Origin of the sequence: Fictibacillus sp. BK138, from assembly GCF_004216955.1 — a bacterium.
In the GTDB taxonomy this organism is placed as follows: Bacteria; Bacillota; Bacilli; order Bacillales; family Fictibacillaceae; genus Fictibacillus.
In genome coordinates this window covers 2723404-2780391 of the sequence record NZ_SGXL01000001.1, presented here as the reverse complement: position 1 = coordinate 2780391, position 56988 = coordinate 2723404, and the positions used below count along the sequence as shown (strand labels likewise).

Here is a 56988-nt window from a genome sequence, read left to right as displayed (position 1 = left end):
AAAATCTGTGAGAACATCCAGTTTCCTGCTCTGAACCTTGGAGAAGATACTGTTTTTTTAAAGCAATGTGTAAAGAATAATTTGAAATTGTATTCAGCAGATAAAAGAAATTACGTATGCATACGCACTTTCCGGTCCGGTCATCATACATGGAATGTCAATAATGCCGCACTGAAAAGAAAATCATCGATCGTTTGTTATACAGAAGATTATAAGTCTCTCATTCTCGAATGAAAAAGGAGAAGACCATGAAAGACTATCAAGTGATCTGGCGTGGACCTGTTCTAGATGCAACAGGATACGGAACGGCAAGCAGGGAATATGCACTGGCGTTAGACAGGCAAGGCGTTGACGTGAAAATTGAGACGTATACGTGGAATTTTCCTTTTACTCTAGAGAACCGAGAGAAAAAAGAGAGGCTGCAGCAGCTCATAGAAAAACCTCTATCAAACCATAAACGGAAAATTTTAATCTGTCATTCTCCTCCGGCTTTTATTGATAAAAAAGAGAGAGCGAAGTATGAGTACTGCCTTTTAAATACAGTCTGGGAAACGAATAAGATACCAGAATCTTGGAAGGCGATCCTTCAAACCTTTGACGCCGTATGTGTACCGTGTACCCATAATATAAAGGCACTGAAAAACAGCGGCGTTTCTGTTCCTGTTTTCCTGGTTCCTCATGGGGCCGATACGGATATGTTTCATCCCGCCAATCCGCGAACACCGTTGTCTGAAGAAGAGGGACGGTTTGTTTTTGTTTCAGTCTTTGATTTCCAGCACCGAAAAAATCCAGAGAGTCTCTTGCATGCATACTGGGAAGCATTCACATCAAATGACCAGGTGCTGCTGGTCATCAAGACATATGGAAGTTCACGAAAAGGTATCAGAAGTGCCATTATGGATTATAAAAGAAAGCTTGGATATGGTGAAGAGACGGCACCTCTTTATGTGATAACAGGGATCTGCGAGGAAAAACAATTAAAAGGACTTTATACCGCAGGAGATGCATTTGTTCTTCCAACGAGAGGTGAAGGCGTAGGGCTGCCTTTTATAGAGGCGTTATCGAGCGGGTTGCCAGTGATCGCAACAGGGTGGGGCGGACAGATGGATTTTTTAAACGGCAAGAATTCCTTTTTAGTGAAATATAAACTAGAGAGTCCTTCGATCAGTATTGAGAAAGCGATATCCACCACCTACCCTAGCTTTGCTGAGAAAGGTCAGCTATGGGCAGAAGCGGATATTGAGCATTTAAAGCAGCAGATGAGGTATGCTTTTCTAAATCCAAAGCTGTGCAAACAAAAAGGAGCACAAGGCAGACAAGATATGATGAAGTTGACTTGGGAAAAAGCAGGTGTGGCGATAATAAAAGCTATTGATAGTTTAATGGGAACATAATTTATTCAGTTCAACTTGCATGTTTTCGGCAATGCTTTGCCACGAAAAGTGATTATTTATATACTTTTGACCATTGAAGGAAACTTCATTTAATACATTTTTATCAGATGTGTAACGCTTGAGTGTGCCAGCAAAGTTATTTTTTTCAGCCGGAATGTAGTGTTTCATTGGGATTACATTCAATCCTCTTACACCGAATTCCGTTGAGAATAATGGAAGTCCGGCAGATAAAAACTCTAATGTCTTCAGATTAACCCCAGCACCGGTGAACATAGGATTTATGGCGTAATCAGCTTCTGCCAATAATCTTAGTTTTTGTTTGTGGCGCACTCTTCCCAAGAGTCTCACATTAGGTTTGCTAGAGTACGTAAATGAAGTGCAGCATCCACCAGCGACAACGAATTGAATTTCAGGACAGCTGTCAGCTAGTTGACTAATGATAAAATCCACTGCTTCAATGTTAGGTGGATAATCTGCTCCAATAAAAAACGCGGTTGGTTGTTCGTTAGAGGACTCTGAACTTGAAAGCCATTCAAATGGCTCGATCCCATTTGGTGCCACCATTATTTTTGAAGGGTTTGGATTGTACATTTTTATCAAACTATTTTTTTCGTCCTCTGAGGTTGAGAAAATAAGATCTGCACCTCTGACTAGCTTTTTTTCCAAGTCAAATAACACTGGAAGGTAGTCTCTAGCCAGGTTGTTTTTCCAAATCTGGTGGGCGAGCTTGTATTCGTGATTATGGCTGTTATAGATTCGAAGTTTAGAATCTTTTCCAAAATAGTGATCATACTGAAACAAATAAGGAGACTCGTGAACGATTAGATCGGCAGCTTCATAGAGAGATTCAAATTGTTCTTTTAATAGAGTAGGATATTTGGACAGTTCAGTCTGTATGATTAAGCCAAATTCGTAGGATGATTCATTGTGCTGTAATTTTTGCACCACGTTATGATAATTAGAATCTTTCTCTACTTTATATTCTCTAAAGGTAGGAGAATATGTAAACAAACCCCCTTTATGGTTAAAAGTTTGGGAAAGCAGAGTAACATCGAAATAGCGGCTGAGCTCCTGATAAATATGAAAATAGCGTAAAGTACCACCGCTAGTCGGAGGATATACGGTCGGGAAATGATTTAACACCAGCATTTTTTTCATCGCTTATCATTCCTCTTAATCACTTGCTGAAACACAGCGAGTGTTTCTTTGGCGCATTGATCCCATGAGAAGATCTTTGATCGAACCATCCCTTTACTGATAAGAGCATTCCTTGTTTCAGGATGGGAGATTTTCAGCATCTTATTTGCAATGTCTTCAGGCCTTTCGGGATTGAAATAAAGAGCAGCATCACCCGCAACTTCTGGAATAGATGCTCTGTCGGAACAGATGATCGGGCATTTTGATTTCATAGCCTCCACCAAAGGAATACCAAAACCTTCATAAAGGGAAGGGAAGACAAGGAACGATGCCTTGGCATACAGATCAGGCATAGCTTCCGTTGGTACATAGCCGAGAATCTTTACCTGATCTTGGAGTGAATGATTCTGTATAAAGGATAAGACTGACTGAAACGTTCGGTTATCTGAAGCAGCAAATCCTGTAAGAACAAGAGGGATACGCGTTTTATGATGATCCCGAAGAAAAACGATCGCTTTCAAGAGAGTAAGGTGATTTTTATGTGGGTTATAGCTCGCTGGATAAAGAGTAAATCCATTTTCGAGCTGTTCGATGAAATTGTTATTCTGATCCTTCTCTTTAAAATGATTGAAAACCTCAGGTGCATCAGGATAGATAGCTGTAATCTTTTCTTTCGGAATTTGAAGTTGATTGGATATCGTGTTTTTCGAGAACGCTGAAACGGTTAATACGGCATCGAAGGATGGAGTGAACTTTTCATAATACCGGTTGTTTTCTTGAAGTTCTCCCGGTACAAATTGAGGGTAGCGAGTATGGAGAACGTCATGTATCGTCGCGACAGAAGGTACCTGGATATTTGGGATATACGATTTGTGAACCGGTGAAAACCAGACATCGATCTGGTGTTCCTGTATTCGGCTGTGGACTTCAGTTTGAATTTTAGATCCCTTCAACATGACTTTTTTTATGCGATCCTGAAAATCATCGAAAATGTCTCTGCTAGGTTTTGTAAGAAACAAAAATAATTTTACACGTTCATCTGCTTTTTTCAGATATTCGATTAGATGTTTAACATAGTGCTCAACCCCTCCATATCTGTCTTTGGAAAGAGTCAATAAATTTAGCCCAATCCTCATATGTATCACCTCATTTATACGTACATCTATATGTATATGTTTTTTCTAAGTCCATAGCCACTCCACATGTAAAAAACCACAAAATTGCCCAAGAGCCCATTCCTTTTTAAGGAGTACTGCATTTAATATGTTGAGGTTTAATGACAGTGCAGAACAGAACATTAGGAGGGCTTTAAATGAGTGAATCGAAAAATAAATCGAAATCCAAGGATAAACATAATGGCAGTAGAGTAAAAATTACCACCGGTCCGTTCCTGGTTCCGGAAGAAGTTGATTCGGAGCTTCAAGGCGGAAGGGAAAACGATCGAATCATCATCATTTTAAAAAATCCAACAGACAAATATCTCAAGGTTAAAGTAACACTGGGTGTTTGTCTTGAACCAAGAGAGCCTGTGAGTGGTCACATAAATGTATATAAAGACATTGAAGAAAGAGAAATTAAATTAGGTTACTTCACTTTAAAGCCCCATACGTGTACACGAATTGAAAGAAATATTCCTCGTGGCTTGGGATTGGGTAAAGATGAAAGCAATGCAGTTTATCGCGTAACAGCAAAAGGTGATTTCAACGTTAGTTCGGACAGAAGTACAGTACTTTGCGGCCTTGCCGAGATTTCGGTCATTGGAGGAAGTGTGTTTAACTTCCAAGAGGCGGGACTTGAGCAGGCAGATCCAGCATTGTTCTTCCCGTTCAGCAATTTTGTTGTTTGCAGTAAGTGCTAGCGGTTCTGTGAGGCGATCAGGCGGATGTTGATTCCGCCTGTTTTTTCATTGGAAGAGAATAAGGAAGTGCAGATATTGTCGAGGAATGACATCTCGTGGATAAACGATAAAAACTTTTGGATTCAGGGGTCAAATTTGTGGATTGAGCATCGAAACTCGTGGATACATGCTTAAAACTTTTGGATTCAAGTCCCTTGCTGGCAAATTATACCCCTGGGTGTACCGTGTAATGACCAGTTTCGAGGTTCGAAACTGCACATTATTAAGACGAACTTTTAAAAGGATACGGATTTTACATGTAGAAGACATATCATAGGTCAAAAATAGAGTAAAGGAGTACCAATATGTACGAACTGAAAACAAAGGTAAACGATAATAGTGTCATCGAGTTTATTGAAAACGTAGAAAACCCAAAAAAGCGAGAAGATGCTTATAAACTGTTAGATATTTTTACTGAGACGACCGGTTTTGAGGCAAAGATGTGGGGACTGAGCATCATAGGTTTTGGTTCGTATCACTACAAGTACAAAACTGGTCATGAAGGCGATGCAGCGCTCGTTGGCTTTTCGCCGCGCAAAGCGAAAATCAGTCTTTATTTTGCACCAGGAGATCCGAACAGGGAAGAATTACTGAATAAGTTCGGTAAGCATACGACAGGCGCCGCTTGTGTATACATAAATAAAGTAGCTGATATTGATGTTGAAGTGTTAAAGAAATTGATCCAGCAGTCTGTAGCCTTTTTACAAAAAACATATCCGCAAGAATAAAAGGAGGTAACCTTGAAAAAATCAAAGACATACTCTTTTTCTAACAGCGGGTTTGCGATTGGGATGGCGATTGGCATTGCGATCGGACTCGCTCTAAAAAACATCGGTATGGGTATCGCTATAGGGATTGTGTTCGGTATTGCCATATCAAGCGGACAGAAGAAAAAGAAATAGCGAAAAGGAGCCCGATTCGGACTCCTTTTTTAGATTTTAAAATCAGTGTTTGTCTTTGCAGCTACACTTCTTTTTCTTCTTTTTTCTGCATTTTTTGCATTTTAGAAAGATGAAGCTAGATGAAGAAGAAGACTCACATTTATTCCAACAACCCATTAAAATCACCCCCGCTATTGTAACAGCACCTTATCAGTAGCGCTGATACTATATCATATGCGGGAGGGGACAAGTTGTTTAGACGGATGAAGGTTTTTTGTGAAATATGCGATTGCCTCTGTTCGTCATGGTTTTTATAAAATCCTGCAAAAAAGCGTTGTAATCAAACCAATTGGCAATGTGATCAACCGCATCAGGAGGTTCATCTTGTGGAGCTCGTGGTCTAAAGTCTCCTTGGCTGAGTCCTTTTGTATCGTCCATGTTGATTGAAACCGATGCTTTTCTGTCCACATACGCCATTTTATCGGGATTGTTCATCGCAAATAACGGCAGAACATCATGAATCGGACTGCCTTCTATTCCTGGCACCAGCTTTTTATACGCTTCATTATAGAAATCAAAGATCGGTTTGATTAAAGGTGTAAAAGAATTATAGTTTGCTGAAGATATTTGGTTGATTGTTTCAGGTTTGATGATAGCATAGTTTGTCACGTTCAATGGATAGATGTAGACGTTCCTAGCTTTATTGAGTACGAGATTTGATGCGATCGCATCACCATGAAAGTTTGCTTCCGCAAGCGAGGTGACGTTCCCGGGTACCAGAAAGGCACCTCCCATAATATAAAAAGCTGATATCTTGCTCATTTGCTCATCGCCACCTAATATAAATGCGGTCGCCAAAGAGGTTGATCTTCCTACATCGACGATAACCAGGTTATTCTCATAGCGTTTTATGATTTTAAAGATCTCATCAAAATTAAGAATCTCACGCGGAATCGTATCTGGCGGACGGATCGGGCCGAGCCCTTCCTCACCGTGAATTTCAGGGTAATAAATGGCGATCTCCCCGCTAAAAGGACTTCGCGCGCCAGCAATGATGGGGATGTCGGGACGGTTTGCAAGCTGCAAGAGATACGCGATATTCTGAGTGGCTTGCTGCTGAGGCACATTTCCGTAGCTTGAAACAATGCCCACTACATTTATTTCAGGATTAAGCAGTGCATACATGATCGCGAGTGAATCATCAATTCCAGGATCACAAAATAATAACGTATTGTACATAGGTGTGCCCCCCTCAATCTTAAATATATGCACCCATACGATGAAATTAACTGTTGAAAATTTGAACTTTATTTAAATAGGTGAATGGTCTTACAAACGATTATCAGAACAGGTAACCATCAGAAAAACATGCTATGATAAAACAAAATAAGAGGAGTTGAGTGAAAATTGAAACAAGAGATCATTGATAGATTTACTTCTTATGTAAAAGTGGACACACAATCAGACTATGATAGCGAAACTACCCCTTCAACACCAGGGCAGCTGACCCTTGCAAACATGCTCGTTGAAGAATTGAAGCAGATCGGCATGGAGGAAGTGACGATTGACGACAACGGCTATGTGATGGCAACTCTTCCATCTAACACAGAAAAAGATGTACCGGTTATCGGTTTCTTGGCGCATGTTGATACTGCGACCGATTTTACAGGAACGAACGTCAAGCCGCAGATCGTAGAAAACTATGACGGCGAAACAATCATACTGAACAAAGACTTACATATCGAACTATCACCAAAAGCTTTTCCAAGTTTACAGGATTACAAAGGTCATACGCTGATCACGACGGACGGCACTACACTGCTTGGTGCAGACAACAAAGCCGGTATAGCAGAAATCATGACGGCAATGAAATATTTGATCGACCATCCAGAGATCAAGCACGGCAAGATCAGAGTTGCGTTCACACCGGATGAGGAGATCGGCCGCGGTCCGCATAAGTTCGATGTGGCCACATTCGGCGCTAAATTTGCCTACACGATGGACGGCGGACCTCTTGGCGAGCTGGAATATGAAAGCTTCAATGCGGCAGATGCAAAAATAAAGATTCTGGGCAAGAACATACACCCAGGATCGGCAAAAGGAAAGATGATCAACTCTGCTAAAATCGCGATGGAGCTGAACAACAAGCTGCCTGCGGACGAAGCACCTGAACATACAGAAGGGTATGAAGGCTTTTACCATCTGATTGGGTTGAAAGGCGATGTCGAAGTGACTGAGATGTCTTATATCATCCGGGATCATGACAAGGAACTTTTTGCGAAAAGAAAAGCGACGATGCAAGGAATCGTTGATGAACTGAGAGAAAAGTATGGCGAAGAAAACATCCAGCTGAAGATGGAAGATACGTATTACAACATGAGAGAGAAGATCGAACCAGTTAAGGAAATCGTAGACCTCGCCTACAAAGCGATGAAGAATTTAGAGATCGAACCCATCGTTAAACCGATCCGCGGCGGAACGGACGGGTCTCAGCTATCGTATATGGGACTGCCGACACCGAATATTTTTACAGGCGGAGAAAACTATCATGGCAGACACGAATACATCTCGGTCGATAACATGATCAAAGCAACTCAAGTCATTGTAGAGCTCGTACAGCTGTTTGAGGAGCAAGCATAAAAATTCTAATCATTCATAAGTGGTTAGCTTTAAACAGAGAGTTTCCATTTGTTGAATTTGTTAAAAGGTAGATCCATCAATGAAAGAATTAAATATTACATGATTAAGGTTCCTAGTTTGGAACCTTTTTTTTATACATAATTGACAAGTTTGGAGGAATAATAAGGTAAAAGTTTGGAGTTGTTATATGTATGTATTCACTATTAAAAAAAATGATAAATAGAAAACAACAAGCTCCAACACCATTTATAGAAAAAAGCTCTAAAGAAGATATAACATTAAAAAAACAATGTATCACGGACAAACTGAATAAAACTGTTGATATTTTCTCGCATATTTATTCTGTTGGAAAAAATAATGATGTTATTTTCCGAAAGTTTCATGTACAAGCCTTAAAAAAAGATGCTGCTTTACTTTTCATCAATACCATTACAGATACAGATCATATTGAAGAGTACATATTAAAATCCATTCAACAATATTCAGGAACTTCACAAAAAGTAGAAGATATAGTGACCACACCAGGAATCAAAAAGGTACAAGTTATAGAAGATGTAATTATTGAAATTAATAAAGGGAATGCAGCCCTTTTTATAGATGGTGAATCCGTAGCTTATATTCTGAGTGTAAGTAATTTTCAAGGGCGGGGAATTGAGAAGGCGGAAAATGAAGTTGTCGTTAAGGGGCCAAAGGAAGCTTTTAACGAAAAGGCGAATACTAACATTTCGCTTATTCGAAAAAAGATTAAGACAGAAAGCCTGGTTGTAGAATCGGTTACTGTTTCAAAACGTTCAAAGAATGAAGTATATATTCTTTATTTAAAGGACATAGTCAACGAAGAGTTATTAAGCGATGTAAAAGAACGTCTATGTATGTCAGACGTAGACTCCATTCAAAATCTCTCCATGCTGGAGCAGCGTATAGAGGACAGTACTAAATCACTTTTTCCTACCATTCTTTATACAGAACGACCCGATCGAGCTTCATCTTTTTTAGAGGATGGATACATCGTGTTATTGATGGATAATTCTCCTGCCTCTCTTGTTTTGCCTGCAACATTTTGGTCTTTCTTCCATACGTCTGAAGATCATTATCTCCGTTTTTTATATGGAAATTTCACAAGAGCACTTAGGCTTTTGGCTATGTTCATAACCCTGTTGATCTCCGCATTATACATAGCGATTACGAACTATCACGCAGAGATGCTGCCGCCAGATTTATTGCTTGCCATCTCTTCAACGCGAGAAATTGTTGCGTTTCCGGCAGTCGTAGAGGTTTTTTTAATGGAATTTGCTTTTGAACTAATTAAGGAAGCAGGACTTCGGGTACCAAGTCCAATCGGTCCTACGATTGGTATAGTGGGTGCGCTTATATTAGGTCAAGCAGCTGTTCAAGCGAATCTGGTAAGTCCTATCGTTGTTATTGTAGTGGCACTAGGGGGATTAACCTCGTTTGCTATAGGCGATCTCGCTTTAAATTTTGCAGTTCGGCTATCACGTTTCTTCTTAATAATAAGTGCTTCATTATTTGGACTTTACGGGTTAACCGCTATGTTTTCGATTGGCCTTTTCTATTTGGTCTCATTACGTTCATTCGGAGTTCCATATTTAGCACCGATGACTCCAAAATACACATCAGGTAAAGATACATTATTCAGGAGGCTTATTTTTCACGAGATGTTTAGACCGGGTTATCTTAAACCTCAAGATATGAAAAAGGCAGGGGAGGTGAGTGATGGAAAGAAGCAAGGGTAAGATCGCGACAAGAGAGTTTATTGCAATAGTCATACTTACAATTGGTGCAAAAATGACAGATGATACGCCAGCTATTCTCTATGAAAAATTCAGCAATGCTGCATGGATGGCTATTATTATTATCGGCATTTTTTCAGTAATTCCGATATGGTTGTTAATAAATGTCTTCAATACGTATAAAGAAAAGAATTTAATTGAAATTGTCTTGTATTTATTAGGTAAACCGTTCGGTTATTTTGTTTTGTTTTGTCTTTTGGTTATCGGCAGTGTAGCGATTACAATAGATTCATCCATTTATACAGATATTGTTGGAACTATGTATTTTACTGAGACTCCGACTATAGTCCTTTACGCTATTTTAATGGCAACATGTGCGTTTGGAGCAAAAAGGGGACTTGAACAAATCGGTTCTTTTGCCTGGTCTATTCTTTTATGGATTAAATTATCTCTCTTTCTTGCATTGCTCTTAACATTCTTTCAAGGAAAATTAGATTTTATTTTTCCTTTATTTGGTCGCGGGGTAGACGAAATTATGCATGGAGGGATTTCAAATCTGTCCATATGTGCCGATTTTCTTTTCCTCACTCTTATTGTTCCCTTTGCAGTAAATCACGCTGAATTTAAAAAAGCAATTTGGATCTCATTATGTATAGTTACTGTAGAATTAGCGATTGCCCTTATCGCTTTTGTAGCTTTGTTTGATTATGAACCAGTAAAGATGCTGAATTATCCTTTTCATGAGGCTATTCGATACATTCGGTTGGAATTTCTGCCTAATATTGAAGCTTTGTTTTTTCCTTTCTGGTTACTTGCTCTTTTTATTCGTTTTTCTTTCTATTTGTATCTAATTGCACTCTTGTTTGGAGGGCTTTTCAAAATAAAGGACTTTGAATATTTGATTCCATCTTTGGCCACGCTTTTTGTTCTTTTAGGAGTAATTCCTGAAAATCCAACTTTTTCAATTTTTCATTTTAGAGATCCGTTCTTGAAGATCGTTACACCGGTTTTTCTCTTATTGCCATGTTTGTTGTGGGTAATGTCTAAGATAAAAGGAGACATAAAAGTATGAAGAAACTTTTATGGATCTTAAAAAGTGTCATCATTCTTCTTTTATTAGTAATGATTAGTGGATGCTGGGATCAGATGGAAGTGGATAGAAAGGCGTATGTCGTAGGAATCGGACTTGATAAAGGCAAGAAGGAAAAGATAAATGTTACGTATCTAATATCAAATCCAGAGTATGCATCCCAGCAAGGTGGCAATACGAATGAACCGGCAACTGAAATTATCACTTTTGAGGCGAACGATCTAATTACTTCAAGAAATATAGCAAATTCAGTTATAGCAAAAGAGATTTCTTATGATATGTTAAGTGTCATTATCGTCTCAAAACAACTTGCGAAAGATAAAAACTTTATTCGGTGGATGTATGATTCGACAAAGGACAGAGAGATTAAAAGGAATACAGCTTTTCTTGTAACAAAAGAAAAAGCTAGTTCGTTTATTGAACAAAATGAACCAAAGCTTGAAACGAGGCCACATAAGTATTTTACATTGATTTTTGAACATGCAGGTGAAACTGGATTAATCCCTAGATCAGATCTCATGCGTTACTTTAGAATAACAGAAGCAGATGGAGACCTCTTTTTAGCTGCGCTTGGTACAAATCAACAAACCAATCAAGAGAGAAGTAATGGTCACCTGGAAGCTGGTGAGTTCAAAATAAAAGGAAAAACGAATAAAACAAATTTAATGGGTTCTGCTGTATTTAAAGAAGGAAGAATGATCGGAGAACTTTCTGGAGAGGAAACTCGACTATCTCTTTTATTAAATGATACGGTAAAATCACCTAACTATACGACAACATTTCAAGATCCGTTTAATAAGGATTATGATATCACCGCAAAAATTATTAAAAATAAAAGAAATAATGTGAGCATGCAGCAAATGAATGGAAAAACCATATTAAACATAAAAGTTCCGCTTACTTTAGAAGTATTAACTGATCATAGTATGGTTAACTATGCAAAAAACAAAGAGAAAAGGAATCAATTAAAGAGATATTTTACAACAAAAATTACCGAGAAATTAAACAAATTAGTCATAAAAACGCAGAAGGACTTTAAAGGTCAACCTTTTGGTTGGTCATTACAAGGCAGAAAGTACTTCTTAACCGTCGATGAATACGAAAAATATGACTGGATGAAATCTTATCCGAATATGGAAGTGAATATGTCTGTGGAAATACGATTTGGCGAGTTCGGTAGGCAAACGGATTTGCCAAAAATAAAGCAAGTGAGGGATTAAATGACTTTCGCGGTATGGGTTTTAGTTTTCTGTATTTTTATATATACTGCTGGTTTTGCATATAAACTTTGGAAAGGAAAGAACAAAATAGGAGCTTGTGCTGTTCTTCTGCTAGCAGTACTTATTGTTTTTGTTCAAATTTTCTCGGATTTTGCATAAGCACAAGATTTAAAAAAATTTTTAAAAATCAGAATAAATGGCTGTTATTAGAACCTCAAACTCTTTATAATATCATTAAGTATATAAACCAATGAGTCGATTTTTTACTTTTAAAAATGAGGAGGTTCTTTATGGAGTCATATTTCTTTGAACGTAATCGAAGCAGATTAAAAGATTTACTTCCGGACGAATCACTAACGATTCTTTTCGCCGGAAAAGCACCACAGAAATCAGCAGATGAGGACTATGCGTTCGTACCGAATCGCAACTTTTATTACTTAACAGGAATTAACGAGCCAAACGTGATCCTGTTGATGAAGAAGAATGGCGAAACGTTTGAGGAAACGCTTTTTATCCAAAAAGCGGATCCGGTAATGGAGAAGTGGGTCGGTAAAACCGTTTCAAAAGAAGAAGCTGAAAACATCTCCGGAATCAAAGATATTAAGTATGTTGATAGCTTTGAATCTTTTGTAGCAGGAAACTTTTTCACGAATCAAGCGAAGCAAGTGTGTCTGGATTTAGAGCGCCGCGGCTGGTCTGGTGCACCAACGAGCACTTCTCTTTTTGCAAAACATATCCGTGAGCATTATCCCCACGTTGCGATCAGTAACATCTATCCTGAGATCTGTGACCTGCGCGTCTTCAAAACAACTGAAGAAATTCAGAAGATTAAAGAGTCGATCGAAATCACAAAAGAGGGAATCTATAATCTTCTGAAAAGTGCTAAGCCTGGGATGATGGAATATCAGCTAGAAGCACATTTTGATTTTACATTAAAATACAATGGTGTTCGAGATTATGCCTTCAAAACTATTACAGCGAGCGGCAAGAACGCAACTGTGCTGCACTATGAGCACAATAATGCGCAAACGAAAGACGGTGATCTCGTTCTGCTGGATCTTGGTGCACAAAAAGACTATTACAGTGCAGACATCAGCTACACGTTCCCGGTAAATGGGAAGTTTACAGACCGTCAAAAAGAGCTATATAACATCGTTTTAAAAGCGCTAAAAGAAACAACCGCAATAATCAAACCGGGCCTTCCATATGCTGAGCTTAATGAGCATGCGAAAAAGGTGCTTTCCGAAGAGTGCAGAAAGATCGGTTTGATCCAAGAGGACTCAGAAATCTCCAAATACTATTATCATAGTGTCGGACACTTCCTTGGACTGGATACACATGACGTTGGGTCGTACAAAGACCGCGTGCTGGAACCAGGAATGGTGATCACGATCGAGCCTGGCCTGTATATTGAAGAAGAGTCCATTGGAATTCGAATCGAGGACGACATTTTAGTGACAGAAGACGGATATGAAAATCTTTCAAAAGATATCATGCGTGAAACAGACGAGATCGAAGAGTTCATGGCGACTCAAGGAGCTCAGGCTGTAAAAGCATAAAAGTAAAGAAGGGGCAGTCGCCTCTTCTTTTTTATATCTAATAACAAATGACAAAAATAAATATTTGTCATTTGTTTTATTTTCATTTATGATACTCTCATAAAGATTTTGGAGGAGAAATAAATGCAAACAAGAAAATTGGGAAAAAACGGTCCTGAAGTATCAACAATCGGTTTAGGCTGCATGGGAATGTCTGATCTTTACGGAAATGCAGACAGAATGGAAAGCATCGCAACAATTCATGAAGCAATCGATAAAGGAGTTACTCTTTTTGATACAGGTGATTTTTATGGAATGGGACACAACGAACTTTTATTAAAAGAAGCATTGAAGGGAACAAAGCGTGATAAAGCATTTATCTCAGTAAAAACCGGTGTGTTAAGATCTCCGGATGGCGGCTGGATCGGTATGGATAATCGCCCGCAAGCTATAAAAAATGCTTTAGCTTACACACTTCAACGCCTAGGAACGGACTACATCGACCTTTATCAGCCGGCCCGCGTCGATCCAAACGTTCCGATCGAAGAAACGATTGGAGCAATGGCTGACTTAGTGACACAAGGGTATGTTAAGCATATTGGTCTTTCTGAAGCAAACGCTGAAACCGTACGCAAAGCACATGCTGTTCATCCGATCAGCTGGCTGCAAATTGAGTACTCTCTATTCAGCCGAGGAATTGAAGCGGAAATTCTTCCGACGCTTCGTGAACTTGGTATCTCACTATCTGCTTACGGAGTATTATCGAGAGGACTTTTAAGCGGAAAATGGAGGAAAGAACGTCAGGCTCAAATCGATTTCCGTTCTTTTGCACCGCGTTTTATGGGTGAGAACTTAGATCAAAACTTAGCGCTTGTTGAAGCTTTGCGTCAAATTGCTGTAGAAAAGCAAACAACGGTAGCTCAGCTTGCCATTGGATGGGTATTAGCTCAAGGAGATGACATTATTCCGTTGATCGGTGCCCGTAAACGTTCGCATTTGGAAGATGCTTTCGCCGCTGTAAACCTAGAGCTTACACAATCCGATCTTGAAAGAATCGAAGCTGCTGTACCTGCTGACAAAGTAGCAGGAACGAGGTATGCTAAAGAACAGATGGGAATGTTAGGAGTAGAATAAAAATGGCAGCACCTTTAACGAGGGAACAAATTTTAAATACAACAGAACAAGTACTTCGGCGTTTTGGCCTTGATAAAACATCGGTCGTTGATGTAGCACGAGCTCTTGGCGTGAGTCATGGAACACTATACAGACATTTTTCCAGTAAGGCTGCTTTAAAAGAGGCTGTAGCTGAACGGTGGCTTCACGAAGTTTCTGCACCGCTTGCTATAATCGTTGAAAACGCCGGGAGCGCTCTTGAAAAAACGCAGTTATGGCTGGAAAGACTGATTCACATTAAACAATCAAAGGCGTTAGAAGATCCTGAATTGTTTGCGATGTATAATGCTCTTGCAGAAGAATCGGTTGAAAGCATTGAAAAACATATTAACGATCTTATTTCACAGTTAACGCAAATTGTTGAGGAAGGTATGCAAGCGGGTGAATTTCAGAACGCTGATGCACGTGAGGTTGCTTCAGCTGTATTTTACGCAACAGCACGCTTTCATCACCCGGCATTAGCGAAGGAATGGATATCTCCAGCAATTAATCACGAGTTCGAGCAAGTATGGAACTTGCTCGTTTCCGGACTTTTAATAAGGAAATAAACATAAGAAAGAGAGGCGACTCGATGGGGGTGCCCCTCTTTTTCGTTTTACGGTACGTGTTCTTTTATTTGTTACACGTTCGCTCAAAATGTTTAGCGTTTCGCTCAAAACTTGTGTCGAACCACCCCGTTACCCCGGTGTTTCGCTCAAAAACCTATCAGTTCCGCTCAAACATCCTTCCGTTTCACTCAAGAGGCTTTATACTTACTATAAAAAGTCATTAAAATCTCTTGAAGATACGGTTAAGCAGCCCATTTAACGGAACTTTTGTTGATTTAGAGCTTAAAGATTGTAATTTTCGACCAGAAATGTACCTTTTTATATTGTTCCAAAGTATATCACCTTGTTGGTCATTGAAATTACAATCACTAGAAATTCCCTCGATAGAAACGCAATCTCCGGCACCAAAAAGAAATGGAAACTCATTATTCTGCAAAGTGTGATCCACCAGCATCCTGCCGTCTTCAGCGACCGGAACCAATGCCTGCTTAAATAGAGAGAACTTCATGGTCAGATTAAAAGAAATTACATCAAAACGGTAGATCTCACCTGAAAAGCTCAGCAGCATTTTTTGAAGTGGATCAAATGAAATAATTGTGTCTTCTATAAAAGAAATAGATGGGTTCTCAATTAAATCAATCGTGACAACATCTTTGGAAGGTGAGATTAAAGTAATTTCGTAATCTTTGGATTTCTTTTTTAATAGACGGCGAAGAATGGATAAGTGGGCATCACCACAGCCGATTAATAAGATTTTAGTCAATTAGCACACTCCTGTTAATGTGTTTTTCATATTAACATCATATAGGGTTTACACAATAATCGCGAATGGTTCGCCGTTTTAGATATTAAAGGACTATTGAAACAAAAAATGTAACAATTAATTTGGAATTAATGTTAGTTTTTGGATAAGAAGTATGGTATTTTACTAGTTGGTGATGAAAAATGATAATTATTAAAGATCTATTTGCAAACCTTGCTATTCTTATTTCGCTATTATTCTTGTATACGCAGGTTTCAAATCGATCTCCATTAACGCCGAGGTCCTCGTATCAAATCAAATTATTGGCAGGGATTTCAGGCGGATTTTTAGGGAACGTCTTGATGCAATACAGCATAAATATCGGGACTACGATTGTTGATTTACGACTAATACCGATTATATTATTAGCTTATTTTGGCGGATTGGTTCCTTCGATTATATCAATGCTGCTGATTATAGGCGGACGGTTTTTAATCGGAATTAATATCTCTTCTTATGCGTCAACTGTTTTGGTGATTACAGTTACTCTTTTTTCTGTTTGGATTGCAAGAACACACTTATCTAAACAGATGAAGCGGATGATTATGCTGACCTTTTCAAATATATCCGCTAGCTTTTTGTTCTTGTACCTCATAAAGGATATAAATTTTCTGCTAAAGCTCATACCTATTTATTGGATCGTATCCTATTTTTCTGGCTATATCGCGTTTAATACGGTTACGTTCTTGCGTAAAAGCCAAGAGTTGTTCAATAAATACAAGGCAGAGTCTATGATTGACCCGTTAACCGGGTTAAACAATGTAAGAAAGTTTGATGAGGTCTTTAACCAAAGTCTTGCAGATCTTGAAAAAAAGAAACAAAAATTATCGCTGCTCTATATTGATATCGATTTTTTCAAAAAAGTTAATGATACATATGGTCATGCAGAAGGAGATGTTGTCCTAAAAGAACTTGGGCATATCCTTCGATCCTGTACTCGAACGTTTGATATCGTCAGTCGTAACGGTGGAGAAGAATTCACCGTATTATTACTCGATTGTCCGTTAGATCAAGCTGTCCAGATTGGTGAGAGAATAAGGGAAACTGTTGAAGATCATTCATTTATTTTAACGCAAGGCGGTACGATCAACTTAACCGTTTCAATCGGAGTATCGTGTTACTCAGATACGACCAAAGACGCAGGTTTGATCATAAACGATGCAGACAAAGCTTTATATGAAGCAAAACGGTCAGGGAGAAACATGTTATGTGTGGCTCATTATTAATCATGGATCTTGGGAGTATTCTCAAGGTTTTTTCTTTGTCAGATAATCTTACAAACAGGTAGAAATGTTAAGTTTCAAAAATTAAAATGGGAGAAAAAAAGGGGTATGGCTGTGGAGATTATTAATCTTAGTAATATAGATGAGCACATAGAAGAGCTTTCGGACCTATTAATAAAAGTGGTTCATGATGGAGCATCGATCGGATTTTTACCGCCACTCCAAAAAGAGGATGCTGATGCATTTTGGAGAAACTGTGGATCACCTGAAATTATTTTTATAGCAGCGAAAATAGATGGGAAGATTGCAGGGACAGTCCAGCTCCACTTATGCACGAAACCAAACGGTACACATCGGGCAGAGGTCGCAAAACTTATGACGCACCCTTCACATCGTCAAAGAGGAATTGCCCGTAAGCTAATGAATGAAATCGAAAAGTACGCGAAGCAAGAAGAACGAACATTGCTGGTGTTGGATACAAGAGAGGGAGATCCGTCCAATTATCTCTATCAATCGATCGGTTTTATCGAAGCGGGAAGAATTCCGAACTTTGCGCAGTCTGGGACAGGTACAATGGATACAACGATACTTTATTATAAAAATATATAAACCCAGAGCGAAGAGAGTTTTCTCTTCGTTTTTTTTAAGTTGACAATATACCCATAGGGGTATATGATGTGAATAAGAATTAAAGATAAAAATGTCTTTTGATACAGAACATAGAAAGGTGGAGAACAGATTGGAATACCTGAATTATATTCTTTTTGGTCTTATTATTTTGTTTATCGCTCAACGTTTTATACCGGCTAAAGGTGTGAAAAATATCTCAACGCAAGAACTAAAAGGGGAACTTAAAGATAAGAAGAAACAATTCATTGATGTTCGTACACAAGGAGAGTTCAACGGGTATCATATTCCTGGATTTAAGAATGTTCCTCTGCACCAATTAGCTCAAAAAGCAGATAAGCTCTCAAAGGACAAGGAAGTAATCGTGATCTGCCAAAGCGGTATGAGAAGCCAGAAGGCGAGCAAGATCCTAGTAAAGTCAGGTTTTAAAAATGTAACGAACGTAAATGGCGGAGTAAGTGCCTGGAGATAAAGAGGAGGAAAAAATAATGAAACAATTAACAGCTAAAGAAGTAGAAGCGAAGTTGAACGAAGGACAAGCACTAAACATCATCGACGTACGTGAAGTAGATGAAGTGAAGGCGCGTAAAATTCCTGGAATCACTCATATTCCTCTTGGGTTATTAGAGTTTCGTATGCATGAATTGGATAAATCTAAAGAATATGTAATGGTTTGCCGTTCTGGAGGAAGAAGCGGCCGTGCATGCCAGTTGCTGGATAGCCATGGCTATAAAGTGATCAACATGGCTGGCGGTATGGACTCATATGAAGGTAAGACAGAATAATTTTTTTGAATTAGCGTATACCCGCTGTGGTATGCGCTTTTTTAAACCAAAAATGATGAAAGAAGGTATCCGATGTGGCGAACCAAAAAATGATCTATTTTGTTTCTCTCAGCTCAAACGTCCCCTATGTCTTAAGAGAAGCTTTGAAAATGAAGGAAGAAAATAACGAAGTAAGTCTTTTCTTTGATCTTGATGGCGCACGCGTATTAGATAAGCGTTACTTAAAAAGCATGGAGCGGACTCATAACATGGACCTGGCTTCATTGTTCAATAAAGCTGCAGATGCAGGAATTCCACTCTACGGCTGTCAGATGAATGTACTTATTGCTGGGGGACTCGAGCTCATTGATGGAGCGGAACTCGCAGGCGTTGCTACTTTTTTAGATCAAGCTTATAAAGCAGATGCTGTACTAACGTACTAAATAAGGGGAGTGAAAGTGATGGAAACAAAAAAAGTAGTCGTATTGGCTCTTCACGGAGAACTCGAATCAGCTTATCCTCCATTAAACATTGCAGTTGGAGCTGCATCAACAGGAGCTGATGTGATATTGGCTTTTTCGAGAAAAGGAGTAAACATTCTGGACAAAAACTATGTTCCTGTTCCGTCCGTGGGAATCGAATACCTCTCTAATGCATTAAGCGACTTTAATGCTCCTTCGATACATGATCTGCTCGGCATTGCCGTCGAATTAGGTGTCAAACTCTATGTGGTTGATCTGGATATCCATGATCAGACCGACTTCCTTCATGATGCAGAACAAGTTCCGATCAAGTGGGTTTTGAACGAAGCAGTTTCCGCTGATTTATTCTTTCATTTTTAATTTTTATGAACCTCGGCTAATTCCCCTGAACTTCGGGTATACAAGATATTAAAACAAAAGCAGCTGTAATACCTGAGGAGGAATATAGAGATGAAATGGCGAGGCAGACGCGGAAGTACTAACGTTGAAGACCGGAGAGGGATGGGTGGTAAAGGGCTGGCTGTTGGAGGCGGAGTCGGCGGCCTTATCATCGTCTTGATCATAACGTTATTAGGGGGGGATCCCGGTGATATACTTGGCGGGATCAACGGCGGAACAGAAGAAAATGTTCCTTATGAAGAAACGGAAAAAGAAAAAGAAGATGCTCAGTTTGTTTCTGTCGTATTAGCAGATACGGAAGACGTCTGGACAGACGTTTTTCAAGAAGAAGGCATGACGTATAAAGAACCGAAACTAGTTTTATATTCGGGCAGTGTCCAATCGGCCTGTGGAACAGCGGGATCATCTGTCGGCCCTTTTTATTGCCCAGGTGACCAAAAGCTCTACATCGACCTTAGCTTTTATCAGGAACTTCAGAACAAGTATGAAGCACCAGGAGATTTCGCGATGGCTTATGTAATTGCCCATGAAGTCGGGCATCATGTTCAGACCCTTTTAGGAGAATCACAAGAGCTTCAGGACATGCGCTCAAAACTCAGTAAAGAAGCTTTTAACAGATACCAGGTCAGGTTCGAACTGCAGGCAGATTATTACGCAGGTGTCTGGGCGAATCATGCGCAAGACATGAACGTGCTTGAAGAAGGAGATCTGGAAGAAGCACTGACCGCAGCAAGTGCAGTCGGTGATGATACACTTCAAAAGAAACACCAAGGCTACGTCGTCCCAGAGAGTTTTACACACGGTACATCTGAACAGCGTAAACGATGGTTTCATAAAGGATTCAAGAATGGAACGATCGAGGGCGGAGATACGTTTAAAGCTAAAGAGCTATAAGATATGGTAAAAAGAGCTGACGAGTTGGAGTCAGCTTTTTTAAATGAATTTAATAAAAAGTATTATTGAGTGTTGTTGTTAATTTCAAAAGGACAAATAAGCGTAGTGTCTTTTCCTAAAGGACGTATTATAACGATAATTTCAGAATCGCACGTTATTTTAAAAAATCGCACGTTATTTTAATTAATCACACGTTAGACCACAGAAATCGCACATTATTTCAATTAATCGCACGTTAGCCTATTTCATAAAGACTTCGGACAAAAGAAAGAGATTCATAAAAACTCTCGAAGAAAAACGGGAGGCTACACTGAACATATGTCATAATAAAGCTACTAACTGATAAGGAGAGATGATCAATGAACGTAGCTCTACTCAGTAAATGGCATGTACACGCTGTAGATTATGCACGCGAAGCGAAGGAGAATGAATCGATCTCTATTAAAATGGTCTGGGATGAAAATCCAGACAGGGGAGCAGACTGGGCAAGTGAACTAAATGTTGATTTTGAGTCGAACTTAGACGATGTCTTATCGAACCCTGAAATCGACGGGGTGATTGTGACAACGGCCACAAACCGTCATAAGGACATCATCATCGCTGCCGCTAACCATGGAAAGCATATTTTCACAGAGAAAGTGCTGGCTTTCACGGTGGAAGAATGCGAGGAAATTTATAAAGCAGTCGAAGATAACAATGTACAACTCATGGTGAATCTTCCAAGGCTGACAGAAAGTTTTTATTTATATGCACAGGAAGCTGTCGACAAAGGTTTGCTCGGCGACATTACATACATCAGATGCCGGGTTGCTCATAATGGATCTGTGCCATCAAAAGAAAATCCAAAGGGCTGGCTGCCGGAACACTTTTACAACAAAGAAGAGTGCGGAGGCGGTGCGCTGATCGACCTTGGTGCTCATCCGATCTACTTAACAAATCGGTTAGGCGGAAAAGTAAAAGCCGTTACAGGAAAATTGAACGAGTTCTATAAGCTTGGCGTTGATGATAACGCGGTAGTGATGGTCGAGTATGAATCAGGTGCGATGGGGATTATCGAGACTGGTTTTCTATCATTCGGAAGCCCGCAGCAGCTGGAGCTTTATGGGACAGAAGGAACACTTATGATTGAAGGTGAGAACGTACGGATCAAAAGCAAGCATCTTAACACGGATGAGTGGGTAACTCCAGAAAAGCTGCCACAAACCATTCAGTCTGCTATGGAGCAATGGGAAGAAGCGATCCAAAATGGAAAGAAGCCTTCGATTACAAAAGAAGACGTACTTAACCTTACAGCTATTAATGAAGCTGCAGCGGCATCAAACAAAGAAGGCCGCCGAGTGCTGCTGTCACAGCTCGGAATCAAGCAAGGAATCTAAATACATCAAAAAAAGAGCTTGCAATTAAAGCTCTTTTTTTCGTTTGGTCTTCTACACCGGCTTGCCGCGAACGAGTGAAACAAGCCAAATGAACACAGGCATGAGTCCCCATATCACGGCGTAAAAATCGTAGATGGGTGTGAATTCAATAAGGTAAGTGGAACTTGGAAAAATGACGAGAGACACGACATACAGCATAAGTCCGATCGGTAGTGTCAATAGCTTATAATCTTGGACATTAAACACTGAAGCCAAGCCTAAACATAATGCATAAGTCAGTACAACAAGCTTTACAAAAACGGTAATGAACCAGATGAGAGCCATAAAAGCTTCTACACGCTGGAAAAACTCCCGGATGTTGATCGTCTTGGATAGATCATACGTTGGATAGATGCTTCGAGCTGTTTCATTGACACCGATCACAAGAATTGAAAGTGTAGCGATTAATATCAGTAAGCCGCCTCCTAGAGCAGTGCCAAACAAAAAGGCTTTTTTCGTCTTTTTCGGCTCATTCACATAAGGAATAATCATTAAAAAGACCACCAGTTCCAGAAAAGGAAAAACGATAAATGACAGTGATGATCTTAGAACAGGCTGTATGCCGTTTTCCATGACAGGCAGGATATTAGTGAACTCGATCTGGGGAAGGAGTGTGATGAATAACACAACGAACAATATCACAATCCAGGGAAGAAACAACTCAGTGGTTCTTGTAAATGTTTCTAGACCGAGCTTAACCCCATAAAGGACAACGGCCAAAAAGATAATATGTATGGCTTCAATAGGTGTTTCTACCATCATAACGGTCAGCATGAAGTCACCGATATCCCGCAGAACAAAGGTTGAAAGGATAAATAGATAGAACACAAAATAAGAAAAAGCAACTGCCTTTCCTATCCATTTTCCAAAACATTTTTCAAGAATCTCAACCAGATTCATATATTGAAACCGTTCAGCTATTTTCCAATAAAAAAATACTAGAACTAATCCTGCACCGAGACCGATCAGCCCCGCAATCCAAATATCCTGCATCGCTTTTGCAGCGAGAACGGAAGGGATGATCAAAATCGCAGTACCTACCGTATAAAGAGCTACTAATACAGTAAACTGACGCACACTTATTCTGCCGTTTTCAAGCATGTAATCACCCCATCCTTTCTTAAAAAATGCTGATAATCGGTTTTAATGATGCCTCAATCCAGATCAATGGTGTTGGTAGAGTTCTGCCTGAACTGTGGTAAAGCAATAAACATGAACCAAAACCTAATATTCCAAAGTATACCCATATATCTTTTCTGGACTGTTTGTATTTTTTGAATTTGCGTTTATCGATAAGAAGAATAGAACCTATGATCAGCAATGAAATAATTGTGTATACCACGCTGCTACTCCTTTAGCTCGTTAATATAAGAATTTCCTCTTTTGCCTAGCTTGTGAATATGTACGTCTACTCTACTTCTAATCGGGATAGTAACAAATTCTTTATCCCAGTTGTTTTTAACACGTTTCCAATACTTTGGTTCTGAGCGATGTACAACTTCACCGAATCCGAGAAAGTCTAGTTTGTACTTCTGTTGAGCAGCTTTTATAGACGATCTGATCTTGTTGTTGATATCTTTCTCTACTAATTTTTCTACTTTTTCTATTGTGTCTTGTTTCGTTAAATCAATCGAACATCCAACCTCTGCAATATTTGCATCAGCTTTTACTGAAACACTCATTTCGGGTTGACTACTCATAGAATTGGTTTTCAATTTTGTATCCGCATCAATCAGCTCCACAGATAGATGTTCTTTTTTGTTCGAAAAACACGGTACAGTTACAATCGTACTTTTTACATGATTTTGAACGTAATTGTAGCCTTTGCTTTCTTTTTCATTCAGCCAGCCTTTTAATTTATCAACATTAAACACAGCGATGTTGGTGTATTTTAAGCGGACCTTTGGATTTACTTGTTGTAGATTTTCCATCTTTTCACCTTCAGCGGGATCACCTGTAAGCTGAATACCTGTAATGACGGGCTGTTTTCCTGGACTTGTAAGATCGTGCAGCAAATCCCCAAAAGTTAGGGCAAGAGTTGGGGCAAAAACATCTGCGGAAGTTTTCAGCTTTACATACATGTTTTGCGCTGCGATTTTTTCTACTGGAACTAATACGTTGAGAACATGATCTGCACGCTGGTCTTTTGCGACCACAACAAAAAAATCGGAACGGAACTCAGGGTCGCGTGCAAGCAGGTCAAGGGATTTTGCAAAGCCTTCCCTCGCTAGTTTTTCACCTATTACCAGCATCTTTAAGTGAGGGTAGAAAGTTTTTCTGGGAGCTGTTTTCGTTAAACGTCTGATGGCTTCAAATATTGTTTTCCCTTTTTCCTGATAGGTAACAATCGGTGCTCTTGATGAATCCCCCATCCTGGCAGAGATCGAGGATGGATTTACGAGCTGAACCGTCACTACATATTGGCCGTCCGCCTTATCTATACCCATCGCCACTGCGATTCCTATGTCTTCAAGTTCTCTGCTGTTCCAGCAGCCAGTTAGAAGCAGTATGAGGGCAATAACCGGAATCAGTCGTATCTTTTTAAGTTTCACCCTTCATGCTCCTTTCTACTTGTTTTTAGGTGTCACATTTTCTCTAACGATATTGGTTTGATTGATCAAGCGCGGCCGTGTTACTAATTTCCACCTTGGCTTTCTCCATAATGTATCTTTCATGTCTGAAGCGATATACGGGGCGAGCGGCTCCATATAAGGAATACCGAAAGACCTAAGACTGCAAAGGTGCAGCGCCAATGCAAATATTCCGGCTGCGATACCATAAAGCCCGAAAGATCCAGCAAGGAACATAAATAAAAATCTTAAAATACGGACGGCAATTCCCATATTATAAGCAGGCAGGATAAAGTTGGAGATGGCCGTGATGGAAACAACGATAACCATCGCAGCTGATATGATTCCAGCTTCAACCGCAGCTTGTCCGATAACTAAAGCGCCAACAATCGAAACGGTCTGGCCGATCGCTTTTGGAAGCCGAAGTCCAGCTTCCCGCAAAATCTCAAGCGTAACTTCCATAATCAGAGCCTCAATTAAGGCAGGAAACGGGACTCCTTCTCTTTGAGCTGCAAGACTGATCAAGAGAGGAGTCGGGAGCATCTCCTGATGAAAGTTAATGACAGCGATATAAGCAGAAGGACCGAGCAATGAAATAAAATATGCCGTCACACGAAGTAACCTTAATAGTGTAGAGATATCCCAACGCTGATAATAATCTTCTGCAGCCTGAAAGAAATGTGTAAACAGAGCCGGAACTAAAAGTACGAATGGAGTTCCATCGATAAAGATCGCGATGCGTCCTTCTAAAAGAGCAGCAGCAACTACATCAGGTCTTTCTGTATTAAAAACAGTAGGAAAAGGGGTATATACTTCATCTTGAATAAATTCTTCGATATAGTTGCTTTCGAGAATGCCATCAATGTCGATTTTATCCAGACGTTCATGTACTTCTTTCACGATCTTGTCGTTAGCGATGCTATGGATGTACATGACGGATACACTTGTTTGTGTAATGTTTCCGATCTCTTTTTTCTCTAACCACAGCCTCGGATCTTTTATTTTTCTACGTACCAATGCTGTGTTGGTCTGAATATTTTCTGTAAAAGCTTCTTTTGGCCCACGAACCACATTTTCGGTCGCTGATTCTGAGACATCACGATCTCTCCAGCCTTTAGCATTTATTACGAGTGCATGTGAAATGGAATCCACCAGGAGAACGGCATTTCCCGCGAGTATAGCTGTTACAACTTCCTTATAAAGTTGAATTTCGTTTACTTTGTTAGCTGGTGCAAAAAACTGTTTCATAAAATCAGAAGCTTCTACTTTTTCTGTTAAGAACTCAGAGTGTTCAATCAGAAACTCTGGTCGGCTGATGTTCTCGAAAAAATGACTGATGATCATCTTGTCTACAAGGCCATTTAGATAGACCAAAACGGCTTTTTTATGACCTAGTTCAAAATCGGAAAACGAAAGGTCTGAGCTGTTGCCAAAAGTTTGTCTAATATACTGAACATTCTGGTCTAGCTCGGTGGACAGTACATCTTCAGGCGGAACTTCATTTTTGGGATTCTCGTGTTGTGGATGGGCATCCGCTTCATTTTTATCTTTTAACAGTTTCTTGAGCGCCCTTTTCTTAAATACCATCAGCAAAACTCCCGTACAGGTTTTTTGGTATTTTTACCAAGAGCAGGGAGGAATATTCTTGGGGTTACTCTCAGGCAAAAAAGGGAAATTAGTCGAATTAAAGGAGTTCTTCTGAATATGCCGAACTGATATTTTATGAACGATAAAGTGCAGGAGGTAGTTTCATGGATCAGAAGACGATTTTCTTAAGGCAGATGGCAGCCAATCATAATGAGCCAAACTGGTTTGTCCCGGTTGAACGGGCACTGGATGGATTGACCCCAGAACAGGCTAACGAGAAAAATGGTATCAGCAACTCGATCTCGGAGATTGTAAACCACTTAATCTTTTGGAACGAGCGTTATTTGGCGAGGTTTAAGGGGATTTCCCAAGGTAGGAAAATTGAAAGCAACGATGAGACGTTTCATAGTGAGAACGATCAAGATTGGGAGAGCGCAAAAAAACAGCTTCAAAACGTACTGAATGATTGGGTTGAGGCTGTTAAGAGTGCAGAAGACGATCTCTTTGAAAAATCAGCTCATGAAGACAGGCACGACCCGTGGTATTCGGTTCTTGCAAACATCAATATTCATAACGCCTATCATATCGGACAAATTGTTGAAATTCGAAAAACCAATGGAAACTGGGATCCGAAGAAAGGTGTTCACTAATAAAGGAGGAAAATAAAATGGAATCAAAATTCGTTTATGTCACATATATCGGGGCATCACCCGAAAAAGTCTGGGAAGCATTAACGGAAGGCGACATTTCAGAACAATACTTTTTTGGCACCAGAATAGAATCAAACTGGGAAGAAGGTTCAAGTGTTACATACTCTCGTAACGGTGAAGTAACGGATGAGGGCAGTGTATTAAAATATGATCCTGCTCACGAACTATCATTTACTTGGACTAATAAAAGTGATGACACACCCCGCGAAAGTCCGACGGTGGTAACATTTAAACTGCAGCACATGGACTCAACCGTTAAGCTGACATTGATCCATGACAACCTCGTAAAGACAGACATCGTTGAAAAAGAGGGAACATATGAAGGCTTCAACAACGGCTGGCCAGCAATATTGAGCAATTTAAAGACATTCCTTGAAACGGGGGAAACGTTGCCGGCTTTGAGTTTATAGCAGTGTAATAACATTTGTCGCAGGTGAGCTCTCCAATGGCGTTTTTGGGATCTGGATGTGAGTAGTAGGTGGTCAGTTATTTGTCGACGAATGTCGATTCGTGGTTATTTTGAATTTAACGTGGGATTATGGCCGACTTTCGTGGGATTATTTTAAATAACGTGGGATTCCTGAAATTAACGTGTGAATCCTCCTTATTGAGAAAAAGGCTGTCCACCTCTTGCACACAAGAACATTAAATGTTTACTTGATAAAAACACAATATAGAAATAAACGGCTTACTCTATTTTCTTAAGTGTGTTGGCCGTTGTTGTTATTATAAGGTTTACCGTTTTCTTTGTTTGTCTAAGAAGATAATAAATTTTTCACGGACGAGAGGATTATTGATCATTTTATTAACGCGTCGTTTACTTTCTAAATAATGGCGCACTTGAAGGTTTGTAAAAAACAGCTTTCGATAGTTTTCGTCTTCATATAAACTATTAAACCAGCGATGTTCGTTCAATTCCTTAATATGCCGGTCGATTGTTTTAGTATCTAATCCAATAAACATTCCAGGAGAGTTAAACCTCAAAAAGAAGTCCAATAGATCTTTCAGCATTTTACGATCCCCACTTCTCATACAACTCTTTGATTTCTTCTCCATGTGTAACTCCATATTCAGAAGGTGTTTCCAGCACAAAAGGAACATCCTTCATAATTTCAGATTGTACGAGTTTCGAAAACTGCTCCTCAGTAATGTGACCGTTGTGAAAGATATTCGCATGACGGTCTTTTCCTTCACCGGATGCATATCTCGAATTATTTAAATGAACAGCCAGCAAATATTCAAAGTAACCTAACTCCATACCTTTTTCCTTAAGGTCTGCCCAGTTATCTCCATTCCACAATCCGCTCGCAAACGCATGACATGTATCCAGGCAGAAGCCGATTTTCTCAGGATGCTCAGACAGGTTCCGAACCTGGACAAGTTCCTCTAAAGTTATACCCATCGAACCCGGCCGACCCGCATTGTTCTCTAATAAAAGCTTACAATTTCCGTCCCAGTCTTGAAGAACAGCATTCAGCATGTGGATCATCATTTGATAACTTGCAAGGGGTTCTTCACCAGGAATCGGACTGCCGAAATGCACAACCACACCTAAAGACCCGCACGCATCAGCGATCTCCAGATCATTTTTCAAAGACTGAATCGTAATCTCTTTTTTGTCGAGAGAAGGAGTAAGACTGGTCGGGTAGGGAGTATGCGCTACTGAGATTAGATCGTTTTCCTCACAGAATGCTTTGCAACTAGCAGCGTCCCCTCTATTAAAATCTTTTACAGAAAGACTGCGCGGGTTCTTTGGAAAGTACTGATAGGCGCGGGCACCTAAAGAGTATGCATGTTTTGCAGCTCCGATATAACCGTTTCTTATACTGACATGACACCCGAATCGCACAATCATCCCTTCTTTCCCTTTAGCAAATGATATCAATAACGTTTCCAGATTTAACAGAGGATATGCGATTTTCCTTCCAAGGTCTTAGTTTTAAAAAAATAGAGAAGGGAATATTGAAACAAACCACAAAGGAGGTGGATAGCATGTCTGTTTATGATCAGATCAGCTCTTGCTGCAGCAGGATTGAGAAAGCAGACACAAAAGAAGACGTACTCCGCGAAGTAGATAAGCTGGACCAATACGCCTCTTATCTCAGCGCTGACAAAGCACAAAGACTTCATATTTATTGCGATAATATCCGAAAACTAAACGTAGATGTGAAAAGTGAAACCGTCAATCAATCTCAATCTATCCGAAAGTTATTTTCATAGTATGACAAAGACAAGACTGCCAGCAGGTGGTCTTGTTTTTTATGTATCACATTGATCACCACGTGGAACAATGAAACCAATCATTCAAAGATAGAAACATAAGGGGTTGATCAGAATGGAACATCTATCAGAAAAGAAAGATATGAATGATGAATTTTTGCCGATGACGAGTGTTGCGAATAATACTGGTGATCAGATTGCACCTGGCGTTTATGTACTAACAACCAAGATCGTGAACGTCTATTTTATCCAGTGTACGGAAGATCCACATACCTATTATTTAGTGGACACAGGAATGCCGAAATCAGGAGATATGATCTCTGAATGGGCTGAAAAATGGTTTGATCATCCACCAAAAGCAATCCTTTTGACACATGGGCATTTCGATCATGTGGGAGCCGTAAACGAGCTAGCTGAAAAGTGGGGTGTTCCGGTTTATGCTCATCACGCCGAAATTCCTTATTTAAATGGACAAAAAGACTATCCAAAGCCTGATCCATCCGTAAACGGCGGGTTGGTCACGAAGCTTTCCCCCATGTTTCCGAATCACGGGATCGATCTTGGGAATCATGTACGACCGCTCCCAGAGGACGGTAGCATCCATGGACTCTCAGGATGGAAGTGGATTCATACGCCAGGTCACACCCCGGGTCATGTCTCATTTTTTAGAGAAAGCGATAGAGTATTGATCGCAGGAGATGCTTTTATAACAGTGGAACAGGAATCCCTCTATAAAGTCTTGACGCAGAAACAAGAATTGAACGGACCTCCCAAATACTTCACGACGGATTGGGAGCAGGCAAAGAAATCGGTTCAAGCATTAGCTGCCCTTCAACCATCAGTAGCTGCAACAGGACATGGAGTTCCAATGAACGGACCAAAGCTTATAGAGGAACTAAACAATCTCGCTGAGAACTTTGACGAGCTGGCAAAGCCCTCCCATGGAAAATATGTAGATCAGTAAAAGGTAAATCCCTCATGTGTTCGTCATGAGGGATTTCTTTATCAATCATATCTTGTTTCTTGCAGAGCGGCTTGAGTCTCATGAAGGTGGCGTAAATATTCCTTAGCATGCAGAAGCTGTTTTTTCTCTTCCTCCGTTGTTCCTTCTCCAGCAGAATGCAGTGATTGCTGAGCAGTTTCAAGCCAGATTTTAGCGGTCTGAAAACAATTCGGTGCTGCGTTTGCCTGTGCTTCAATCATCGCTTCATCAGCCCGCTTCACATGGTCTAGCACTTCTTGAACCTTGGGATCTAGGTTTTGCTCCATAGGGCAACTTCTCCTTTTAATAAGAATGAATTATGGTCTGATTGAACCTCCGGCTGAATAAGATGAAGAAATGCAGAGTTGTCCAACTTATCGTGGAGGTCGCCAATGTTTCTTATTTTAAAATATGTTTTGTTAGGAATATCACTCGCAGCACCAATCGGTCCAGTCAACGCGGCTCAGATGGACCGCGGAATTAAATATGGATTCTGGCAAGCATGGATGGTCGGACTCGGGGCGACGATAGCTGATGGACTGTACATGCTCATGGTCTATATGGGACTCGTAAGTTATATTGATACAGCGTTTGTGAAGACTTTTCTATGGCTGTTCGGCTGCTTTGTTCTTGTATACACCGGGTTCGAGACGTTTAATAAAGCGGCCAAAGATGCCAGAAACGAAAAGAACTATACGGTACACGCAGGTAAAAGCTTTTTTGCAGGATTTTTGATGTCGTTAACAAATCCGCTTACTATCTTATTTTGGTTAGGAATTTATGGTTCTATACTTGCAGAAACAGCCGCAAAATACAGCTTTGAGAGTTTGATGCTATACAGCGGCGCGATATTTGCGGGAATATTAGCCTGGGATTTTACGATGGCACTTGTTTCGAGCAGTTTCCGAAAACTTTTGGCTGACAGAATATTAGGTGCCATATCTAAGCTTTCAGGGTTATCATTGATCGGCTTTGGTCTTTACTTCGGATATCAAGGCATAACGTTTTTGTTCTTTTAAGACAGCTGAAGGTCACCCTTTTGGCTGTTTTTTCATTTTATGCACGCATAATAGACAGGTTAAGTTGAACAATAATACTTGAGCAGCAGGAGGGTATTATTGTGAAGAATTCTAATTGTAATGGGCCGGTGCAGCCCAAGGGGGATCAATCAGAAGTCAAGAAAATGGCATGGTGGCAGCTCTCCTTAATAGGGGTCGGATGTACGATTGGGACCGGTTATTTTCTCGGTTCAACAATCGGCATCCAGCTGACAGGTCCTTCGATCGTTTTTTCATTTTTATTAGCAGCAATCGGTACATACATCGTTTTTCAGCTTCTTGCTAAGATGACTGCAGCTGATCCACAAAAAGGGTCCTTCTGTTATTATGCTTCACAAGCCTTTGGAAGGTGGGCCGGCTTCAGCTGCGGGTGGAATTATTGGGTATCCAGTATTTTGATCATGGGCAGTCAGCTCACAGCACTTTCGATTCTTTCGCAATTCTGGTTTCCTCAAATTCCGTTATGGGTGTTTGCCGCAGGTTATGCGATTTTGGCAATAATCGTTGTCCTGGCAGGAACGGAAAGGTTTGACCAAGTGGAAAATTTACTTGCTGTTATAAAAGTCGCTGCCATTGTGATGTTCATCATCTTGGCGATAGCCGGAATCATCGGGTTAGTTGATGGAAAGTCATATGATTTATCCATTCCATATACCTTCGATGGATATTTTGCAGGCGGGCTAAAAGGGTTCTGGTCGTCCTTGATCTATGCGTTCTACGCTTTTGGCGGGATTGAAGTAATCGGAATGATGGCCATGCAGTTAAAGAAGACAGAAGATGCGACGAAAGCCGGAAGCATCATGCTGTTCATTTTAACGATAATCTATGTACTCTCTATCGGATTAGCTGTAACGACAGTAGAGATGGATCTTTTTGATCATAAAGAAAGTCCGTTCGTAACCGCAATGGAACGTTATCATCTATCGTTTTTTCCTCATGTCTTTAACGGAGCGATTATCGTGGCAGGATTCTCTGCCATGGCAGCCGCATTGTTCGGGGTAACCAACCTCTTGCAATCTTTAGCGGAGGATGGAGATGCTCCAAAACTTTTTGCGAAAAAGATTCGATACAAAGAACTGCCGCTTCCTGCAATGGGATTGGGAGCCGCAGGATTATTAGCAAGCATCATTACAGCACTGCTTCTCCCAGGCAGGATATACGAATATATCACAACTGCTGCTGGAATCCTTCTATTATTTAATTGGCTATTCATCATCTTCTCAGCTATAAAAATCCTAAAGCAAAAAGCTTTGGCTAAAGTGATCGCCCTAATAGCGATGGTATTAATCTTTGCTGCAGTAACAGGAACATGGTTCGAGCAAACGATTCGGCCCGGGCTTTATGCCAGTTTAGCCATTGCAGCAATAATAGGCGCAGTTGCTATTATAATTCAGAGAAAACATACGAAATCACAATGAAACTGTCACTTACGTACACGATGTGTTCTAAGGTGTCGGTTTTTTAATTGCGTAAAGGCTTTTGTGTAGTGTTTTGAGCGAAAAAGGAAGATTCTGAGCGAAACCAAGGGGAGTTTGAGCGCAGCGAGCAAATCTTGAGCGTAACTCGGCGTTTTTGAGCGAAACGCCAATAAGTCTGAGCGAACGTGTAATAAATATAAAAACACGTACCGTAAAAATTCTTCTTAGAGTTTATACAGGACATCTTTCTTCGAAAATCGAATCTTTATTAATAACTTGACGCGTTTTTTAAAGGAGAGATTCGATATGACAACTGGCGATCAAAAAATCACTACATTTCTTATGTTCACCGGGCAAGCAGAAGAGGCGATGAACTTTTACATATCCTTATTCGAGGACTCAGAAATTACGAATGTCCTTTATCAAGAAAACGGAAAGGTGCTGCATGCGACATTTACACTAAAAGGCCAGACGTTCATGTGTATTGACAGTCCGATTAAACATGAGTTTACGTTCACTCCATCCATTTCACTTTTTGTTAGGTGTGATTCGTTGGATGAGATTCAGGATCTTTATGAAAAAGTGTCTCATGGCGGCTCCGTTCTTATGGAGCTAGGGGAGATTCCGGGCTATGAAAAATTTGGCTGGGTACAGGATCAATACGGTGTTTCTTGGCAGTTGAGTCTACCTCAAAAATAAAAAAAGCAGGAGAAAGGCGCCTGCTTTTTATCCAAAACAAACAAAATTTCTAATTTGAGAATATCCATAACGTACCCGTTGGCGTCGTCCGCCAACCCAGATATATCCGGTGACACTGTTTCTGCGGATCTCTGTCGGGAAGAACCAAAAGTCCCTTCCGAATTGACCTTGGCGTCTTAATCCCATTAAGCCCCAGTTTCCAAGGCAGGCACAGATTCTTGCACGAAGCTGTGGAGGCTGGTAGCTGGATGTGAAGAACGGCTGAGGAATTTGGGACTGCTGAAAATATTGAGGCGGCGGCCCAAAAGGTCCCTCATCTTCATCACCATTCGGGCGATCTACATACATTGGTTCCTCATGGGAATGGGAATCATGGTTCTGATGGTAAAAAGGATGGTTATACATGAACAAATTCACCTCCTTGTCTGATGACTCTATGATATGGATATGTTGTACACTTCGATTGAGTAGCTTGTACGCCAGCCTAAATTTAATAAGAAGTATTAGAATGATATGAAAAGAGAGATGAGAAAACATGATTAAATATCCCATTTTAAAAAATAATGCAAAGATCGGTGTAACAGCACCATCTTCAGGTGTTCCTTCCTTTTTGCACGATATGTTCAAGCAGGCATGTGAGCGTATGGAGAAGAGAGGCTATTCAGTAACGGTAGGGGATACCGTCTGGACACAAGAAAAAGCGAAGTCTGCACCTGCGAAAGTGAGAGCGGAAGAGTTTAATAAGATGATGGCAGACGATTCGATAGACATAATCATTCCTCCATGGGGCGGCGAGCTGCTCGTAGAAATGATCGAGTATGTAGATTTTACTTCTATTAAAAAGAAGTGGATTCTCGGGTATTCAGATACAAGCGGGCTGATGCTTTCGATCACATTGAAAACAGGAATCGCGACAGCGAACGGAACGAACTTCGTTGATGTAAGAGGAGAATATTCCGATGAAACAACGGCGATGTGGGAGGAAGTACTGTCAACGAAAGAAGGGGAATCCTTTCTTCAGCATTCATCTTCTAAATACCAAAAAGCGTGGCAGCATGCGAACCCTACACCTCATGTATTTCACCTGACCGAAGAAACGAGCTGGAAGACGGTTTCAGGAAAAAAAGAAAAGGTAGAAGGCCGTTTGCTCGGCGGATGCATAGATATCATCAGACATTTGATAGGAACTCCGTTTGGTGATGTGAAGAATTTTCGCAAGCAATACATAAATGATGAACCAATCCTGTGGTACTTTGAAAACTGTGAGATGAACACAACCGATTTGAGAAGAACATTGGTTCAAATGAAGATGGCAGGCTGGTTTGAAGGATGTTCAGGAATTCTTTTCGGCAGAAGTGACGCTAACGATCCAGTGGGAGATTATTTTGTGGAAGATGTGTATCAGGATTTAGTGGATGAGCTCGGTGTTCCTGTTATTTATGATATAGACTGCGGACATCAGCCGCCGCAAAATACATTCATCAATGGTGCTTATGCGGAAGTAAAAGCAGATGGGACTGGCATGGGAACTGTTTTGCTGCATTTTAGATTATAGTAATCCTACTAGATCATTAAAAAATGATCTCAAATAACACTTTTGCTATTCCAACCAAAATTATTACCATAATTGCTTTTTTGTGTGGCTTCTTTTTACCTGCTTTTTTGAAAAGATGTGAGTAAAGAAAAAATCTTACCATCAAAAATAATAGAACGATGACAATAAGTGCGATTAATTCAACCATACTTCATCATCTCCTTTTATTTTTGTGTTTACCCTTTAGTTGCAGCAATGAAAAATAGTTTTGTGAAAAAGCAGCAAAAAACTGGCTCGACATATGAGCCAGCTTTCTCTGCTTTTAATCGCCAATCAATCACCATTCAACATGCCGAACACGCCTTTAGCCAAACTACCTTCATCACTGGAGCCGCCTCGGTGTGGAGCAGCTGCGAATACTCGGCTTGCTAATCGGCTGAACGGAAGAGACTGGATCCAGACAGTTCCCGGTCCTCTTAATGTGGCGAAGAATAATCCTTCCCCGCCGAACAATGCCGTTTTCACGCCTTTTACCATCTCTATGTTGTAATTCACACCGCTTGTCATCGCAACTAGGCAACCAGTATCCACACGGAGCACTTCGCCGGGTGCCAGTTCTTTTTTATGGATCGTTCCGCCTGCATGAACGAAAGCCATGCCGTCTCCTTCAAGCTTCTGCATGATGAAGCCTTCTCCGCCAAAGAATCCAGCACCGATCTTACGCTGAAACTCGATTCCCACAGAAACACCTTTAGCTGCAGCCAAGAAAGCATCTTTTTGACAGATCACTTTTCCGCCAAGCTCACTCAGATCCATCGGAATGATTTTACCGGGATAAGGAGAAGCGAAAGAGACGTGTTTCTTCCCATGAGCGTCATTTGTGAACGTAGTCATGAAGAGGCTCTCACCTGTGAGTACGCGTTTTCCTGCACTGAACAGCTTGCCCATTAAACCGCTTCCGCCGCCAGAAGATCCGTCGCCGAAGATTGTTTCCATCTCGATGCCGTCTTCCATCATCATCAGAGCACCGGCTTCTGCGATTACTGTTTCTTTTGGATCCAGCTCCACCTCAACAAACTGCATGTCATCTCCGTAAATTTTATAATCAATTTCGTGATTGTTCATGTTCATATCCTCCAATTAAGTTCATTTTCGATAACCTATGTAAATTACGTTTGAGTCAGAAAAATGGTTTCAAAATATTTGTTTAAACTTGGAAATGTTTTTAATCACCAAATTCTTTTTCTTTATTTTAAGGAATGGTACAATAGTAGGTAGAAATTTCAAAATTCTATAATAGGAGTGAACACTATGGCTTTAACCTTGGAAAAGGATTATATCGATTATTTTACAAATAACAGAGAAGAGTTCCAAGAGTCACTATTAAGTGAAGCCCGAAATGTTCGTGAGAAAATTGAAGAAATCCTTCTGATTGGTAATATCGATCTATTATCCAATGCTCATAAACTGGTGATGTACACGATTCAGGGTAAAGATGATGAATTAGAAGAATTCGCAAAAATAGAAGGCGTTTCGTGGGCATCGCATAGTCTTACACTAGCATTCAAACTTGAGTGGGTACAAGCAATCCGCAGAACCATCTGGAAGTACTTGCAGGAATATGATAAATCAAATCAAAACGATTTGGAAGGTGACAACTTTTATTACGTTGAAAGACAAATCAATGACCGCATTGACAAGTTTTTAAACGAATTATTCTTAAGTTATTCGGAATACAAAGATAAGCTGATCGAATCTCAGAAAGCACTCGTTGAAAATTTATCTGTACCTATTATTCCGATCACATCATCCGTTTGCGTCCTTCCGTTAATCGGCACGATCGATACATATCGAACAGACACGATTGAAGAGAAAGTTTTAATGGAAATCAGCAGACTTCGCATCGGAACATTAGTCATTGATCTATCTGGTATCGCTCAAATGGAGACTGAAGTGATCGAACATATGATGAAGGTAATAGAAGGTGCGAACATGATGGGCTGTGAATGTGTCATCACCGGCCTGCGTCCAGAAATCGTACGCAAAGTGACCAGCATCGGGTTAACATTTGAAAGTAAAGCGAAGACGAAAGCTACTCTGCAGCAAGCATTGGAAGATTATTTAAGATAAGAAAAACATATCATTTCGCATATAAACCGCAACGAAATTCGTTGTGGTTTTTTCTTTGTTACATAGCCTCCTAATTAGCACCAGTTATAGAAAGGGGACAATAATTAATTTCTGTCCTACTGTGCTATACAATCCGCCTGTCAATCGACTTGCCACAAAAAGGGGTAGAAGCCGGTTAAATCGAATATATAATAAGGTTAAAAAAGTATTATTCTTATTCAACAAACGGGCATTTAATGAAATAAGAATTGAGATTTAAAAAAGGAGTCTATATGACTATTTTAATGATTATATTTGCCGTTTTTTCCTTTCTAAGTTTGATTTTTTTCTCAGTTAAAGATAAAGAGTTTTATCAAAGTGAAAGTAATGCCGACCCTGGAAGTGTTTTAGGGGAAATATTACTTTATATGATTAATTTATTTCCGTGGTATTTAAAGAAACTAACTTTGATACTAGTTTTTTTAGGGTTATGCATTCTTTGTTTAAGTTACTTTATTTATGAGTAAAGGAGAATTGTGGAACAAGAAAAAGGTAAAAACCCTTAAAATTCGCGGAAAAACTACACTAATTTAGGAGATATACGACTTTGAACATTTTAGCTCTAATTTTAAGTTATTTAACAGGATCCATTTCATTTGCTTTGATAGTCGGTAAAATGTTTTATAAGAAAGATATTCGTAAATATGGTAGTGGTAATCTTGGTGCAACTAATGCTTATAGAGTTCTAGGTATAAAAGCAGGATTAATTGTTGCAATTGCCGATATAGGAAAAGGTACATTTGCTTGTTTCCTTCCACTAATACTTAGTTCTACGATTAACCCTATTATCTGTGGTTTATTAGCCATATTAGGACACATATTTTCTATATTTGCTCGTTTTAAGGGTGGAAAAGCTGTTGCCACAGCAACTGGAGTTTTTTTATATTTGTCACCTCTAGCTGTTTTAGTTGGTTTTGTTGTGTTTGTAATAACTTTGACGTTTTCAAAGTATGTATCATTAAGTTCGATGTTGGCTGGTATAGCATTGTTTATATACAGTCTTATATTTGAAGATAAAATTATCTTGTTACTTTCTTTATTAATAAGCGTAACCATAATTATTCTTCATCGACAAAATATTAAGAGGATTCTAAATGGAACTGAGAACAAAATAGTTCAATAATAAGTATTTTTTTGTAGACGAGTGCAATTGTAGTCTTAGATGAGTAGACCTATATTATTCATTCAGAAAGGTACGATAACGATGACCAAATTATCTTATAGTGGATTAAAATATGGAGAAAGTAATGTAGAAGTAAACGTACTGGTGGATGTACAAAACGATTGGTTTGAGATAACACATACGAAAGAAGTGTCTCAAGTCATGAATAAATCAACAGGTGAATATATAACGGTAAAACGAAGGACCCTGAAATTTGATGTTGTTTCATAGTACGGTGATACTGTTCATTAGAAAAAAAGGACGATAGTCATAAACTTGGTCGAGAAGCATTTAATCGAGTTCTCTAATTAAATAAGAAAAAAAATGACCAGACAAAAAAATCTGGTCGTTTTTAATGTAGGTTACATATCTATTTATAGTGTTACTTCATATAATAGGAGGCTCGTAATTGACGATTTGTTCCTTCAGATAAAAACCAGTTACGATAAAGGTGACCTTGTTTATTTATTTAAAAGTTTCTTTAATACAGCTTTTTCTAGTATGCGCCATGGCAAGATAGCTTTCATGAAAAGACTTGTCTTAATGCCTTTGCCAATCGGATACCTCAGTTTCGGCCTCTTATCTTGAGAGGCAATACAAGCTACAAGTCTTGCTACATCAAGTGGATTTCCGTGGCCCTTTTTGCCAGATTCGATCTCACTCAGCAGACTCTCCATATAAAAGTGATAAGGAGAGTCATAGCTGATCGTGGTATTGTCAATCGAAGACCAAATGTTAGTCTGGTAGGAGCCGGGCTCAACGAGCACAACATCAATCCCAAATGGCCGTAATTCTAATCGGAGGCTCTCGCTCAGACCTTCAAGGGCATGTTTCGATGCCGTGTAAGGTGACAAACCTGGAAAACCAAATTTTCCTGATATGCTGCTCATGTTGATAATTCTTCCTGTCCGATTTTTTCTCATGATCGGAAGGACTGATTGAGTGACGGCAATCACGCCAAAAACGTTCGTCTCAAACTGCAGCCGATATTCATCTACCGAAAGTTCTTCACAAAAACCCCCAAGCGCAAACCCGGCGTTGTTGACAAGCACATCAATACTAGGAAACTTTGAAAGATACTCGGCAAAAGAGCGAACCGATTCCTCTGATGTCACATCTAGAGTCTGCAGCAGGATGAAGTCAGAGACATCCTGATCATCTGCCAAACGTAATAGATTTTCCGCTTTATCCAAACTTCTCACCGTGCTGATCACTTCAAAACCAGCCTTCGCGAGTTCAACTGCACACAGCATGCCGAATCCGCTGGAAGTGCCGGTAACAATGGCTATTTTTCTATTCATAAAGATCTCCTATTAGACTATTTGAAAGGAGTAGAGGGTCCTTTATTACGGTAAGTATACATCACACCCGCAAAAGCAGTATAAGCACCAACCGCTGTTATACCATAAACGATTCCCATCATGATGCCCGTCCAAAGACTGTGAGGGTGAGCAATAAATATGGAAATGACAAGACCTATGAGATTAGCGATTGCAGGAATCCAAGCAGATTGAGAAGGAAGAAAAACTTTAAGGATCTCAATAAAAACAATGATAGCAGGTACAGCGATTAATGCATCCCAAAAGTTAGTATGAATGAATGGGAACTCCAAATAGATGCCTCCTTCATTTTACCCTATACTATACTCTATACAATTTGGAGCTAATCTTTCCTGTTATCATCGTTTATAATCTTAATCTCTTGTACTTCAAAGTGATCAAGGCACCAGCAATCTTTATCCGGTGTTTTATCAATAAAAGTCACTTCCACTTTCTCTCCTGTTTCATAAGCATCCACAAAATAAAGCTTAATAGGTTTATCATCTATTTTTATAATCTGGTTCTCTTTATCAACATGTGTAATCTCACCTGATAAGGTATGAGTTTCATTTGTATTACAACCAATTAAAGAATATATAAGGAATAAAAACAGGGCAGCTCTTTTCATCGAATAGTTCCAGGAATCCCCGGCACTTGTTTATTCATCTAATCAGTCCTCTTTTCACATATCTTCTTATTCTTCTTATTCTTCTTTATCAGTGACCTATTTCCTTCCAATATTACAATGTGTGATTTATTATACATTTCGTCTGAAATTGTTATTCCCCTGTAATTGCTTTAAAATCTCGCTGTCATCTCCACCTGTTAGTATGGGACAGGTCAGATCAAAAAGGGTCGGCGTATTAAATAAAAAGGGGATGGTAGTTTGAAGAAACTAACAGCAGGTTTAGCGTTAGCAGGTGTTGTAGCATTCAATCCAGCGACAGGTCATGCCGCAGTGGGAGATCAGACTCTGGAACCTGGAACGAATCATCAAGACGTACAAGAACTTCAAGAGATTTTAGACAACAAAGGATATTTTTCATATAGCAAAACAACTACTTACTATGGAGACTATACGACGGATGCCGTGAAGGATTTCCAAAAAGCTAAAGGAATAACGGTAGATGGCATCGCTGGGGACGAAACATTTAAAGCGCTAGGTGGGAATGAAGAAAGTAACGATTCAAATATCGTAGAAGTAGCGAAAAAATATGAAGGCACAAAATATACGTGGGGCGGAGAAACTGCTGAAGAAGGATTTGACTGCAGCGGATACTTAAATCAAGTGTTTGATGAAGCAGAAAACATAGACTTGCCACGTACCGTGGATGAAATCTATGCTGAAGGAACGAGTGTAGATAAGCCAGCTGTCGGCGACATCGTGTTCTTTAACTTAGAAGGTGACGGACCGAGCCACGCAGGTGTTTATGTTGGAGACGGTGAATTCTGGCACGCATCTTCATCAAAAGGTGTAACATCAGCTGAACTTAACAGCTCTTATTGGAGCGACAAATATATCGGCGCTAAAAGCTACGAATAAAAAAATAGATAGAAAATGAAACAAGGCTGCTATATGCGGCCTTGTTTTTTTATACCCGGATAGACTAAACTTCACACATTTTAAAGACTTTTTATGTATAAACGAAAAAGAAATCTAACAAAAATTAATAATATTAATAACAAAATTAAAAATATTTATTTTTCTTATTCACTTTTTTAATTTTGTTGTATATAATCAAATTAAATAAAAAGAAAGGAATCTGATATGGCTTATCCATTACTTACGAACTGTCCTGTTTGTACACAAACACTCAAAATTACGAAACTGCATTGCTCACATTGCCAAACGACGATTGAAAATGAATTCGAATTATCCAAATTTGCTTCACTATCCAAAGAGCAACTTCATTTTGTGGAAGTCTTTCTCGTATGCAGAGGCAATATTAAGGAAGTTGAAAAAGAACTTGGAATCTCATACCCAACCGTTCGAGGCAAGCTGAACGAAATCGCATCTTCATTAGGATATGAACAAAAAAAGAAGAATGAAGCAGACGAGAAAAAGATCGTAATGATGCTTGAACGTGGGGAGATTACCGCGGATGAAGCAATCAAAATGTTAAAAGACGACTAGGAGGAATGTGAAATGAAAAGTGAGATTGAAAAAGTATTAAATATGGTTCAAGAAGGTAAGATTGACGCCGAAAAGGGTTCTGAACTAATTCAAGTTTTACAAGAAAAGGATCATAATACATTAGTTAGACCATCTCATAAACCTTCTAGTTACATCGACAAAACATTAAAGATTCGTGTCAAATCTGCTGAAAGTGACAACGTGAATGTGAACCTGCCAATCAAACTAGTAAAAGTTGTTTTAGCAGCAGGTCACAACATCGCTTCAAAGATTCCTCAATCCGAACAATACGTAAAAGATATTAATATTGATTTAATATTAGAAGCGATCGAAAACGAACTGGACGGTCAGATCGTTGATGTGAAATCTGCAAACGGTGATACCGTTTCAATCGTTATTGAGTAGAGGATATATAGCATGTTACATGTAAATGTAAAAACAAAAGAAGCGAAGTTTACAGTACCTGTTCCTTATGTCCTTTTAAATATCGGTATTTCGATCTTAACCTCTAAAGTATTAATTCGCCATGCAAACAAATGGTCGAAACCTCATCTAGATAAGAAAAAGATATCTTTTATCATTCCTTCCATAGACAAAACAGAACTTAAACGAATTATTAAAGAACTGAAAAAGCACAAAGGTCTAGAGTTGATTAATGTGAAAGCACAAGACGGCACCGAAGTGATTGTAAGGTTATAAATATCATTCAGGTAAAGAGTTATTCAACGGGTGGTTACATGAATTGAAATTGAGTATAAAAAAACGGCCAGACAATAAAATCTGGTCGTTTTGATTTTTAGAAAGAAGGCTAAAAACAGTATCTCTATCTGCCCAATGAATACTGCTTCATGGACTTTTGAACTTGTTTAATTTCTTTTTTCTCTTTCGTGCCGCTAAACTTAAATACGATCACTCCTCCAGCGATCACCAGTACCCCGACCAGCTGCTGAAAGGTAAAAGGAATCTTCTCTAAACCGAACCAGCCGAGTGAGTCCCATAACAAAGCGAACCCCAGCTGTGAGGTAAGCACAATCGCGATGGCATACGTCGGACCGAGCAATCGCGTTCCCTGCACAAGACAAACGACCACGCCCACTCCGATCAGGCCGCTGAACCAGTGCCATGTTTTCATGTTATCCATTGTAAAAAGGCCGATACCTTCAAAAACAAGACCAAGCGTCATAGAAGCTAGAAAACCCAATCCCAGTACTAAAGCAGTGGTCGCCCAAGTGCCTGCTTGTTCATTAACTTTTGCGTTGAAAATATTTTGCAGACCGACCAGCAGTCCTGCTAAGACCGCAAAGAACAATCCTAAGAACATATCAATCGCTCCTTTCTATTCGTAGATGCTATTGTTACCGGCGATCGCACTTAAACCGTCTTTGTCTTTGACTAAAATAAACCCGTTATGACGTTCAATGAGTCCGTCTTTTGAAAGATGCTGAATGACGCGGTTCAGATGCCTGTAGCTCGTACCGATCAGATTCGCTGCATCCATCAGATGCGCTGTGCTCAACCGGCCAGTCGCAAGCGTTTCATTCTCTTCAAAACAAACGGAAAGAAGGTAACTGGCGAACCGTACTTCAACTGGATATAGAAGGTTGAAGCTTAACGAACTTGATTTCACATAGAACTTCTGCGTGATCACTTCAAGTAAAAACTTTAAAAGCGGGGTATGATCACTCGCGTATTTCCTAAGCCAGCGGTGGTGAACACCAATCATGTGAACGGTTGAAACAGCCTCTACCGTATTAATAAATTCAGTCCCATGCTGCACGTACTCGATGTCACCGATGGAATCCAACGGCTTTTTAAAAGAAAGAATAAGCGTCTTGCCTTCTGGGGAAGTCGTGAAGATCTTTACCTTTCCCTTAACGAGCACATACAAACAATCAGCGGGATCACCTTGAGAACAGATCAGCTCTCCATGATCAAAGCTGAATAATGATAGATGAGGCTTCACTTCATCGTTAAAGATGGTTTCGATAGCATGTGTTTGAAGATAATGCTCGAGCAGCTTAGAATCCTGAATCTCTTTCATTCCTGTCATTCACCCCGTGACTTTTCAGTACGTATTTTTAAGAATCATATCATCAAAACTTCAGAATCACCACGCCTGCGATCATCATCCCGATCCCGATGAACTGCGGCAGTCTCATCTTCTGTTTCATTACGCCGAACCAGCCTCTCCCATCGACTAAGAAGGTAATCGCCAGCTGTGCGATAAGGATAACGGCAATGGAAAGGGTAACACCGATCTTATGAATCGAAAAAATATTTCCATAAATGACGACAGCTGCAAATGAACCGCCAGTCAGATACAAAGGCCTTACACCTTTAAATCTTTTCCACTTTCCGTCTCGAACGATCAAGACGATCAATAATGCCATCAGGAAGCCTGTTAACTGTGTAACCGTAGCAGCTTGCCAAGCACCGATGTCTTGGCTGATACGAGAATTCGCCACACCTTGCAGGGTGATGAACCCCCCCGCTAAAAAAGCAAAAATAACACCTCTCATCGTCTCACTCCCCAACTCAATTTCTTTCCTAATTAAAAAACACATCCACTTATGTTGGAAAGGACATATGTCCTAAAGTTAGATAATTTTGTTCTGATAAAGAGATGATAACGATATGATGATTTAGTGTTTTCACTTTCCACTTCCCAAATTATCGTTTAAAATAAAAAGCTGCACGACAATCTCTATGAAAGAGGTAAGATGATGAAACGTATTTCAATGCTATCAAACAAAAATAAAAATCAAGAACCAAAATCTGATGAGATCAAGAACCGTGAAAGCTGGCTGAAGATTATAATCATCGGCGGATTCGCACTTTTATTATTTTACAAAATCGCAACTGCACCATTTGTTTTCCGTTTTTCAGATTTCATTTCCTTATTTAGCTCACTATTTGCAATCGCAGTTACTCTAATCTATTTTAACAAGATCAATAAGCTGGAAAAGATGCTAGAGTCGTATACGAAAGGCAGACCAGCTCAGCAGCCGGAAGTGCAGATAGCCGAGGGAAAAGTGGCAGAACCAGACGAGACGCAGCTTGAACTATTTAATGAGGAAAAAGTGGAAGAAGTAGAAGTTGTTGAAGCGGCGGAAGAAACGGAAGAAGAGCAACAAAAAAGTGTAAAAGAAGAGGAAATCTCTGAAGAAATTTTTGAAACACAACGCATCAAAGAAGAAGAGCTTGCAAAAATCGAGATGGACAAAACACAGATTTATAATGAACTATTTACACGAGCTCAATTAAATGAAGAAGAAATGAAATATTTCAATGAAAGAATCAGAGAAAAAGAAACAGAAACTTTTAACACCAAACAAGAACTGAACCAGTTCAAAGAACGCATTCAAAATGTTTTCAAGAAAACGCCTCAGCTTTTCCAAAAAAGAGATTCAAGGATTGAAGGAATCGTTCGTATGCTGAATCCTGTCACTTTGAAAAATGCCTCTTTAGAAGATCTCAATCAGCGGTTAGATGGAGTCATTGATGTGATTCCAACAGAGACGTTAGATTCATTAGTGCGAGATGGTTTCCTCGATGCGCATTATCACCTAACACGCTCAGGCTACCGTGAATTCGTTACAGTAAGCAAGACATTCCAATAAATAACGTGCACCTCCTTCTTAATAAAAGAAGGAGGTTTCTATTTAGGGGCGAAGTTTGAACTAACGGAATGGCTCTTTTATTAAAGTTTGTTGCTTTCAAGTATTTTGTTTATTCTTCACTGATAAGTTGATTGTAGCGCAAGGTGTGAGACTCCTCGAAAATGAAAATCAATTTTCATAGTGCGATGCATTGCTGTCGTAGCCTTCCTTGTCCTGCGGGACGAGCGGTCAGGTGAGACCACTCAAAGGCGCAAAGCGGCGAGGGGCTCACCGTACGCCCCGCGGAAAGCGAAGCAACCTGGTGTCGAAATCAACTACTTTCAAAAGCAACTAGGTTTGTGAAAACAGCTTACAAAAAAACGTCTAAGGCGGTGTTTGTATGAACGATCTTCAATTAATCGAAACATATAAAAGTGACCTTCACAATTATTCTTTGGAGCAGCTGAGACACATACATGAAGCTGGGGTTTGGTCACTATGTCAAATGTATGACCATGTGATTCTGGTAGCTCATGAATACCTGGATCAAGTCGATTCTTGTGCTTCAGCAGCGGAAGAACAAAATCTCGGAAAGACAGAGTTTGGTGAGAAATTATTTCAAAATGGTGGATTCCCGCCGATTAAAATCCGGTTGCCTGATGAGATGAATGCTCCACCTAATAATTCAGAAACCAATGAAGAACTCATGCGGAGAGTCGATCAAGTCATTGAAAGGATGAAGTATTGGGAAGGTAAAGTCGATTCTATAAATCCAAACTACAAAATAAAACATGGTGGCTTTGGATGGCTTAATGCACGGGAATGGTACGACTTGATCGGCATGCATTTTCGTCATCACCTGAGGCAGAAGAGTGAGCTCGAACAAAGAGTATTCGTGAAATAAAACAAACCTCCTTCATTTAAAAAGAAGGAGGTTTCGTCGTTATCTTGCAAAGAGGTGATTTCCGATCTTCGTTACAGATTGTCTAGTGAAAATCCAGGTGTTCGTCGCAAGATCAGGGTTGTAATAATAAACGGATCCGTATGTAGGATCCCAGCCTTGCATCGCATCGATTACAGCACGATAAGCATAGCTGTTAGGCTTTAAGTTGTATTGTCCATCATGAACAGCAGTAAATGCATTCGTTTGATGAATGATATCTCCCACATTGTTTGGGAAATTTTGATCATCCAAACGGTTTAAAATAACTGCCGCCACTGCTACTTTTCCTATGTATGACTCGCCTCGTGCTTCTCCGTGAACGACTCTTGCCATTTTTTCAATTTCATCAAGCATCAAGAAGGTTGCAGGTCCTGCAACGCCATCTGAAGACAGATTGGACTTATACTGAAAATCCATGACAGCTCTCTCAGTAATCGGACCAAAATATCCTGTCACAGGGCCATAAAAGAAACCCATCTCTTTCAAACTTTGCTGAAGCTCTGACACCTCATATCCTTGATTGCCGAACTTTAAAAGACCATGAGCATGTACATTTGAAGGTACAAAGAGCACCGCAGCTAAAACAAATAAAGTTATAACATTCCTTATAAAATCTTTCATAATTGGCTCCTTTCTCCACTTTTTTCTATATATTATCAGTTTAAAAAAGAGTGGGCATGAAGCTCTTGCTCTATTTTTACAAAATTAAAAATGTACGCTAAAAGTAGGGAGTTATGACAAATTACTGTACTATTCTACTAACTGTTCTTTATACAGGTTTTAATTTGCAAACATAGGGTAAATTAGGAGATTGTTCTATCCTAAGAAACGACATGAGTAATTTCCTTCTAATGGGAAATAGTAACAAGTGAATATTCTCTAGGAGGCAAATTAGATGGAAAACACAAGTGATTTTGTAGAAAAGTTACATGATGATCAGGCGAAACAGGAAAAGAACCAAAAGCAGGGTAAAGGTAATCCTGGACAAAAATTGCCGAACAAGCAGCATAGCACAAACAAGTAAATTCTATGTACAAACCACAGTGAAAAGTAACGCCACTGTGGTTTTTTTATTCTAAAAGTCTCCATTACACCTAGAAGTATCCGGGCAAAAACCAGGATTTTCTTTGCACATTTTCTTCGCAAAACTCGGATAAATCTTGCGTAGTTGATTGAAATAGCAAATAATCTTATGATTCAGCCTGACGCTGCAGTTTTCAAAATTCAAACGAAACTCCTCTCCGACAGGCATGTTCATGAGAGGTTCTTTCCGAAATAATAAAGGTGTTATATGATTCGTAACGGTGTCGTACACATTGATGATTCGTGTGCTATTTTTTACTTCTTTATAAAATTTCCTGACGAACTCCGTGTTGCCGATCGGCAAACTAGCAAAGGTATACAATATGGGGTTGTTAAAAGGTGTGTTTACAGCAGCATCTAATGTAAAAAGTGTAGCCAGACAAGCTCCGAGGCTATGGCCTGTCACTAGCAGTTTTTTCTCTGGGGAAAGTCTCATCAGAACTGTTAGGATAATGCTTCGCGCGGCTGAGTAGATGCGGGTGATTCCTCGGTGCGTTTTACCGCTGTTCTTCACAAAGGGAAACGTAACTTGGGGGATGTCTAAGTAGGAAGATACGTTATTTACCGTTGATGTTCCGCGAAAAACGACGACAACGTGATCGTCAGATTCTGCAATAAAGCCGAAAATCTCGCCGGAAGAAGAAGGGATGGAGCACTTCAGAGAATATCCCCTTGGGAGTGTGAACGATTTTCCGTCACTTAATTGATAAGCTTGATGACACATGACAGCCAAAAACATTGCGAGATGTCCGTCATATTCATAAACTTCCTTATCCTTACCCATAAGCACCACTCCCCTCAGAATACTAGATGTAATAGTATATGAGAATAGATGCAGCAAGGTATAGACGGATATGATGGTTATTCATACAATGTGGTAAAATTAGTAAAGCGAGCAAAACAACAGGGTGGGGGATAATATGCAAATCATTGATACGATTCCATATTTTAAACAAAACTATCATTCTTCTATCAAATTTTTGAGAGAATATTACGAGCTGTACCCGGAGATCTTTAAAGAGTATTTTGCTTATCATTGTAAAGATACAGAAGAAAGGCATCAGGCTTCATTAGAAAAATATCCAGACGTTCTGTTTCGTATTGATCATGTTTACAAAAATATTGTGCCCATCATACATGAAACTGCTGAATACTATAAGAACCACTATCAAGTTTCGTTTCCCGTGGACATCAACCTCATCGTTGGAGGATTTGGGTCAAATGCATATACATACCGTCAAATCATTCCGAACATCACCTTTGCACTGGAAAAATTATCACCTGTTACAGACCACTTAAGAACTATCACAGCACACGAGTTTGGTCATGCTGCACACAACATCATCTCAAATGATGCAGGTATAGACTGGTCAAATGTGGATTGGAACAGTCCTTTGACATGGCTCTATCAAGAAGGAGCAGCAACCCATTTCTCCAGACAAACTGCAAAAGGCATTCATGAATCTGTGTATTTTTCCTTTGATGATGAAGGGGAAGACTGGCTGCAGTTTTTTAGTGAAAACCAAGAAAAAGTAATTTCGGAATTTGCAAAGGATGTTACAACTGATACGCCATTCGCTGTGTTTAAAGAATGGTTTTCCATTAATGGAGGTTCGAAGTTTGGTTACAATCGGTTGGGTTATCTCATCGGGGATCATTTCTTTCAGAACCTCATTAAAATCCATGGTGAGCATGGTGCGATTACCGCATGGAAAGAACCAAACTTCAAAGAAAACGTGGTTAACTGGTTATTAAACACGGCACAAAAAGTTTGAGTATAGTATGAATCCATAAATTTAGAGGATGAATCCAAAAGTTTGGTCTGACAATCCAAAAGTTTTGGCATTTAATCCACGAGAATTGCCCTTCAATCCAGAAATAGTCGTTTATATATGACGTCTTGATAGAAAACAAAACACGCCAGGATATCATCCAAGGCGTGTTTTCGTGTTTTAATAGGAAGATTCCTCACCTGATCGGTCCCGTTGTTTTACTAGTAAGAAAGAGATTCCAACACCGATAATCACGAGCAGCAGTATCACACCATAGATCACATGAATGCCTGAAGCCAGTATCTCTTGAAGCTTAACGAGCTTTTCGGTCGGTAGACTTCCGTGTTCAAAGGATGCGTTCAGGTTCAGATCATCTTGGCCAGCTTTCTCGGCTTTTGAAAGAGTAATAATATTGAAGATCGTTCCGAATACGGCTGAACCAAGTGTCTGGCTGAACGTGTTGGTAAAGGTATTCGATGCCACAGCCACCCCTCTTTTGCTCGATGGAACAGAGGACTGGATGATCAGCATAAAGACTGGCATCATCAGACCCATTCCGAGCCCAAGCACACCTGATGCTACATAGATCAAGAACTCCGGAGAATGTGCGGTTAACGAGAAAAAGATGGCTGACGCTCCGGCAACAACTGTTAATCCGAGCGTGATGATCCAGTTTTCTTTCATCTTGCCAACGAGATTCCCAACAATCAGCGATCCGAGCGTCCAAAATACCGGAAGAGGCATGAGGATGAATCCTGCTTGAGTTGCGGTTTTCCCCATAACGCCTTGGCTCCAGATCGGCAAGTAAATGGTGATGCTGATAATAATAGCACCGACAATGAGCGTTAACGTGTTCACGATCAGAACACTTCGGTTTTTAAACAGATTGAGCGGAATCAGAGGTTCTGGTGATTTTAATTCAATCCTCACAAATACAATAAACGTAATGAATGCGAAGATGAAAAGTCCGATGATCGTCGGGCTCGTCCATTCCTGCGTCTGGCTTCCAGTGAGGAGGGCATACAAGAAAGCGATCGTTCCGAGCGAAAAAGTTACAGCACCCTTATAATCAATGTAAGGTTTTCCTTTCGTTAGATCTTCCTTATAGTTAACGACGATCATGAAGAACGCAAGAAGACCGAACGGAATGTTTAAGAAAAAGATGTAGCGCCATGAAAGTGTATCCACTAAGAAGCCACCCATCAGTGGTCCTAACACGCCAGCCACTCCCCATACAGCTGAGATCCATCCTTGTGCTTTCGCTCTGTCCTTCGCCTCGGTATAGAGGTCTCCGATGATCGTCATCGTAATCGGCATAACCGCTCCAGCACCAAGACCTTGGATGGCGCGATAGAAGATAAGCTGTTCCATCGACATGGCAATTCCGCAAAGTGCAGAACCGATTAAGAAAAGAACAATTCCAGATAAGATAACCTTCTTTCTGCCGAACAGATCTGCGAGCTTCCCATAGATCGGCGTCGATACAGCAGTCGCGAGCATGTAAACCGCATATACCCAACTCACGAGCTCGATTCCCGAAAGGTCGCTCGTGATTCGCGGTACGGCTGTACTAACGATCGTTCCTTCCATTGCCGCGAGAACCGTAACAAGCAGCAGTGCAGTCATTATTTGTTTTTTCATATGATTCCTCCTCAAAAAACAGGCAAAACATCTATAAAATAAATAAATCGATAAAAACGTTCATCACAACAAAGAAATATATTACCACTAAAGGCTGTTTTAAGCTATTATGTAAAACTTTGAAGTGTTATAGGTAAAATAGGAGGAAGTTTAGTCGGAATATGGGGTTATATAATAAACGAATCTGCAGTTTGAGCGAAAAGGACTTCATTCTGAGCGTAGGTGAGACATTTTGAGCGTACGAAGACGATTCTGAGCGTAACTCGGTGATTTTGAGCGAAGATGGACATTCTTGAGCGAACGTGTAATAAATATAAAAACACGTACCGTAAAAACAAAAAGGAAGAAGCAGATTCGCTTCTTCCTAATCCTTATTCTTCATCTTCGTCTTTTCGTCTTACCCCAGTTGTATCAAAACCAGGCTTCTTTTCGAATTCGTACTCAGCGTTCAATTCTTTTGCAAATTCGTATTCCTCACTGTTTGAATCTGCGATCTGATTCTTTGGAACTTGGGGCAGGGAAGTGATATTCTTATCCTTGTTTCCCTTATGATGGTGGTGTCTCATGCTTCATCACATCCTCTCTAAAAATTTTCGTTCACCTATAGGTTGTGAAATATAAATGTTTTTTATGAAAGGAGAGAATAAAAAGAGCGGTCTGCTAAAACGAAGTGTTTTAACAGACCGCATTAAGTTTACTTTAAACCGTAAGCTTTAATGATTTCTTGAGAAATTTTATTCCCTTCATCATCCCAAGCTGCTGCTCGCAAGGAAACAGATGTACTCATTTTAGGATTGTTGATTTTAGCAATCCAGCGATCATCTGCTCTACGCTCAAGTTTAACAGTTTTCCATGATTCTCCTTCATCAAAGGAAACATCGAGAGTTGCACCTTGCAGGTTACCGTATCCAGCTACATTATCCAGTTTCGCAACAGATAGCTCAAGAGTAGTAGATGGTGCAGCCAGTGTATTTCCGTCCATGTCAGTATCTACTTTGTAATCAAGGGAATAGAACGGAAGCAACGTTTGATAATCTTCATCTTTTCCAGACCAGAATGTCCATTCTGTATGAGTGCTTACAGAATTAGACCAGCGATTTGGATCACGCTTTGCATCGGTTACTAAGCGATATTCTTTTCGTTCTTCAGAAATGCCGCTGAATACAGTTAATGCTTGGCTTTTTCCCTCTTTAATCAGAGTATCACCTTGGTACAGCTTGTGTGTTTGGTTTTTAACCGATTCATCATAACTAGTACCGCCTGTAGATCCATTTCCTGAATCTGCCCAAGCCGGAATGTTAAGCTGGAAGCCGTTTCCAGTACGCTTAGGCGTCCAATAACCAACTCCGAGGCGTGGACGAACAACTGGTGAGAACCAATCTTCTTGAAGCTTTCCGCCTTTTTCATACGTTACAGCTGGTTGTCGAACTTCCCATTGGCTGTCTAATACTTCTGCATGGTGATACCAGCGAGTGTCTTTGACAGCTGATACCCATTCTGTACGAACGGATGGGTAGTCTAATTTGTATAAGAAACCAACAGCTCCAAATGTATGTGGGCGCAGATCATAACGGAATTCTCCGCCTGGCGCTTCACGGTCCGATTTGTAACGCGTGTCGATTTTGACCAATTCCTCGTTTTCAGGCGCATAACTAAGATCTTCCGGAATGCTCCCTTGATGAACATCCATCAAATCATAAACATATGGTGTATTCACTTCACCTTCCACGTTCAGGTGCAAGTTGCCTGAACTTGCTGCCTTAATAAGTTCGTCACCTTCACTTTTACTGATTCCCGCAACAGCCAACGGAATATCTGTGTAATCCGGATTTCCAGCAAACACGCTGAATTCTGTATCTTCATTGTTTACGATAATCAACAGTTTCGCACCTGCTGCGTGTGCGGCAACGGATTGCTGAGGCGGAGTCACTTGTGTGTTTCGGTCAACAACTACAATCTTACCTTTAACATTTATGTTTTGATAATCTGCTTCTGTACCATTTCCTGCATAGACAGTGGACAAGTTATATTTGCCATCAAGAGGTGTGCTGCCTGCCAATGGAATCTCGTCAAGTACTTTCCCTTTAAAATTAATCTCAAGGTAAGGTTTGATTAAACGCCAGCGAGTCAAATATTCAAACTCACCGTTTTCCACTTCTTCAGTCGGAACAGCATACATCTTATCGATCCATACTGGCAATAAGTTAATATGACTCATCGTTTTTCCTTCAATATTTCGGTAGTACTCCATACGCTGGTAGCTTGGTTCTGTGTTTTTTGGCACTTCAACTTTAATTTCGTTAGCTTTTGAGGCATCAAGTTCTACCGTTTGCGGGCCGTTTAATGTAATCTCTGGATTCCCGACTAATGCAATTCCACGGTGATCCGTAGCTGTATCCACTTCCATCATAGCCATTGCAGAATACGTACCAGGGCGTAAACGAAGTTCAGTTGTGCCGTTTACAGCGACGATCTCAGGAATCATATCTTCGCTGAAAAGTGCAGCATACGCAAGGGTAGGATTGCCATTACGGTCCTTAGCATTCAAGGTTAATGAATATTTCTCTTCTTCTTTCAACATACCCATAGAAGTATGAGCGATTTGTTTACCGTTAGCATCTGTAGCCGTTAAATGACCTTCATAACGACTGCCGAATTCACCAAATTGAGGATCCAATGTTACGGTTACGCTTTTTGTGCCATTAGCTGGAACCGTAATCTGTGTCTCAGCCAAAGATAACATGCCGCTTTGTGCAGCATTGCCATTTGCATTTTTAAAATCAGCTTGAAGATTAAGTGTTACAGCTGTGTCAGCATCGTTTGTGTACGTGACTGTTTTTTGTACAGGCTGTGCATCATCATGCGGCCACTTAAAGAAACCGAACGAGATAGAGCCCGTTGCGCGGACTGTGCTGTTTGCTGCTGCCGGAACATCCAAACGTCCAGTACCAATATGATATGGTGAATAATTTAACCTTTTAGATGAACTCATCAATGCTTCTTTTAGCTGAGTGCCTGTCCATTCCGGATTCTTCTGTAAAAGAAGGGCAGCGGCACCTGCAACGTGCGGTGTTGCCATGGATGTACCGCTCATGCTTGTATAAGAACCAGTTCCTGACGAAAGCGCAGAGCGAGCAGCAACAATCCCAACGCCTGGTGCTGACAAGTCTGGCTTTATTGCTTTATCTCCATAACGAGGTCCTTTTGATGTGAAATAGGCAATTTTATCCGATTTATCGACAGCTCCGATCGTTAAAGCAGCATCGGCAGCTCCCGGAGAGCCGATGGCACCTTCATAACCTGCGTTGCCGGCAGCGATAACAAATAGTGTTCCTTTTTCTTCACTTAGACGGTTTACAGCTTGAGCCATCGGGTCTGTTCCGTCACTTGGCTCACTGCTTCCTAAACTCATGCTGACGATCTTCGCGTTATCAGACGCCCATTCCATACCATCGATGATCCAAGAATCTAAACCGCTGCCTGCGTCATTAAGTACTTTACCTACCAATAAACGTGCTTCAGGAGCAACCCCTTTATTTTTCCCTTCAGAAGCTGCGCCTGTACCTAAAACAGTCGAAGCAACATGTGTACCATGTCCATGTTTATCATCCACTGTCTCACCAGGTACAAAACTTTTCGCTTCATCTATCTGTCCAGAAAGATCAGGATGATTTGGATCAATTCCAGAGTCGAGCACAGCTACTTTTACTCCCTTGCCGGTAAAACCTGACTCCCATACAGTGTTGGCTCCAATTTGAGGAATACTTTGCTCTAAATTGGCTTCTACTCGTCCATCCAGCCATATTTTTTCGATTCCTTGTTCAAAAGATAAAGACTCTGAGACTGTTTTTTGTGCTGAATCATATTCAGGCGTAATGTCTTTCCAGAATGTATCCGCTTCCTTTTTTGAAGCCGAAAGGGCAGCGCCGTTAATACTCTCTAACACGCGCGCTTTTTGTGCTCCTTTAGGAGTCGGTTTGTTTTGTTGAGATCTAGCTTTAGATTCCTCATACTCAACGATTACGGGCAATGAACTCATCTTCTTGTCATCGTATCCATTCTTTATTAGTTCAGTGACGTTGAACAAATCCATGTCTAATTTTTCAGCTGCTACATAAGGCATAGCAGAACTTGGAATAACATAAGTATCTTCATCGACAGTTAAAACTTGTGCGCCTGCTCCGTTACGGTCAGCCGGTTCAACGTTGATGATTTGTTTTCCGCCTTCAATGGTTGTAATTTTTACGACATCCCCAGTGATCAACGTGATGGATTGTTCGCCTGAACTTACATCATTTTCGATCACAGTATCTATTGCTGCATGATTAAACGCGGTAACGCTGGTTAGAGGTGATGAAAGCATAACAGTGGATAAGGTTGCTGCAAAAAAACTCTTCATGTTCCATTTTTTCACGGTATATCCTCCTAGTAGATAGAATGTAGTATTTTGAGAGCTAAATATGTAGAAAATGAGTTTACTAGGTTTTGGGCATGAAACACCTCCAATAAGTAAAGAACGTATTCATGAAGATGAAAAAGTTGAAACTGTGGATTAGGCAGGATTCTAGATGAGGATTAATTAAGTTGAATTGTATAGAGATATGTATGGGTTGACAAAGGGGGTTTTGAAGAAGGCCAAGAGACCTATTTTTAAAGAATAATAGCCATTTTTTGTTCTGGAAATCAGAAATAGTAATTCAAATGAACTAAAATTAAAGAGTGAAGTTGGGGTTTTCGATGATAAAAAAACAAAAACACACCCCTTGTGTAGAAGGATATGTTTATTTTGGTGAAACTGGAATTTATTTAATATGAAAAAAAGGAAGAAGTATATTACTTCTCCCTTGCACTTAACTCTGTACCCAGTTCAATGAGCGAATGATTGATCCGCCATACATAATAGAGGTGGTGGATCAAGTCACGCTGAGACTGTTTTCTGCTTGGAGCGAGGCGTTCGATCTGCTCACGCTCGTTTTCAAGACTGTACATAAGAGGTTCTTCCAGTTCAGATCTCTTAAGGAGTTCCATCAACGTATCGATGTTATGTCCAAGCTTTTCTTCGGTCATTTTGAACACGACCACCAATTCCTCTGGATAGTCAAATCCTTTTCGATAAGAGGAAGCTACGAGATGCTTCGCGTAATAATTGATGGCAGAAAGCACCGTGAACCACCGGCTCATATCCGTATGGGCAGGAGAACCTGGCCGCTGCATTAGGGTTTGAGCTTCATCTCTTATAGAATTCAGCTTTTGATCCAGCGTAAATCCTTTTTCAGAAAGCTCTTTAACGTTTACATCCTCGCGAAAACTCTTCACATATTCCGTAATATACGGTTTAAGCTCTTCAAAGAACTCATTGATCGACTCGGCTACTTTTTGTTTCGTTTTCTTCGGAAAAACAATCGTTGAAACAACTAGTGCGATTAAAGCTCCGGCGATCGTATCAAGGACACGGGCACCGATAAGCTCAAACGTAATTCCACCAAGTAAAATATCATACATGAACGCGATCAGCATCGTGATAAACAAACTCATCATCGTGTAAGATACGGTGAGTAAATAAAATGCTAAGAAAATAACGGCAAAAAGTAAAATGACTTCGATTACAGGCTGGCCGGATAACAGCTTTGCCATCAAAAAGCCGATCACTGCCCCAATAATGGTCCCAAGTGAACGCTGGTATCCTTTCGTGTAAATACGGCCGATCGATTCAGTTCCGAGCAGGACGATAAAAGCAGTGAGCAGTACCCAGTACGGCTGGGTAGGAGAGATGAGCTGCCCGATAAGGATGGACAGAACACCAGCGACGAGCGCTTGAAAAGCTTTCCGTGTGGAAGGTTTCAAGCCTGTTTCTTCTTTTGGAGCTTCTTCTTCTAATTTTTCTTCCGTTTCTTCTGATCCAGTTGTGACTGCTTTTTTTCCATTCAAAGCCTGTTGTATCGTAGTAGCACCTTCAACCACATGGTTCGCGATCGATTCAATACGTCTTATTAAAAATACCCAGCCCTTTGGCTCTGAATCACGATTCAAGAGGTCCAGGATCATAAGACGCAGCTTTTGAACAGCCCTTTCGGCTCCTTCTAAATTCTGCCCTTCTTCATTCGGTGCGAGTACATCCGCATCGCGAAGAGCCTGGGTGACCTCGATAAGCAGAGGTCTTATCTCCTCCAGGTCTTGGGCATCGGCATTCTTTAGACTCCGGATCGAATCAGATAATGTTTCAGCAAGCATACCTGTATCAAAGACATATAACCGCAGTTGTGAAGCAGTTAAACCGGGCCACATTTCATTTACATCTTCTGCTTTTATGTACCCCGACACAATTACAGCGTACTCTTTTAGCTTGAGTACATTCTTCTGAATCTCTTTTTTGCGTTTCAGACTTACTTCAGGGTCCTTCATGGCAGTGAGTAAAAGATTAAAAGTAAGATTGCTTTGAAAATGAAAAGAACGAATACTTTTCTTTAAATTTTTTGCCGTACTTTGAAAAAGAATAAAATTCACCACATACGC

65 protein-coding genes (2 of these 65 cut by a window edge) are annotated in these 56988 nt (G+C 40.1%); 39 read left to right on the top strand and 26 right to left on the bottom strand.

The genetic code is table 11. The features are described from left to right. Positions 1 to 234 carry the end of a glycosyltransferase family 2 protein gene (locus tag EV282_RS14015; RefSeq protein ID WP_130296390.1) on the top strand. Its footprint begins 453 nt before the window's first position, so only the last 234 of its 687 coding nucleotides appear in the window; its start codon lies off the left edge, out of view; its stop codon occupies positions 232 to 234. 14 nt (positions 235 to 248) lie between these two features. Then, positions 249 to 1394: a glycosyltransferase gene (locus EV282_RS14010; RefSeq protein WP_130296389.1), complete on the top strand. Its 1146-nt coding sequence runs from the start codon at positions 249 to 251 to the stop codon at positions 1392 to 1394. On the opposite strand, the gene EV282_RS14005 is transcribed toward EV282_RS14010, so the two are convergent. After that, positions 1380 to 2552 carry a glycosyltransferase family 4 protein gene (locus tag EV282_RS14005; protein ID WP_130296388.1) on the bottom strand — a complete coding sequence of 391 codons (1173 nt, stop codon included), beginning with the start codon at positions 2550 to 2552 and terminating at the stop codon, positions 1380 to 1382. The two genes, EV282_RS14010 and EV282_RS14005, sit on opposite strands and share 15 nt — an antisense overlap. After that, on the bottom strand, positions 2549 to 3667 hold the full coding sequence (locus EV282_RS14000; protein ID WP_130296387.1) for a glycosyltransferase family 4 protein: 1119 nt from the start codon (positions 3665 to 3667) through the stop codon (positions 2549 to 2551). Before EV282_RS14000 ends, EV282_RS14005 begins: the two co-directional genes overlap by 4 nt. Before the next feature lie 176 nt (positions 3668 to 3843). Here EV282_RS14000 and EV282_RS13995 point away from each other — a divergent pair, with 176 nt between their 5' ends. The 3 genes from EV282_RS13995 (at position 3844) to EV282_RS20320 (ending at position 5330) form a co-directional block, all read left to right on the top strand. Then, positions 3844 to 4389: a hypothetical protein gene (locus tag EV282_RS13995; protein ID WP_130296386.1), complete on the top strand. Its 546-nt coding sequence runs from the start codon at positions 3844 to 3846 to the stop codon at positions 4387 to 4389. Between the two features lie 344 nt (positions 4390 to 4733). Continuing rightward, positions 4734 to 5156, top strand: coding sequence for a DUF1801 domain-containing protein (locus tag EV282_RS13990; protein WP_130296385.1), 423 nt, complete (start codon positions 4734 to 4736; stop codon positions 5154 to 5156). A gap of 12 nt (positions 5157 to 5168) precedes the next feature. Further along, positions 5169 to 5330, top strand: coding sequence for a hypothetical protein (locus tag EV282_RS20320; RefSeq protein ID WP_165389303.1), 162 nt, complete (start codon positions 5169 to 5171; stop codon positions 5328 to 5330). A 234-nt stretch (positions 5331 to 5564) separates the two neighbouring features. Here EV282_RS20320 and EV282_RS13985 read toward each other — a convergent pair whose 3' ends face one another. Then, the gene (locus EV282_RS13985; protein WP_130296384.1) at positions 5565 to 6548 is read right to left on the bottom strand and encodes a nucleoside hydrolase; all 984 of its coding nucleotides are present in this window, start codon (positions 6546 to 6548) and stop codon (positions 5565 to 5567) included. A 168-nt stretch (positions 6549 to 6716) separates the two neighbouring features. On the opposite strand from EV282_RS13985, the gene pepT reads away from it, so the two are divergent. The 7 genes from pepT (at position 6717) to EV282_RS13950 (ending at position 15269) form a co-directional block, all read left to right on the top strand. Continuing rightward, on the top strand, positions 6717 to 7949 hold the full coding sequence (gene pepT / locus EV282_RS13980; RefSeq protein WP_130296383.1) for a peptidase T: 1233 nt from the start codon (positions 6717 to 6719) through the stop codon (positions 7947 to 7949). Between the two features lie 191 nt (positions 7950 to 8140). Further along, entirely contained in the window at positions 8141 to 9703 is a 1563-nt protein-coding gene (locus tag EV282_RS13975) for a spore germination protein (protein ID WP_242611881.1), read from the top strand. Beyond that, the gene (locus EV282_RS13970; protein WP_130296382.1) at positions 9684 to 10772 is read left to right on the top strand and encodes a GerAB/ArcD/ProY family transporter; all 1089 of its coding nucleotides are present in this window, start codon (positions 9684 to 9686) and stop codon (positions 10770 to 10772) included. Before EV282_RS13975 ends, EV282_RS13970 begins: the two co-directional genes overlap by 20 nt. After that, entirely contained in the window at positions 10769 to 12010 is a 1242-nt protein-coding gene (locus EV282_RS13965) for a Ger(x)C family spore germination protein (protein WP_130296381.1), read from the top strand. Before EV282_RS13970 ends, EV282_RS13965 begins: the two co-directional genes overlap by 4 nt. A 290-nt stretch (positions 12011 to 12300) precedes the next feature. After that, positions 12301 to 13569 (top strand): aminopeptidase P family protein, encoded by a 1269-nt coding sequence (locus tag EV282_RS13960; RefSeq protein WP_130296380.1) that lies wholly within the window; start codon positions 12301 to 12303, stop codon positions 13567 to 13569. Between the two features lie 123 nt (positions 13570 to 13692). Continuing rightward, a complete protein-coding gene (locus tag EV282_RS13955; protein ID WP_130296379.1) occupies positions 13693 to 14682 on the top strand; it encodes an aldo/keto reductase in 990 nt (329 codons plus the stop codon). Positions 14683 to 14684: 2 nt separating this feature from the next. Continuing rightward, positions 14685 to 15269 carry a TetR family transcriptional regulator gene (locus EV282_RS13950; protein WP_130296378.1) on the top strand — a complete coding sequence of 195 codons (585 nt, stop codon included), beginning with the start codon at positions 14685 to 14687 and terminating at the stop codon, positions 15267 to 15269. 220 nt (positions 15270 to 15489) lie between these two features. Here the strand turns inward: EV282_RS13950 and EV282_RS13945 are convergent, their stop codons facing one another. Beyond that, positions 15490 to 16032: a hypothetical protein gene (locus tag EV282_RS13945; RefSeq protein ID WP_130296377.1), complete on the bottom strand. Its 543-nt coding sequence runs from the start codon at positions 16030 to 16032 to the stop codon at positions 15490 to 15492. Positions 16033 to 16214: 182 nt separating this feature from the next. Here EV282_RS13945 and EV282_RS13940 point away from each other — a divergent pair, with 182 nt between their 5' ends. The 8 genes from EV282_RS13940 (at position 16215) to EV282_RS13905 (ending at position 21836) form a co-directional block, all read left to right on the top strand. Continuing rightward, positions 16215 to 17297: a GGDEF domain-containing protein gene (locus EV282_RS13940; protein WP_130296376.1), complete on the top strand. Its 1083-nt coding sequence runs from the start codon at positions 16215 to 16217 to the stop codon at positions 17295 to 17297. Positions 17298 to 17402: 105 nt separating this feature from the next. Continuing rightward, positions 17403 to 17903 (top strand): GNAT family N-acetyltransferase, encoded by a 501-nt coding sequence (locus EV282_RS13935; RefSeq protein WP_130296375.1) that lies wholly within the window; start codon positions 17403 to 17405, stop codon positions 17901 to 17903. Positions 17904 to 18033: 130 nt separating this feature from the next. After that, positions 18034 to 18393, top strand: coding sequence for a rhodanese-like domain-containing protein (locus EV282_RS13930; RefSeq protein WP_130296374.1), 360 nt, complete (start codon positions 18034 to 18036; stop codon positions 18391 to 18393). A gap of 16 nt (positions 18394 to 18409) precedes the next feature. Then, positions 18410 to 18706, top strand: a complete 297-nt coding sequence (locus tag EV282_RS13925) for a rhodanese-like domain-containing protein (protein WP_130296373.1) — start codon at positions 18410 to 18412, stop codon at positions 18704 to 18706. A 74-nt stretch (positions 18707 to 18780) separates the two neighbouring features. Next, positions 18781 to 19128, top strand: a complete 348-nt coding sequence (locus EV282_RS13920) for a DsrE/DsrF/DrsH-like family protein (protein ID WP_130296372.1) — start codon at positions 18781 to 18783, stop codon at positions 19126 to 19128. An 18-nt stretch (positions 19129 to 19146) separates the two neighbouring features. Beyond that, positions 19147 to 19527: a DsrE/DsrF/DrsH-like family protein gene (locus EV282_RS13915; protein WP_130296371.1), complete on the top strand. Its 381-nt coding sequence runs from the start codon at positions 19147 to 19149 to the stop codon at positions 19525 to 19527. Between the two features lie 90 nt (positions 19528 to 19617). Then, entirely contained in the window at positions 19618 to 20460 is an 843-nt protein-coding gene (ypfJ, locus tag EV282_RS13910) for a KPN_02809 family neutral zinc metallopeptidase (RefSeq protein WP_130296370.1), read from the top strand. A gap of 359 nt (positions 20461 to 20819) precedes the next feature. After that, on the top strand, positions 20820 to 21836 hold the full coding sequence (locus tag EV282_RS13905) for a Gfo/Idh/MocA family protein (RefSeq protein ID WP_130296369.1): 1017 nt from the start codon (positions 20820 to 20822) through the stop codon (positions 21834 to 21836). A gap of 51 nt (positions 21837 to 21887) precedes the next feature. Here EV282_RS13905 and EV282_RS13900 read toward each other — a convergent pair whose 3' ends face one another. Genes EV282_RS13900 through EV282_RS13885 form a run of 4 tightly spaced genes read right to left on the bottom strand, consistent with a single transcriptional unit; the run spans position 21888 to position 26032 of the window. Further along, complete coding sequence (locus EV282_RS13900; RefSeq protein ID WP_130296368.1) at positions 21888 to 22976, bottom strand: GerAB/ArcD/ProY family transporter; 1089 nt, start codon at positions 22974 to 22976, stop codon at positions 21888 to 21890. Positions 22977 to 22995: 19 nt separating this feature from the next. Beyond that, positions 22996 to 23217, bottom strand: coding sequence for a hypothetical protein (locus EV282_RS13895; RefSeq protein WP_130296367.1), 222 nt, complete (start codon positions 23215 to 23217; stop codon positions 22996 to 22998). Positions 23218 to 23221: 4 nt separating this feature from the next. Continuing rightward, positions 23222 to 24427 (bottom strand): Ger(x)C family spore germination protein, encoded by a 1206-nt coding sequence (locus EV282_RS13890; RefSeq protein WP_130296366.1) that lies wholly within the window; start codon positions 24425 to 24427, stop codon positions 23222 to 23224. Positions 24428 to 24442: 15 nt separating this feature from the next. Further along, positions 24443 to 26032, bottom strand: a complete 1590-nt coding sequence (locus tag EV282_RS13885; RefSeq protein WP_130296365.1) for a spore germination protein — start codon at positions 26030 to 26032, stop codon at positions 24443 to 24445. 164 nt (positions 26033 to 26196) lie between these two features. Here EV282_RS13885 and EV282_RS13880 point away from each other — a divergent pair, with 164 nt between their 5' ends. After that, positions 26197 to 26682 carry a DinB family protein gene (locus EV282_RS13880; protein ID WP_130296364.1) on the top strand — a complete coding sequence of 162 codons (486 nt, stop codon included), beginning with the start codon at positions 26197 to 26199 and terminating at the stop codon, positions 26680 to 26682. A gap of 17 nt (positions 26683 to 26699) precedes the next feature. Beyond that, complete coding sequence (locus EV282_RS13875; protein WP_130296363.1) at positions 26700 to 27152, top strand: SRPBCC family protein; 453 nt, start codon at positions 26700 to 26702, stop codon at positions 27150 to 27152. 325 nt (positions 27153 to 27477) lie between these two features. Here the strand turns inward: EV282_RS13875 and EV282_RS13870 are convergent, their stop codons facing one another. Continuing rightward, positions 27478 to 27753, bottom strand: coding sequence for a hypothetical protein (locus EV282_RS13870; protein ID WP_130296362.1), 276 nt, complete (start codon positions 27751 to 27753; stop codon positions 27478 to 27480). 1 nt (position 27754) lies between these two features. Further along, positions 27755 to 28591 (bottom strand): deoxyribonuclease IV, encoded by an 837-nt coding sequence (locus tag EV282_RS13865; RefSeq protein ID WP_207224333.1) that lies wholly within the window; start codon positions 28589 to 28591, stop codon positions 27755 to 27757. A gap of 143 nt (positions 28592 to 28734) precedes the next feature. Here EV282_RS13865 and EV282_RS13860 point away from each other — a divergent pair, with 143 nt between their 5' ends. Both EV282_RS13860 and EV282_RS13855 read left to right on the top strand, forming a co-directional pair. Then, on the top strand, positions 28735 to 28962 hold the full coding sequence (locus EV282_RS13860) for a hypothetical protein (protein ID WP_130296360.1): 228 nt from the start codon (positions 28735 to 28737) through the stop codon (positions 28960 to 28962). A gap of 115 nt (positions 28963 to 29077) precedes the next feature. Beyond that, a complete protein-coding gene (locus EV282_RS13855; RefSeq protein ID WP_130296359.1) occupies positions 29078 to 29926 on the top strand; it encodes an MBL fold metallo-hydrolase in 849 nt (282 codons plus the stop codon). Between the two features lie 41 nt (positions 29927 to 29967). Here the strand turns inward: EV282_RS13855 and EV282_RS13850 are convergent, their stop codons facing one another. Next, positions 29968 to 30231: a hypothetical protein gene (locus tag EV282_RS13850; protein ID WP_130296358.1), complete on the bottom strand. Its 264-nt coding sequence runs from the start codon at positions 30229 to 30231 to the stop codon at positions 29968 to 29970. A 105-nt stretch (positions 30232 to 30336) separates the two neighbouring features. Here EV282_RS13850 and EV282_RS13845 point away from each other — a divergent pair, with 105 nt between their 5' ends. The 3 genes from EV282_RS13845 to EV282_RS13835 all read left to right on the top strand — a co-directional run bounded on the left by EV282_RS13845 (position 30337) and on the right by EV282_RS13835 (position 33119). Continuing rightward, positions 30337 to 30963 (top strand): LysE family transporter, encoded by a 627-nt coding sequence (locus tag EV282_RS13845; RefSeq protein WP_130296357.1) that lies wholly within the window; start codon positions 30337 to 30339, stop codon positions 30961 to 30963. 164 nt (positions 30964 to 31127) lie between these two features. Then, entirely contained in the window at positions 31128 to 32420 is a 1293-nt protein-coding gene (locus tag EV282_RS13840) for an amino acid permease (RefSeq protein WP_130297002.1), read from the top strand. A 306-nt stretch (positions 32421 to 32726) separates the two neighbouring features. Next, positions 32727 to 33119, top strand: a complete 393-nt coding sequence (locus tag EV282_RS13835) for a VOC family protein (protein WP_130296356.1) — start codon at positions 32727 to 32729, stop codon at positions 33117 to 33119. A gap of 27 nt (positions 33120 to 33146) precedes the next feature. On the opposite strand, the gene EV282_RS13830 is transcribed toward EV282_RS13835, so the two are convergent. Next, on the bottom strand, positions 33147 to 33524 hold the full coding sequence (locus tag EV282_RS13830; protein ID WP_130296355.1) for a hypothetical protein: 378 nt from the start codon (positions 33522 to 33524) through the stop codon (positions 33147 to 33149). A 130-nt stretch (positions 33525 to 33654) separates the two neighbouring features. On the opposite strand from EV282_RS13830, the gene EV282_RS13825 reads away from it, so the two are divergent. Further along, the gene (locus tag EV282_RS13825; protein WP_130296354.1) at positions 33655 to 34674 is read left to right on the top strand and encodes a S66 family peptidase; all 1020 of its coding nucleotides are present in this window, start codon (positions 33655 to 33657) and stop codon (positions 34672 to 34674) included. Between the two features lie 16 nt (positions 34675 to 34690). Here the strand turns inward: EV282_RS13825 and EV282_RS20315 are convergent, their stop codons facing one another. Both EV282_RS20315 and EV282_RS13820 read right to left on the bottom strand, forming a co-directional pair. After that, the gene (locus EV282_RS20315; RefSeq protein WP_165389469.1) at positions 34691 to 34861 is read right to left on the bottom strand and encodes a hypothetical protein; all 171 of its coding nucleotides are present in this window, start codon (positions 34859 to 34861) and stop codon (positions 34691 to 34693) included. 125 nt (positions 34862 to 34986) lie between these two features. Continuing rightward, on the bottom strand, positions 34987 to 35778 hold the full coding sequence (locus tag EV282_RS13820) for a TIGR00266 family protein (protein ID WP_130296353.1): 792 nt from the start codon (positions 35776 to 35778) through the stop codon (positions 34987 to 34989). A gap of 186 nt (positions 35779 to 35964) precedes the next feature. Between EV282_RS13820 and EV282_RS13815 the strand changes: the two genes are divergently transcribed. The 3 genes from EV282_RS13815 (at position 35965) to EV282_RS13805 (ending at position 38215) form a co-directional block, all read left to right on the top strand. Further along, the gene (locus tag EV282_RS13815; protein WP_130296352.1) at positions 35965 to 36783 is read left to right on the top strand and encodes an STAS domain-containing protein; all 819 of its coding nucleotides are present in this window, start codon (positions 35965 to 35967) and stop codon (positions 36781 to 36783) included. Positions 36784 to 37369: 586 nt separating this feature from the next. Beyond that, the gene (plsY, locus tag EV282_RS13810; RefSeq protein ID WP_130296351.1) at positions 37370 to 37945 is read left to right on the top strand and encodes a glycerol-3-phosphate 1-O-acyltransferase PlsY; all 576 of its coding nucleotides are present in this window, start codon (positions 37370 to 37372) and stop codon (positions 37943 to 37945) included. 81 nt (positions 37946 to 38026) lie between these two features. After that, a complete protein-coding gene (locus EV282_RS13805; protein WP_130296350.1) occupies positions 38027 to 38215 on the top strand; it encodes a hypothetical protein in 189 nt (62 codons plus the stop codon). A 230-nt stretch (positions 38216 to 38445) separates the two neighbouring features. Here EV282_RS13805 and EV282_RS13800 read toward each other — a convergent pair whose 3' ends face one another. Genes EV282_RS13800 through EV282_RS13790 form a run of 3 tightly spaced genes read right to left on the bottom strand, consistent with a single transcriptional unit; the run spans position 38446 to position 39931 of the window. After that, positions 38446 to 39285 (bottom strand): SDR family oxidoreductase, encoded by an 840-nt coding sequence (locus tag EV282_RS13800; protein ID WP_130296349.1) that lies wholly within the window; start codon positions 39283 to 39285, stop codon positions 38446 to 38448. A 17-nt stretch (positions 39286 to 39302) separates the two neighbouring features. Then, on the bottom strand, positions 39303 to 39596 hold the full coding sequence (locus tag EV282_RS13795) for a hypothetical protein (protein ID WP_130296348.1): 294 nt from the start codon (positions 39594 to 39596) through the stop codon (positions 39303 to 39305). Between the two features lie 50 nt (positions 39597 to 39646). Next, positions 39647 to 39931, bottom strand: a complete 285-nt coding sequence (locus EV282_RS13790; RefSeq protein WP_130296347.1) for a hypothetical protein — start codon at positions 39929 to 39931, stop codon at positions 39647 to 39649. Positions 39932 to 40189: 258 nt separating this feature from the next. Here EV282_RS13790 and EV282_RS13785 point away from each other — a divergent pair, with 258 nt between their 5' ends. The 4 genes from EV282_RS13785 (at position 40190) to EV282_RS13770 (ending at position 42136) form a co-directional block, all read left to right on the top strand. Next, positions 40190 to 40846, top strand: a complete 657-nt coding sequence (locus EV282_RS13785; RefSeq protein WP_130296346.1) for a C40 family peptidase — start codon at positions 40190 to 40192, stop codon at positions 40844 to 40846. Between the two features lie 225 nt (positions 40847 to 41071). Next, on the top strand, positions 41072 to 41437 hold the full coding sequence (locus tag EV282_RS13780; protein ID WP_130296345.1) for a DUF2089 domain-containing protein: 366 nt from the start codon (positions 41072 to 41074) through the stop codon (positions 41435 to 41437). A gap of 12 nt (positions 41438 to 41449) precedes the next feature. Beyond that, a complete protein-coding gene (locus EV282_RS13775; protein WP_130296344.1) occupies positions 41450 to 41842 on the top strand; it encodes an SHOCT-like domain-containing protein in 393 nt (130 codons plus the stop codon). 12 nt (positions 41843 to 41854) lie between these two features. Beyond that, positions 41855 to 42136 carry a hypothetical protein gene (locus EV282_RS13770; protein ID WP_130296343.1) on the top strand — a complete coding sequence of 94 codons (282 nt, stop codon included), beginning with the start codon at positions 41855 to 41857 and terminating at the stop codon, positions 42134 to 42136. A 124-nt stretch (positions 42137 to 42260) separates the two neighbouring features. Here EV282_RS13770 and EV282_RS13765 read toward each other — a convergent pair whose 3' ends face one another. From EV282_RS13765 to EV282_RS13755, 3 genes are read right to left on the bottom strand one after another with little or no spacing between them, the layout of a single operon-like run. Further along, positions 42261 to 42758 carry a DMT family transporter gene (locus tag EV282_RS13765; RefSeq protein WP_130296342.1) on the bottom strand — a complete coding sequence of 166 codons (498 nt, stop codon included), beginning with the start codon at positions 42756 to 42758 and terminating at the stop codon, positions 42261 to 42263. Positions 42759 to 42773: 15 nt separating this feature from the next. Further along, positions 42774 to 43478 carry a Crp/Fnr family transcriptional regulator gene (locus EV282_RS13760; RefSeq protein WP_130296341.1) on the bottom strand — a complete coding sequence of 235 codons (705 nt, stop codon included), beginning with the start codon at positions 43476 to 43478 and terminating at the stop codon, positions 42774 to 42776. Positions 43479 to 43530: 52 nt separating this feature from the next. Then, on the bottom strand, positions 43531 to 43956 hold the full coding sequence (locus EV282_RS13755) for a DMT family transporter (RefSeq protein ID WP_130296340.1): 426 nt from the start codon (positions 43954 to 43956) through the stop codon (positions 43531 to 43533). Positions 43957 to 44160: 204 nt separating this feature from the next. Here EV282_RS13755 and EV282_RS13750 point away from each other — a divergent pair, with 204 nt between their 5' ends. Both EV282_RS13750 and EV282_RS13745 read left to right on the top strand, forming a co-directional pair. Continuing rightward, positions 44161 to 45057: a DUF4199 domain-containing protein gene (locus EV282_RS13750; protein WP_130296339.1), complete on the top strand. Its 897-nt coding sequence runs from the start codon at positions 44161 to 44163 to the stop codon at positions 45055 to 45057. 379 nt (positions 45058 to 45436) lie between these two features. After that, complete coding sequence (locus EV282_RS13745) at positions 45437 to 45940, top strand: DinB family protein (RefSeq protein ID WP_130296338.1); 504 nt, start codon at positions 45437 to 45439, stop codon at positions 45938 to 45940. A 39-nt stretch (positions 45941 to 45979) separates the two neighbouring features. Here EV282_RS13745 and EV282_RS13740 read toward each other — a convergent pair whose 3' ends face one another. Beyond that, entirely contained in the window at positions 45980 to 46600 is a 621-nt protein-coding gene (locus EV282_RS13740; RefSeq protein WP_130296337.1) for a cell wall hydrolase, read from the bottom strand. A 274-nt stretch (positions 46601 to 46874) separates the two neighbouring features. Here EV282_RS13740 and EV282_RS13735 point away from each other — a divergent pair, with 274 nt between their 5' ends. Further along, positions 46875 to 47003, top strand: coding sequence for a DUF4023 domain-containing protein (locus tag EV282_RS13735; RefSeq protein ID WP_130296336.1), 129 nt, complete (start codon positions 46875 to 46877; stop codon positions 47001 to 47003). Positions 47004 to 47054: 51 nt separating this feature from the next. Here the strand turns inward: EV282_RS13735 and EV282_RS13730 are convergent, their stop codons facing one another. Beyond that, entirely contained in the window at positions 47055 to 47846 is a 792-nt protein-coding gene (locus EV282_RS13730; RefSeq protein WP_130296335.1) for a lipase family protein, read from the bottom strand. A gap of 136 nt (positions 47847 to 47982) precedes the next feature. On the opposite strand from EV282_RS13730, the gene EV282_RS13725 reads away from it, so the two are divergent. Further along, complete coding sequence (locus EV282_RS13725) at positions 47983 to 48837, top strand: hypothetical protein (RefSeq protein ID WP_165389468.1); 855 nt, start codon at positions 47983 to 47985, stop codon at positions 48835 to 48837. 177 nt (positions 48838 to 49014) lie between these two features. Here the strand turns inward: EV282_RS13725 and EV282_RS13720 are convergent, their stop codons facing one another. The 4 genes from EV282_RS13720 to EV282_RS13705 form a co-directional block, all read right to left on the bottom strand. Beyond that, positions 49015 to 50475 (bottom strand): MDR family MFS transporter, encoded by a 1461-nt coding sequence (locus tag EV282_RS13720; protein WP_130296334.1) that lies wholly within the window; start codon positions 50473 to 50475, stop codon positions 49015 to 49017. Positions 50476 to 50846: 371 nt separating this feature from the next. Next, positions 50847 to 51041, bottom strand: coding sequence for a YfhD family protein (locus EV282_RS13715; RefSeq protein ID WP_130296333.1), 195 nt, complete (start codon positions 51039 to 51041; stop codon positions 50847 to 50849). A 128-nt stretch (positions 51042 to 51169) separates the two neighbouring features. Further along, positions 51170 to 54889, bottom strand: coding sequence for a S8 family peptidase (locus EV282_RS13710; RefSeq protein ID WP_242611879.1), 3720 nt, complete (start codon positions 54887 to 54889; stop codon positions 51170 to 51172). 419 nt (positions 54890 to 55308) lie between these two features. Then, positions 55309 to 56988, bottom strand: the 3' portion of a protein-coding gene (locus tag EV282_RS13705) for an FUSC family protein (protein WP_165389516.1). 489 nt of this gene lie beyond the right edge of the window; only the last 1680 of its 2169 coding nucleotides appear in the window; its start codon lies off the right edge, out of view; it ends in the stop codon at positions 55309 to 55311.

Coding starts and splice junctions, on each gene's coding strand:
- EV282_RS14010 (WP_130296389.1), top strand. CDS start 249: ATGAAAGACTATCAAGTGATCTGGCGTGGACCTGTTCTAGATGCAACA.
- EV282_RS14005 (WP_130296388.1), bottom strand. CDS start 2,552: ATGAAAAAAATGCTGGTGTTAAATCATTTCCCGACCGTATATCCTCCG.
- EV282_RS14000 (WP_130296387.1), bottom strand. CDS start 3,667: ATGAGGATTGGGCTAAATTTATTGACTCTTTCCAAAGACAGATATGGA.
- EV282_RS13995 (WP_130296386.1), top strand. CDS start 3,844: ATGAGTGAATCGAAAAATAAATCGAAATCCAAGGATAAACATAATGGC.
- EV282_RS13990 (WP_130296385.1), top strand. CDS start 4,734: ATGTACGAACTGAAAACAAAGGTAAACGATAATAGTGTCATCGAGTTT.
- EV282_RS13985 (WP_130296384.1), bottom strand. CDS start 6,548: ATGTACAATACGTTATTATTTTGTGATCCTGGAATTGATGATTCACTC.
- EV282_RS13975 (WP_242611881.1), top strand. CDS start 8,141: ATGTATTCACTATTAAAAAAAATGATAAATAGAAAACAACAAGCTCCA.
- EV282_RS13970 (WP_130296382.1), top strand. CDS start 9,684: ATGGAAAGAAGCAAGGGTAAGATCGCGACAAGAGAGTTTATTGCAATA.
- EV282_RS13965 (WP_130296381.1), top strand. CDS start 10,769: ATGAAGAAACTTTTATGGATCTTAAAAAGTGTCATCATTCTTCTTTTA.
- EV282_RS13960 (WP_130296380.1), top strand. CDS start 12,301: ATGGAGTCATATTTCTTTGAACGTAATCGAAGCAGATTAAAAGATTTA.
- EV282_RS13955 (WP_130296379.1), top strand. CDS start 13,693: ATGCAAACAAGAAAATTGGGAAAAAACGGTCCTGAAGTATCAACAATC.
- EV282_RS13950 (WP_130296378.1), top strand. CDS start 14,685: ATGGCAGCACCTTTAACGAGGGAACAAATTTTAAATACAACAGAACAA.
- EV282_RS13940 (WP_130296376.1), top strand. CDS start 16,215: ATGATAATTATTAAAGATCTATTTGCAAACCTTGCTATTCTTATTTCG.
- EV282_RS13935 (WP_130296375.1), top strand. CDS start 17,403: ATGGCTGTGGAGATTATTAATCTTAGTAATATAGATGAGCACATAGAA.
- EV282_RS13925 (WP_130296373.1), top strand. CDS start 18,410: ATGAAACAATTAACAGCTAAAGAAGTAGAAGCGAAGTTGAACGAAGGA.
- EV282_RS13915 (WP_130296371.1), top strand. CDS start 19,147: ATGGAAACAAAAAAAGTAGTCGTATTGGCTCTTCACGGAGAACTCGAA.
- ypfJ (WP_130296370.1), top strand. CDS start 19,618: ATGAAATGGCGAGGCAGACGCGGAAGTACTAACGTTGAAGACCGGAGA.
- EV282_RS13905 (WP_130296369.1), top strand. CDS start 20,820: ATGAACGTAGCTCTACTCAGTAAATGGCATGTACACGCTGTAGATTAT.
- EV282_RS13900 (WP_130296368.1), bottom strand. CDS start 22,976: ATGCTTGAAAACGGCAGAATAAGTGTGCGTCAGTTTACTGTATTAGTA.
- EV282_RS13885 (WP_130296365.1), bottom strand. CDS start 26,032: ATGGTATTTAAGAAAAGGGCGCTCAAGAAACTGTTAAAAGATAAAAAT.
- EV282_RS13880 (WP_130296364.1), top strand. CDS start 26,197: ATGGATCAGAAGACGATTTTCTTAAGGCAGATGGCAGCCAATCATAAT.
- EV282_RS13875 (WP_130296363.1), top strand. CDS start 26,700: ATGGAATCAAAATTCGTTTATGTCACATATATCGGGGCATCACCCGAA.
- EV282_RS13870 (WP_130296362.1), bottom strand. CDS start 27,753: ATGCTGAAAGATCTATTGGACTTCTTTTTGAGGTTTAACTCTCCTGGA.
- EV282_RS13860 (WP_130296360.1), top strand. CDS start 28,735: ATGTCTGTTTATGATCAGATCAGCTCTTGCTGCAGCAGGATTGAGAAA.
- EV282_RS13855 (WP_130296359.1), top strand. CDS start 29,078: ATGGAACATCTATCAGAAAAGAAAGATATGAATGATGAATTTTTGCCG.
- EV282_RS13850 (WP_130296358.1), bottom strand. CDS start 30,231: ATGGAGCAAAACCTAGATCCCAAGGTTCAAGAAGTGCTAGACCATGTG.
- EV282_RS13845 (WP_130296357.1), top strand. CDS start 30,337: ATGTTTCTTATTTTAAAATATGTTTTGTTAGGAATATCACTCGCAGCA.
- EV282_RS13840 (WP_130297002.1), top strand. CDS start 31,128: ATGGCATGGTGGCAGCTCTCCTTAATAGGGGTCGGATGTACGATTGGG.
- EV282_RS13835 (WP_130296356.1), top strand. CDS start 32,727: ATGACAACTGGCGATCAAAAAATCACTACATTTCTTATGTTCACCGGG.
- EV282_RS13830 (WP_130296355.1), bottom strand. CDS start 33,524: ATGTATAACCATCCTTTTTACCATCAGAACCATGATTCCCATTCCCAT.
- EV282_RS13825 (WP_130296354.1), top strand. CDS start 33,655: ATGATTAAATATCCCATTTTAAAAAATAATGCAAAGATCGGTGTAACA.
- EV282_RS20315 (WP_165389469.1), bottom strand. CDS start 34,861: ATGGTTGAATTAATCGCACTTATTGTCATCGTTCTATTATTTTTGATG.
- EV282_RS13820 (WP_130296353.1), bottom strand. CDS start 35,778: ATGAACAATCACGAAATTGATTATAAAATTTACGGAGATGACATGCAG.
- EV282_RS13815 (WP_130296352.1), top strand. CDS start 35,965: ATGGCTTTAACCTTGGAAAAGGATTATATCGATTATTTTACAAATAAC.
- EV282_RS13805 (WP_130296350.1), top strand. CDS start 38,027: ATGACCAAATTATCTTATAGTGGATTAAAATATGGAGAAAGTAATGTA.
- EV282_RS13800 (WP_130296349.1), bottom strand. CDS start 39,285: ATGAATAGAAAAATAGCCATTGTTACCGGCACTTCCAGCGGATTCGGC.
- EV282_RS13790 (WP_130296347.1), bottom strand. CDS start 39,931: ATGAAAAGAGCTGCCCTGTTTTTATTCCTTATATATTCTTTAATTGGT.
- EV282_RS13780 (WP_130296345.1), top strand. CDS start 41,072: ATGGCTTATCCATTACTTACGAACTGTCCTGTTTGTACACAAACACTC.
- EV282_RS13775 (WP_130296344.1), top strand. CDS start 41,450: ATGAAAAGTGAGATTGAAAAAGTATTAAATATGGTTCAAGAAGGTAAG.
- EV282_RS13770 (WP_130296343.1), top strand. CDS start 41,855: ATGTTACATGTAAATGTAAAAACAAAAGAAGCGAAGTTTACAGTACCT.
- EV282_RS13765 (WP_130296342.1), bottom strand. CDS start 42,758: ATGTTCTTAGGATTGTTCTTTGCGGTCTTAGCAGGACTGCTGGTCGGT.
- EV282_RS13760 (WP_130296341.1), bottom strand. CDS start 43,478: ATGAAAGAGATTCAGGATTCTAAGCTGCTCGAGCATTATCTTCAAACA.
- EV282_RS13755 (WP_130296340.1), bottom strand. CDS start 43,956: ATGAGAGGTGTTATTTTTGCTTTTTTAGCGGGGGGGTTCATCACCCTG.
- EV282_RS13750 (WP_130296339.1), top strand. CDS start 44,161: ATGAAACGTATTTCAATGCTATCAAACAAAAATAAAAATCAAGAACCA.
- EV282_RS13745 (WP_130296338.1), top strand. CDS start 45,437: ATGAACGATCTTCAATTAATCGAAACATATAAAAGTGACCTTCACAAT.
- EV282_RS13740 (WP_130296337.1), bottom strand. CDS start 46,600: ATGAAAGATTTTATAAGGAATGTTATAACTTTATTTGTTTTAGCTGCG.
- EV282_RS13735 (WP_130296336.1), top strand. CDS start 46,875: ATGGAAAACACAAGTGATTTTGTAGAAAAGTTACATGATGATCAGGCG.
- EV282_RS13730 (WP_130296335.1), bottom strand. CDS start 47,846: ATGGGTAAGGATAAGGAAGTTTATGAATATGACGGACATCTCGCAATG.
- EV282_RS13725 (WP_165389468.1), top strand. CDS start 47,983: ATGCAAATCATTGATACGATTCCATATTTTAAACAAAACTATCATTCT.
- EV282_RS13720 (WP_130296334.1), bottom strand. CDS start 50,475: ATGAAAAAACAAATAATGACTGCACTGCTGCTTGTTACGGTTCTCGCG.
- EV282_RS13715 (WP_130296333.1), bottom strand. CDS start 51,041: ATGAGACACCACCATCATAAGGGAAACAAGGATAAGAATATCACTTCC.